At 73.9% G+C, this 55,772-nt stretch carries 56 protein-coding genes and 1 riboswitch; of the genes, 39 read left to right on the top strand and 17 right to left on the bottom strand.

Features of this window, described 5'->3' with window-relative positions; genetic code table 11:
• The first annotated feature begins 40 nt into the window (after window positions 1-40).
• From rpe to pheT, 16 genes are all read left to right on the top strand, one after another.
• The gene (rpe, locus tag D7223_RS26840) at window positions 41-721 is read left to right on the top strand and encodes a ribulose-phosphate 3-epimerase (RefSeq protein ID WP_120731377.1); all 681 of its coding nucleotides are present in this window, start codon (window positions 41-43) and stop codon (window positions 719-721) included.
• A 1-nt stretch (window position 722) separates the two neighbouring features.
• On the top strand, window positions 723-1,703 hold the full coding sequence (locus D7223_RS26835; protein ID WP_120731375.1) for a response regulator: 981 nt from the start codon (window positions 723-725) through the stop codon (window positions 1,701-1,703).
• Window positions 1,704-1,758: 55 nt separating this feature from the next.
• Window positions 1,759-1,932: riboswitch (FMN riboswitch) on the top strand.
• A gap of 159 nt (window positions 1,933-2,091) precedes the next feature.
• Window positions 2,092-3,153 carry a bifunctional diaminohydroxyphosphoribosylaminopyrimidine deaminase/5-amino-6-(5-phosphoribosylamino)uracil reductase RibD gene (gene ribD, locus D7223_RS26830; RefSeq protein WP_120731373.1) on the top strand — a complete coding sequence of 354 codons (1,062 nt, stop codon included), beginning with the start codon at window positions 2,092-2,094 and terminating at the stop codon, window positions 3,151-3,153.
• A gap of 1 nt (window position 3,154) precedes the next feature.
• Window positions 3,155-3,772 (top strand): riboflavin synthase, encoded by a 618-nt coding sequence (locus D7223_RS26825; protein WP_120731371.1) that lies wholly within the window; start codon window positions 3,155-3,157, stop codon window positions 3,770-3,772.
• Window positions 3,772-4,470, top strand: a complete 699-nt coding sequence (gene pnuC / locus D7223_RS26820; protein ID WP_120731369.1) for a nicotinamide riboside transporter PnuC — start codon at window positions 3,772-3,774, stop codon at window positions 4,468-4,470. Before D7223_RS26825 ends, pnuC begins: the two co-directional genes overlap by 1 nt.
• Entirely contained in the window at window positions 4,467-5,735 is a 1,269-nt protein-coding gene (locus tag D7223_RS26815; RefSeq protein ID WP_120731367.1) for a bifunctional 3,4-dihydroxy-2-butanone-4-phosphate synthase/GTP cyclohydrolase II, read from the top strand. The genes pnuC and D7223_RS26815 overlap by 4 nt, the downstream gene beginning before the upstream one ends.
• Before the next feature lie 4 nt (window positions 5,736-5,739).
• Complete coding sequence (gene ribH, locus D7223_RS26810) at window positions 5,740-6,237, top strand: 6,7-dimethyl-8-ribityllumazine synthase (protein WP_120731365.1); 498 nt, start codon at window positions 5,740-5,742, stop codon at window positions 6,235-6,237.
• Between the two features lie 69 nt (window positions 6,238-6,306).
• A complete protein-coding gene (locus D7223_RS26805; protein ID WP_120731363.1) occupies window positions 6,307-6,570 on the top strand; it encodes a phosphoribosyl-ATP diphosphatase in 264 nt (87 codons plus the stop codon).
• Window positions 6,571-6,615: 45 nt separating this feature from the next.
• Complete coding sequence (hisG, locus tag D7223_RS26800; RefSeq protein ID WP_120731361.1) at window positions 6,616-7,461, top strand: ATP phosphoribosyltransferase; 846 nt, start codon at window positions 6,616-6,618, stop codon at window positions 7,459-7,461.
• A gap of 29 nt (window positions 7,462-7,490) precedes the next feature.
• Window positions 7,491-7,964, top strand: coding sequence for a PH domain-containing protein (locus D7223_RS26795; protein WP_120731359.1), 474 nt, complete (start codon window positions 7,491-7,493; stop codon window positions 7,962-7,964).
• Window positions 7,965-8,316: 352 nt separating this feature from the next.
• Complete coding sequence (infC, locus tag D7223_RS26790; RefSeq protein WP_120731357.1) at window positions 8,317-8,967, top strand: translation initiation factor IF-3; 651 nt, start codon at window positions 8,317-8,319, stop codon at window positions 8,965-8,967.
• 19 nt (window positions 8,968-8,986) lie between these two features.
• Entirely contained in the window at window positions 8,987-9,181 is a 195-nt protein-coding gene (gene rpmI / locus D7223_RS26785; protein WP_120731355.1) for a 50S ribosomal protein L35, read from the top strand.
• A 30-nt stretch (window positions 9,182-9,211) separates the two neighbouring features.
• Window positions 9,212-9,604 (top strand): 50S ribosomal protein L20, encoded by a 393-nt coding sequence (rplT, locus tag D7223_RS26780; RefSeq protein WP_013285541.1) that lies wholly within the window; start codon window positions 9,212-9,214, stop codon window positions 9,602-9,604.
• A gap of 72 nt (window positions 9,605-9,676) precedes the next feature.
• Window positions 9,677-10,516: a TrmH family RNA methyltransferase gene (locus D7223_RS26775; protein ID WP_120731353.1), complete on the top strand. Its 840-nt coding sequence runs from the start codon at window positions 9,677-9,679 to the stop codon at window positions 10,514-10,516.
• A 193-nt stretch (window positions 10,517-10,709) separates the two neighbouring features.
• Window positions 10,710-11,789, top strand: coding sequence for a phenylalanine--tRNA ligase subunit alpha (pheS, locus tag D7223_RS26770; RefSeq protein WP_120731351.1), 1,080 nt, complete (start codon window positions 10,710-10,712; stop codon window positions 11,787-11,789).
• 65 nt (window positions 11,790-11,854) lie between these two features.
• The gene (pheT, locus tag D7223_RS26765; RefSeq protein ID WP_120731349.1) at window positions 11,855-14,401 is read left to right on the top strand and encodes a phenylalanine--tRNA ligase subunit beta; all 2,547 of its coding nucleotides are present in this window, start codon (window positions 11,855-11,857) and stop codon (window positions 14,399-14,401) included.
• A gap of 52 nt (window positions 14,402-14,453) precedes the next feature.
• Here pheT and D7223_RS26760 read toward each other — a convergent pair whose 3' ends face one another.
• Window positions 14,454-14,876, bottom strand: coding sequence for a winged helix-turn-helix transcriptional regulator (locus tag D7223_RS26760; protein WP_120731347.1), 423 nt, complete (start codon window positions 14,874-14,876; stop codon window positions 14,454-14,456).
• A gap of 77 nt (window positions 14,877-14,953) precedes the next feature.
• On the opposite strand from D7223_RS26760, the gene D7223_RS26755 reads away from it, so the two are divergent.
• From D7223_RS26755 to D7223_RS26740, 4 genes are all read left to right on the top strand, one after another.
• On the top strand, window positions 14,954-15,886 hold the full coding sequence (locus tag D7223_RS26755; protein WP_120731556.1) for an NADP-dependent oxidoreductase: 933 nt from the start codon (window positions 14,954-14,956) through the stop codon (window positions 15,884-15,886).
• 164 nt (window positions 15,887-16,050) lie between these two features.
• Window positions 16,051-17,262 carry a nucleotide sugar dehydrogenase gene (locus tag D7223_RS26750; protein WP_120731345.1) on the top strand — a complete coding sequence of 404 codons (1,212 nt, stop codon included), beginning with the start codon at window positions 16,051-16,053 and terminating at the stop codon, window positions 17,260-17,262.
• Complete coding sequence (locus D7223_RS26745; RefSeq protein WP_120731343.1) at window positions 17,259-18,044, top strand: glycosyltransferase family 2 protein; 786 nt, start codon at window positions 17,259-17,261, stop codon at window positions 18,042-18,044. The genes D7223_RS26750 and D7223_RS26745 overlap by 4 nt, the downstream gene beginning before the upstream one ends.
• An 8-nt stretch (window positions 18,045-18,052) precedes the next feature.
• Complete coding sequence (locus D7223_RS26740) at window positions 18,053-19,078, top strand: NAD-dependent epimerase/dehydratase family protein (RefSeq protein WP_120731342.1); 1,026 nt, start codon at window positions 18,053-18,055, stop codon at window positions 19,076-19,078.
• Window positions 19,079-19,302: 224 nt separating this feature from the next.
• Here the strand turns inward: D7223_RS26740 and D7223_RS26735 are convergent, their stop codons facing one another.
• Window positions 19,303-21,063 (bottom strand): beta-1,3-glucanase family protein, encoded by a 1,761-nt coding sequence (locus D7223_RS26735; RefSeq protein WP_202864703.1) that lies wholly within the window; start codon window positions 21,061-21,063, stop codon window positions 19,303-19,305.
• A gap of 239 nt (window positions 21,064-21,302) precedes the next feature.
• Between D7223_RS26735 and argC the strand changes: the two genes are divergently transcribed.
• The 8 genes from argC to argH are packed head-to-tail and all read left to right on the top strand — an operon-like array spanning window position 21,303 to window position 29,815.
• A complete protein-coding gene (gene argC, locus D7223_RS26730; RefSeq protein ID WP_120731340.1) occupies window positions 21,303-22,304 on the top strand; it encodes an N-acetyl-gamma-glutamyl-phosphate reductase in 1,002 nt (333 codons plus the stop codon).
• Window positions 22,301-23,473, top strand: a complete 1,173-nt coding sequence (gene argJ, locus D7223_RS26725) for a bifunctional glutamate N-acetyltransferase/amino-acid acetyltransferase ArgJ (protein WP_120731338.1) — start codon at window positions 22,301-22,303, stop codon at window positions 23,471-23,473. The genes argC and argJ overlap by 4 nt, the downstream gene beginning before the upstream one ends.
• Window positions 23,470-24,357 (top strand): acetylglutamate kinase, encoded by an 888-nt coding sequence (gene argB, locus D7223_RS26720; RefSeq protein WP_120731336.1) that lies wholly within the window; start codon window positions 23,470-23,472, stop codon window positions 24,355-24,357. Before argJ ends, argB begins: the two co-directional genes overlap by 4 nt.
• A complete protein-coding gene (locus tag D7223_RS26715) occupies window positions 24,354-25,658 on the top strand; it encodes an acetylornithine transaminase (RefSeq protein WP_238162246.1) in 1,305 nt (434 codons plus the stop codon). Before argB ends, D7223_RS26715 begins: the two co-directional genes overlap by 4 nt.
• Window positions 25,655-26,623: an ornithine carbamoyltransferase gene (gene argF, locus D7223_RS26710; RefSeq protein WP_120731333.1), complete on the top strand. Its 969-nt coding sequence runs from the start codon at window positions 25,655-25,657 to the stop codon at window positions 26,621-26,623. Before D7223_RS26715 ends, argF begins: the two co-directional genes overlap by 4 nt.
• A complete protein-coding gene (locus D7223_RS26705; RefSeq protein ID WP_120731331.1) occupies window positions 26,620-27,135 on the top strand; it encodes an arginine repressor in 516 nt (171 codons plus the stop codon). The genes argF and D7223_RS26705 overlap by 4 nt, the downstream gene beginning before the upstream one ends.
• On the top strand, window positions 27,132-28,343 hold the full coding sequence (locus tag D7223_RS26700; RefSeq protein WP_120731329.1) for an argininosuccinate synthase: 1,212 nt from the start codon (window positions 27,132-27,134) through the stop codon (window positions 28,341-28,343). Before D7223_RS26705 ends, D7223_RS26700 begins: the two co-directional genes overlap by 4 nt.
• Window positions 28,344-28,351: 8 nt before the next feature.
• A complete protein-coding gene (argH, locus tag D7223_RS26695) occupies window positions 28,352-29,815 on the top strand; it encodes an argininosuccinate lyase (protein ID WP_120731327.1) in 1,464 nt (487 codons plus the stop codon).
• A gap of 39 nt (window positions 29,816-29,854) precedes the next feature.
• On the opposite strand, the gene D7223_RS26690 is transcribed toward argH, so the two are convergent.
• Complete coding sequence (locus D7223_RS26690) at window positions 29,855-30,208, bottom strand: MmcQ/YjbR family DNA-binding protein (protein ID WP_120731553.1); 354 nt, start codon at window positions 30,206-30,208, stop codon at window positions 29,855-29,857.
• A 126-nt stretch (window positions 30,209-30,334) separates the two neighbouring features.
• A complete protein-coding gene (locus D7223_RS26685) occupies window positions 30,335-30,748 on the bottom strand; it encodes a DNA-binding protein (RefSeq protein ID WP_120731325.1) in 414 nt (137 codons plus the stop codon).
• Window positions 30,749-30,843: 95 nt separating this feature from the next.
• Here D7223_RS26685 and D7223_RS26680 point away from each other — a divergent pair, with 95 nt between their 5' ends.
• Window positions 30,844-31,491: a DNA-3-methyladenine glycosylase gene (locus tag D7223_RS26680; RefSeq protein WP_120731551.1), complete on the top strand. Its 648-nt coding sequence runs from the start codon at window positions 30,844-30,846 to the stop codon at window positions 31,489-31,491.
• On the opposite strand, the gene D7223_RS26675 is transcribed toward D7223_RS26680, so the two are convergent.
• Window positions 31,473-31,997, bottom strand: coding sequence for a GNAT family N-acetyltransferase (locus D7223_RS26675; protein WP_120731323.1), 525 nt, complete (start codon window positions 31,995-31,997; stop codon window positions 31,473-31,475). The genes D7223_RS26680 and D7223_RS26675 overlap by 19 nt on opposite strands.
• Before the next feature lie 54 nt (window positions 31,998-32,051).
• Here D7223_RS26675 and D7223_RS26670 point away from each other — a divergent pair, with 54 nt between their 5' ends.
• The 4 genes from D7223_RS26670 to D7223_RS26655 all read left to right on the top strand — a co-directional run bounded on the left by D7223_RS26670 (window position 32,052) and on the right by D7223_RS26655 (window position 35,307).
• Window positions 32,052-33,137 carry a WD40/YVTN/BNR-like repeat-containing protein gene (locus tag D7223_RS26670; protein WP_120731321.1) on the top strand — a complete coding sequence of 362 codons (1,086 nt, stop codon included), beginning with the start codon at window positions 32,052-32,054 and terminating at the stop codon, window positions 33,135-33,137.
• Window positions 33,138-33,139: 2 nt separating this feature from the next.
• Window positions 33,140-33,415, top strand: coding sequence for a MoaD/ThiS family protein (locus D7223_RS26665; protein ID WP_120731319.1), 276 nt, complete (start codon window positions 33,140-33,142; stop codon window positions 33,413-33,415).
• Between the two features lie 129 nt (window positions 33,416-33,544).
• Window positions 33,545-34,678, top strand: coding sequence for an LLM class flavin-dependent oxidoreductase (locus D7223_RS26660; RefSeq protein WP_120731317.1), 1,134 nt, complete (start codon window positions 33,545-33,547; stop codon window positions 34,676-34,678).
• Entirely contained in the window at window positions 34,675-35,307 is a 633-nt protein-coding gene (locus D7223_RS26655) for an FMN reductase (protein WP_120731315.1), read from the top strand. The genes D7223_RS26660 and D7223_RS26655 overlap by 4 nt, the downstream gene beginning before the upstream one ends.
• Window positions 35,308-35,378: 71 nt before the next feature.
• Here D7223_RS26655 and D7223_RS26650 read toward each other — a convergent pair whose 3' ends face one another.
• From D7223_RS26650 to D7223_RS26640, 3 genes are all read right to left on the bottom strand, one after another.
• Complete coding sequence (locus D7223_RS26650; protein WP_120731313.1) at window positions 35,379-36,263, bottom strand: universal stress protein; 885 nt, start codon at window positions 36,261-36,263, stop codon at window positions 35,379-35,381.
• A gap of 133 nt (window positions 36,264-36,396) precedes the next feature.
• Complete coding sequence (locus D7223_RS26645; protein ID WP_120731311.1) at window positions 36,397-37,293, bottom strand: universal stress protein; 897 nt, start codon at window positions 37,291-37,293, stop codon at window positions 36,397-36,399.
• Window positions 37,294-37,342: 49 nt separating this feature from the next.
• The gene (locus tag D7223_RS26640; RefSeq protein ID WP_238162245.1) at window positions 37,343-39,871 is read right to left on the bottom strand and encodes a cation-translocating P-type ATPase; all 2,529 of its coding nucleotides are present in this window, start codon (window positions 39,869-39,871) and stop codon (window positions 37,343-37,345) included.
• 172 nt (window positions 39,872-40,043) lie between these two features.
• On the opposite strand from D7223_RS26640, the gene D7223_RS26635 reads away from it, so the two are divergent.
• The gene (locus D7223_RS26635; protein ID WP_120731309.1) at window positions 40,044-40,520 is read left to right on the top strand and encodes a cyclic nucleotide-binding domain-containing protein; all 477 of its coding nucleotides are present in this window, start codon (window positions 40,044-40,046) and stop codon (window positions 40,518-40,520) included.
• 35 nt (window positions 40,521-40,555) lie between these two features.
• Here D7223_RS26635 and pflA read toward each other — a convergent pair whose 3' ends face one another.
• The 4 genes from pflA to ppdK all read right to left on the bottom strand — a co-directional run bounded on the left by pflA (window position 40,556) and on the right by ppdK (window position 46,884).
• Window positions 40,556-41,344 carry a pyruvate formate-lyase-activating protein gene (pflA, locus tag D7223_RS26630; RefSeq protein WP_272948765.1) on the bottom strand — a complete coding sequence of 263 codons (789 nt, stop codon included), beginning with the start codon at window positions 41,342-41,344 and terminating at the stop codon, window positions 40,556-40,558.
• An 18-nt stretch (window positions 41,345-41,362) separates the two neighbouring features.
• Window positions 41,363-43,603: a formate C-acetyltransferase gene (gene pflB, locus D7223_RS26625; RefSeq protein WP_120731307.1), complete on the bottom strand. Its 2,241-nt coding sequence runs from the start codon at window positions 43,601-43,603 to the stop codon at window positions 41,363-41,365.
• A gap of 161 nt (window positions 43,604-43,764) precedes the next feature.
• Window positions 43,765-44,211, bottom strand: coding sequence for a hypothetical protein (locus D7223_RS34040; protein ID WP_120731305.1), 447 nt, complete (start codon window positions 44,209-44,211; stop codon window positions 43,765-43,767).
• 12 nt (window positions 44,212-44,223) lie between these two features.
• Window positions 44,224-46,884 carry a pyruvate, phosphate dikinase gene (gene ppdK / locus D7223_RS26615; RefSeq protein ID WP_120731303.1) on the bottom strand — a complete coding sequence of 887 codons (2,661 nt, stop codon included), beginning with the start codon at window positions 46,882-46,884 and terminating at the stop codon, window positions 44,224-44,226.
• 141 nt (window positions 46,885-47,025) lie between these two features.
• Between ppdK and D7223_RS26610 the strand changes: the two genes are divergently transcribed.
• From D7223_RS26610 to D7223_RS26600, 3 genes are all read left to right on the top strand, one after another.
• The gene (locus D7223_RS26610) at window positions 47,026-47,505 is read left to right on the top strand and encodes a GNAT family N-acetyltransferase (protein WP_120731301.1); all 480 of its coding nucleotides are present in this window, start codon (window positions 47,026-47,028) and stop codon (window positions 47,503-47,505) included.
• Between the two features lie 66 nt (window positions 47,506-47,571).
• Window positions 47,572-48,195 carry a YgjV family protein gene (locus D7223_RS26605; RefSeq protein ID WP_120731299.1) on the top strand — a complete coding sequence of 208 codons (624 nt, stop codon included), beginning with the start codon at window positions 47,572-47,574 and terminating at the stop codon, window positions 48,193-48,195.
• A 119-nt stretch (window positions 48,196-48,314) separates the two neighbouring features.
• Window positions 48,315-49,628, top strand: a complete 1,314-nt coding sequence (locus D7223_RS26600) for a hemolysin family protein (RefSeq protein ID WP_120731297.1) — start codon at window positions 48,315-48,317, stop codon at window positions 49,626-49,628.
• Window positions 49,629-49,650: 22 nt separating this feature from the next.
• Here D7223_RS26600 and D7223_RS26595 read toward each other — a convergent pair whose 3' ends face one another.
• From D7223_RS26595 to D7223_RS26580, 4 genes are all read right to left on the bottom strand, one after another.
• Window positions 49,651-49,962, bottom strand: a complete 312-nt coding sequence (locus D7223_RS26595) for a PRC-barrel domain containing protein (protein ID WP_120731295.1) — start codon at window positions 49,960-49,962, stop codon at window positions 49,651-49,653.
• Window positions 49,949-50,329 (bottom strand): hypothetical protein, encoded by a 381-nt coding sequence (locus D7223_RS26590; protein ID WP_120731293.1) that lies wholly within the window; start codon window positions 50,327-50,329, stop codon window positions 49,949-49,951. Before D7223_RS26590 ends, D7223_RS26595 begins: the two co-directional genes overlap by 14 nt.
• Window positions 50,326-51,552 carry an NRAMP family divalent metal transporter gene (locus D7223_RS26585; RefSeq protein ID WP_120731291.1) on the bottom strand — a complete coding sequence of 409 codons (1,227 nt, stop codon included), beginning with the start codon at window positions 51,550-51,552 and terminating at the stop codon, window positions 50,326-50,328. The genes D7223_RS26590 and D7223_RS26585 overlap by 4 nt, the downstream gene beginning before the upstream one ends.
• Before the next feature lie 208 nt (window positions 51,553-51,760).
• Window positions 51,761-52,144 carry a PaaI family thioesterase gene (locus D7223_RS26580; protein ID WP_186832408.1) on the bottom strand — a complete coding sequence of 128 codons (384 nt, stop codon included), beginning with the start codon at window positions 52,142-52,144 and terminating at the stop codon, window positions 51,761-51,763.
• A 106-nt stretch (window positions 52,145-52,250) separates the two neighbouring features.
• On the opposite strand from D7223_RS26580, the gene tyrS reads away from it, so the two are divergent.
• Entirely contained in the window at window positions 52,251-53,537 is a 1,287-nt protein-coding gene (gene tyrS / locus D7223_RS26575) for a tyrosine--tRNA ligase (protein WP_120731547.1), read from the top strand.
• A 59-nt stretch (window positions 53,538-53,596) separates the two neighbouring features.
• Here the strand turns inward: tyrS and D7223_RS26570 are convergent, their stop codons facing one another.
• Window positions 53,597-54,088 carry a nuclear transport factor 2 family protein gene (locus D7223_RS26570; protein WP_120731287.1) on the bottom strand — a complete coding sequence of 164 codons (492 nt, stop codon included), beginning with the start codon at window positions 54,086-54,088 and terminating at the stop codon, window positions 53,597-53,599.
• A gap of 122 nt (window positions 54,089-54,210) precedes the next feature.
• On the opposite strand from D7223_RS26570, the gene D7223_RS26565 reads away from it, so the two are divergent.
• Window positions 54,211-55,185 (top strand): winged helix-turn-helix domain-containing protein, encoded by a 975-nt coding sequence (locus D7223_RS26565; protein ID WP_120731285.1) that lies wholly within the window; start codon window positions 54,211-54,213, stop codon window positions 55,183-55,185.
• The last annotated feature ends 587 nt before the right edge of the window (window positions 55,186-55,772 follow it).

The raw sequence follows: 55,772 nt of genomic DNA, 5'->3' as shown, positions 1-55,772 counted from the left end.
CGCCGCTGGCGGCGGGTGGCCGCGTTCGTACACTGGCCCCGTGACCGTACCGCCGCCGATCGTCGCGCCGAGCATTCTGGCCGCCGATTTCGCCCACCTCGCCCGAGAGGTCCGTGCCGTCGAGAACGCCGCGGACTGGTTGCACGTCGACGTGATGGACAACCACTTCGTACCGAACCTGACCATCGGGCTGCCCGTGGTGCAGAGCCTACGGGCCGCCACCGAGCTGCCCTTCGACGTGCACCTCATGATCACCGATCCGCGTCGGTGGGCACCCGGGTACGCCGACGCGGGGGCGTACAACGTCACCTTCCACGCCGAGGCGTGCGACGACCCGGTGGCGCTGGCCAAGGACCTGCGCTCGGCCGGGGCCAAGGCGGGACTGGCGATCGACCGCGACACGCCGATCGAGCCGTACCTGGAGCTGCTGCCGAGCTTCGACACGCTGCTGATCATGACGATCAAGGCCGGCTTCGGCGGTCAGCGGTTCCTCCCGCAGTTGCTGGACAAGGTCCGCGCGGCCCGGCGGCACGTCGACGCCGGCCACCTGGAGCTGCGTATCGAGGTCGACGGCGGGATCGCCGCGGACACCATCGAGCAGGCCGCGGCGGCCGGCGCGGACGCCTTCGTGGCCGGCACCGCGGTCTACGGCGCCGACGACCCGGCGGAGGCGGTCCGCCGGCTGCGCGCCCTCGCGGAACGCGCGGTGGCCGGGGCCTGACATGGACTCGGCCGACGACCGCAGGGACCTGATCCTCGTCGTCGACGACGACGAGGACATCGCCCGTTTCGTGGAGTTCAACCTGCGGTTGCACGGTTTCGACGTGATCCATGCCGGCGACGGCCAGGAGGCGCTGGAGCTGATCGAGCGGCAACGCCCGGACCTGGCCGTGGTCGACCTGATGATGCCCCGCATCGACGGCCTGGAGCTGACCCGCCGGCTGCGCGCCGACCCGATGACCGCCGCCCTGCCGGTGATCATGCTGACCGCCAAGGGGCTGACCGTCGACAAGGTGCACGGGCTCAGCGCGGGCGCCGACGACTACCTGGTCAAGCCGTTCGACACCGCGGAGCTGGTGGCCCGGGTCAGCTCGACGCTGCGGCGCAACAAGGAGTTCCGGGAGGTCTCGCCGCTGACCGGCCTGCCCGGCAACAGCCGGATCCGCCGGGAGATCGCCGACCGGATCCGCGGCGGGGTCGACTACGCGGTCGGCTACATCGACATCGACCGGTTCAAGAGCGTCAACGACCGTTACGGCTTCTCCCGAGGCGACGACTTCATCACCGCGCTGGCGCGTTGCCTGCACCGGGCGGTGGTCGCGGTCGGCCTCCCGCCGGCCTTCCTCGGCCACGTCGGCGGCGACGACTTCGTCTTCGTCTGCGCGCCGGCCCAGGTGCTGCCGATCACCGCGAAGGTCTCCGCCGACTTCGAGAAGGCCGCCGACGCGCTGTACGACCCGGTCGACCGGGAGCGGGGCTTCGTCGAGCTGCCCGACCGGCGGGGCAACATCCGCCGCGCCCACCTGGTCACCCTCTCGATCGGCGTCTCCGTCTCCGACGCCGGCAAACGCCTCACCAACCCGCTGGCGGCGATGACCCTCGCCTCGGAGATGAAGACGGTGGCCAAGAGCCAGCCGGGGTCGTACGTGGCGGTGGACCGTCGCCGGAGCGTGAGTGACCCGCACCACCGCCATGTGAAGTAGCTCGCCCGAAGGGCGACAGTCCCCGCCGGGCGTGCAAGACTTCGAGGTACCCACCACGCGCTGGCGGGACTCGGTGAAATTCCGAACCGGCGGTGATCCACGGTCCGACCGTGGTAAGCCCGCGACCCGGTCGGCCTCGTGCCGCACGGTGGACCTGGTGAGAATCCGGGGCCGACGGTTGGGTGCGGGCACGCCCGCTCCCAGACAGTCCGGATGGGAGACAGCGCGCGGGACGGACGGGTGTGCCCGGCCGCCGAGGTTCGGCGTGCCGTGACCACCCCCGGGTCGGCTGCGCCGTACCCGGGACCCTCCGCCGCCGCACGCCCGCGGCCCGTGCCGCCGCTCCCGTCGCCGCCCGCGCGCCGACCGCGAGCGAGAGGACAGGGGCATGGCCGGGGTCTCCGTCGACGAGGCGATGCGCCGCGCGGTCGAGCTGGCCGCCCGTGGCCTCGGCACGACCAGCCCCAACCCGGTCGTCGGCTGCGTGCTCCTCGACGCCGACGGCCACGTGGTCGGCGAGGGCTTCCACGCCTACGCCGGCGGGCCGCACGCCGAGATCGTCGCGCTGGCCCAGGCCGGCGAGCGGGCCCGCGGGGGCACCGCGGTGGTCACCCTGGAGCCCTGCGACCACACCGGTCGCACCGGTCCCTGCAGCCTCGCGCTGGTCCAGGCCGGCGTCGCCCGCGTGGTCATCGCGGTGCCCGACCCCAACCCGGTCGCCGCCGGCGGCGCCGCCACGTTGCGCGCCGCCGGGCTCCAGGTCGACCTGGGCGTACGCCGGGCCGAGGCGGAGGCCGGCAACGTCGCCTGGCTGACCTCGATGCGCCGGGGCTGGCCGTACGTCATCTGGAAGTACGCCGCGACGCTGGACGGCCGGTCCGCGGCGGCGGACGGCACCAGCATGTGGATCACCTCCGAGGCGGCCCGGATGGACGTGCACGCGCTGCGCGGCACCGTCGACGCGGTGGTCGCCGGGGTGGGCACCGTGCTCGCCGACGACCCCCGACTGACCTCCCGGAACCTGCGGGACGGCTCGCTGGCCATCCGGCAGCCGCTGCGGGTGGTGGTCGACTCGGCCGGGCGTACCCCCGCCGACGCCCGGGTCCGCGACGGCGCCGCGCGGACGTGGATCGCCACCGCCGCCGAGGTCGGCGCCGGCCCGGACGGCCGGGTGGACCTGCCGGCGCTGCTGGCCGCGCTGCACGGGCGCGGGATCCGCGCGGTGCTGCTGGAGGGCGGGCCGCACCTGGCCGGCGCGTTCCTCGCCGCCGGCCTGGTCGACAAGATCGTCGCCTACGTCGCGCCGCGCCTGCTCGGCGCCGGCCCCACCGCTCTGGTCGACGCGGGTGTGACGACCATCGCCGAGGCTATCGACGTGGACGTCGTCGACGTTACCCAGGTCGGTCCCGACCTGCGGATCACCGCGTTGCCCCGGAAGAGGGAGGCCTGACATGTTCACCGGCATCGTCGAGGAACTGGGCGAGGTCGTCGGCGTCACCGAGACGGCGGGGGACTCGGCGCTGGTCGCCGTCCGCGGCCCGCTGGTCACCTCCGACGCCCGGCACGGGGACTCGATCGCGGTCAACGGAGTCTGCCTGACGGTGGTCGATGCCACCGACGGCGTCTTCACCGCCGACGTGATGGGCGAGACGCTGCGCCGCTCCGCCCTCGGCGGGCTGCGCCCGGGTGACCCGGTCAACCTGGAGCGGGCCGCCGCCCTGGGCAGCCGGCTGGGCGGGCACCTGGTGCAGGGCCACGTGGACGGCGTCGGCACGGTCACCGCCCGGGAACCGGCCGCGCAGTGGGAGACGGTGCGCTTCTCACTCCCCGCCGACCTGGCCCGTTACGTGGTGGAGAAGGGCTCGATCACCGTCGACGGGGTGTCGCTGACGGTGGCCGGGGTCGGGCCGGACTGGTTCGCCGTCGGGCTGATCCCGACCACGCTGAAGCTCACCACCCTTGGCGAACGGCGCGTCGGTGACCCGGTCAACCTGGAGGTCGACGTCCTTGCCAAGTACGTCGAGCGGCTCCTCGGTCCCCGCGTCGCCGACGGCGGGGAGGTGGCCTGATGGATCCGCTCGGCTGGCTGCTGACCGCCCAGGTGGAGATCGCCGGCTCACCGGTGCTGGTCCGGGAGATCGTCGGCAACGGCTTCGGGCTGGCCTCGGCGCTGCTCGGCCTGCGCCGGGTCGTCTGGGCCTGGCCGGTCGGCATGATCGGCAACGCGCTGCTGTTCACCGTCTTCCTCGGCGGCGTCTTCGCCACCCCGCAGGCGCACGACCTGTACGGGCAGGCCGGGCGGCAGGTCTTCTTCTTCGCCGTCAGCGTCTACGGCTGGTGGCGGTGGTCGCGTACCCGGCGGCTCGGGCTGGGGGCCGACGGCGCCGCGGTCACCCCGCGCTGGGCCACCGGGCGGGAGCGGATCGGCCTGCTGCTGGCCGCCGTGCTCGGCACCGCGGTCGGGTACCCGGTGCTGGCCGCGCTCGGCTCGTGGGGGCCGCTGCCGGACGCCTGGATCCTCACCGGCAGCCTCCTGGCGACGTACGGGATGGCCCGCGGCTGGGTGGACTTCTGGCTGATCTGGATCGCCGTCGACGCGGTCGGCGTACCGCTGCTGCTGCGTGGCGGGTTCTACCCGTCGGCGGCGATGTACCTGTTCTACGGCGCGCTCTGCGTCGCCGGCCTGGTCGCCTGGTGGCGCACCTCGCGGGTCGCCCGGCCGGTGCCCGACCCGATCCCGTCGACCTACACGGAGGCCGTCGCATGACCACCACCTTCGCCAGCATCGAGCAGGCGGTGGCGGACATCGCCGCCGGACGGCCGGTCGTCGTCGTCGACGACGAGGACCGGGAGAACGAGGGCGACCTCATCTTCGCCGCCGAACGGGCGACACCGGAGCTGCTCGCGTTCATGGTCCGGCACACCTCCGGCTTCGTCTGCGTACCGCTCACCGAGAGCGAGTGCGACCGGCTGGACCTGCCGCCGATGCACCACACCAACCAGGACCGCCGGGGCACCGCGTACACCGTCACGGTCGACGCCCGGGAGGGCGTCACCACCGGCATCTCGGCCGCCGACCGCGCGCACACCATCCGGCTGCTGGCCGACGCCGGGACCGGTCCGGCCGACCTGGCCCGCCCCGGCCACGTGGTGCCGCTGCGGGCCCGCGAGGGTGGCGTGCTGCGCCGCCCGGGGCACACCGAGGCGGCGGTCGACCTGACCCGGCTGGCCGGGCTGCGCCCGGCCGGCGTGCTCTGCGAGCTGGTCAACGACGACGGCACCATGATGCGGCTGCCGGACCTGGAGAAGTTCTGCGCCGAGCACGCGCTGACCCTGATCACCATCGCCGACCTGGTCGCCCACCGACGGCGCACCGAGAAGCAGGTGGAGCTGGTCGCGGATGCCCGGATGCCCACCGAGCACGGGATGTTCCGGGCCCTGGGCTACCGCAGCGAGCACGACTCCGCCGAACACGTCGCGCTGGTCACCGGCGACATCGGCGACGGCCGTGACGTGCTGGTACGGGTGCACTCCGAGTGCCTCACCGGGGACGTGTTCGGCTCGGTGCGCTGCGACTGCGGCCCGCAGCTCGACGCCGCCCTGGCGCGGGTCGCCCAGGAGGGGCGGGGCGTGGTGCTCTATGTGCGCGGGCACGAGGGTCGGGGCATCGGGCTGCTGCACAAGCTCCAGGCGTACCAGCTCCAGGACCTCGGCCGGGACACCGTGGACGCGAACCTGGACCTGGGCCTGCCGGCCGACGCGCGGGACTACGGCACCGGCGCCCAGATCCTCTACGACCTGGGTGTCCGGTCGATGCGGCTGCTCACCAACAACCCGGCCAAGCGGGCCGGCCTGGAGGGCTACGGCCTGACCATCACCGGCCGGGAGGGGCTGCCGGTCCGGCCGCACCCGGAGAACGTGCGCTACCTGCGGACCAAGCGGGACCGGATGGGGCACCTGCTGGACGAGTTGGACGAGGCGACCGAGGCCCCGATGGGCCGCCCGGTCGCCGGCGACGAGATCGGAGCCTAGGGCGATGGCGGGATTCGGCGAGCCGGGCGTGGGCGTGGTGGAGGCGGCCGGGATGACGGTGGGGGTGGTCGCGGCCCGCTGGCACGGCGACCTGACCGACCACATGCTGGAGCGGGCGGTGGCCGCCGCGCAGGCGTGCGGCGCGCGGGCGGTCGTCGCCCGGGTGGCCGGCTCGGTGGAGCTGCCGGTGGTGGCCCAGGCGCTGGCCCGCCGCTGCGACGTGGTGGTCGCCCTCGGCGTGGTGGTACGCGGGGCGACCGCCCACTTCGACTACGTCTGCCGTTCGGTCACCGACGGCCTCACCCGGGTCGCCCTCGACGAGGGCAAGCCGGTCGCCCACGGCGTGCTCACCGTGGACACCATCGAGCAGGCCCGCGACCGGGCCGGCCTGCCCGGTTCCGCCGAGGACAAGGGCTGGTCGGCCACCGTCGCGGCGCTGGACGCGGCCCTGGCCGTCCGTACGCTCGCCGGCAACGGCCACCGGGTCGGCTTCGGCGGCTGACCCCCCGCCGTCGGGCGGTCCGGGCGGGCCGGCTGACCGACTCCGGGGGGCGGTTGCGAGAATCATCGGGTGAAGACGTTCGAGGAGTTGTTCGCCGAGCTGCAGGCCAAGGCCGCCGCCGGCACCCCGGGCTCGGGCACGGTCGCGGCCCTGGAGAAGGGGGTGCACTTCGTCGGCAAGAAGGTCGTCGAGGAGGCGGCCGAGTCGTGGATGGCCGCCGAGCACGAGGGGCCGGAACGCACCGCCGAGGAGATCTCCCAGTTGCTCTACCAGGTCCAGGTGCTGATGCTCGCCAGTGGCCTGGAGCTGAGGGACGTCTACCGACATCTCTGAGTGCGCCCACTCGTTGATCTCTCTCGATCGAAGGAGCACTCCGTCATGCTGCGTGTCGCCGTACCCAACAAGGGCGCCCTGGCCGAGAAGGCCGCCCAGATGCTGCGCGAGGCGGGCTACCGCCAGCGCAGCGACCCGAAGGACCTGGTCTGCCCGGACGAGGCCAACGACATCGAGTTCTTCTACCTCCGCCCGAAGGACATCGCCACCTATGTCGGCTCCGGCGACCTGGACGTCGGCATCACCGGCCGGGACCTGCTGATCGACTCCGGTGCGCCGGCCGAGGAGGTGGTCGACCTCGACTTCGGCCGGGCCACCTTCCGCTTCGCCGCCCGCCCGGAGGACGTCGACGACGTACGGGAGCTGGGTGGGCACCGGATCGCCACCGCGTACCCGGGGCTGGTCGAGCGGCACCTCGCCCAGCTCGACGTCAAGGCCGACGTGATCCGGCTGGACGGGGCGGTGGAGAACGCCATCCGGCTCGGCGTCGCCGACGTCGTCGCCGACGTGGTGGAGACCGGCACCACGCTGCGCCAGGCCGGCCTGGTGGTCTTCGGGGAGCCGCTGCTGCGGTCGTCGGCCGTGCTGGTCGCGCGCACCGGGGCGCCGGCCCACCCGCAGGCCGCGCAGTTGCTGCGCCGGCTGCACGGGGTGCTGGTGGCCCGCCGGTACGTGATGCTCGCCTACGACGTACCGGCCGGCCTGCTGGACCGGGCCAGCTCGTTGACCCCCGGCATCGAGTCGCCCACGGTCTCCCCGCTGCACCGCGAGGGCTGGGTGGCCGTGCAGGCGATGGTGCGCAACGACGACGTGCACCGGATCATGGACGAGCTGTACGACCTGGGAGCGCGGGCCATCCTGGTCACCAACATCCACGCCTGCCGGCTTTGAACCGCCGGCCGGGATGGCAGACTGGTGGGGTGAGTGAAACCGAGTCGGTCCGCCTCCGTCCCCGCCGGATCCGGGTGGTGTGCTGGGGCTCCGCCATCGCGTTGGTGGTGGTGTTCAGCCTGCTGGCCACCTCGCTGAGCGGCCCCACCGGTGACGGCTACGGCACCTTCCAGCGCGGCGACCAGTTCGCCATGATCGGCCTCGGCGTGTTCGGTGCGTTGGGCTTCCTGCTGTTCACCCGCCCCCGGGTCGAGGCGGACGCGCGCGGTGTCCGGGTACGCAATCTCGTGGGGTCGTACGAGCTGCCCTGGGAGGTCGTCCGCGGTGTCCGGTTCGACCGGGGCGCCCCCTGGGCCAGCCTGGAGCTGCACGACGACGACCTGCTGCCGATGATGGCGTTGCAGGCCGCCGACAAGGAGCTGGCGGTCGACGGGGTCCGGGCGCTGCGCCGGCTGCACCAGGCGCACCAGGCCCGCCTCGCCGAGGGTGCCACCGGCCGCTGACCGTCCGGGAGTCGCCCGCCGGGCCCGGTGTGGGGCGGCGGCGGCCGAGGGTGTAGTGTTACCGAGTCGACCAGGCTGTCTCCGCGTGCGAGAAATCCGTGCGTGACCGTCAGCCATGAAAGAGGAGCTCCCGCTCCCACCCGAGTTCGCCACCACGGCGGCCGGGTCCGGTCACCGGTTCCGGGCACGTCCCGGTCCCGGATGCGCGATCCTGTGATCGTGCCGACCGGTCGAGCGGGCCCTGGCATGCGCCGGGGCCCTCTGCTTTCCGGGTCGGTTCCCACCCGGGAGCCGCGGGGTCGGCCACGCAGCAGACTCGACTCGAGGAGGCCCCATCAGCGTCGAACCACGCGTGAACGAGCAGATCCGGGCACGTGAGGTCCGACTGGTCGGCCCTGAGGGTGAGCAGGTGGGCATCGTCCCGCTGGAGCGCGCCCTGCAGCTGGCCGCGGACGTCGACCTGGACCTGGTCGAGGTTGCGCCGATGGCGCGCCCGCCGGTGTGCAAGCTCATGGACTTCGGCAAGTTCAAGTACGAGAGCGCACTCAAGGCGCGCGAAGCGCGGCGTAACCAGCAGCAGACCGTCATCAAGGAAATGAAGCTCCGGCCGAAGATCGACCCGCACGACTACGAGACCAAGAAGGGTCACGTGGTGCGGTTCCTCAAGGCGGGCGACAAGGTCAAGGTGACGATCATGTTCCGTGGTCGCGAGCAGAGCCGCCCGGAGCTGGGTTACCGGCTCCTGCGTCGGCTCGAGTCCGAGATCACGGACCTGGGATACGTCGAGGCCGCTCCGAAGCAGGACGGTCGAAACATGATCATGGTTCTCGCTCCGCACCGGGCCGTCAAGGCCTCCGCGGTCGCCGCGACGGCGTCCCGTGGTGGTCCCCGGGACCGGGCAGCGGACGAGTCCGCCGCTCCGGAAGCTGGCGAGACCCCGGCGGCCGGCGAGACCGCAGCAGCCGGTGAGACCGGCACGACCGCCGACACCAGCGGTCAGTAACAGGGGAGAAACGTTCCACATGCCGAAGATGAAGAGCCACACCGGGATGGCCAAGCGGGTCAAGGTGACCGGCAAGGGCAAGATCGTCGCCCAGCAGGCCGGCCTTCGCCACAACCTGGAGAAGAAGGCCTCCACCCGGACGCGCCGCCTGACCGGCACCGTCGAGCTGGCCAAGGCCGACGTCAAGCGCATCAAGAAGCTGCTCGGCCGCTGACGCGCGCCACCCGACCTAGAAGGAGTTGAGATGGCACGCGTCAAGCGGGCTGTGAACGCCCAGAAGAAGCGCCGTACCCTGCTGGAGACCGCGAGCGGTTACCGCGGCCAGCGCTCCCGCCTCTACCGCAAGGCCAAGGAGCAGGTGCTGCACTCGATGCAGTACTCGTACCGGGACCGTCGCGACCGCAAGGGCGACTTCCGGCAGCTGTGGATCCAGCGGATCAACGCGGGTGCCCGGGCCAACGGGCTGACCTACAACCGGCTGATCCAGGGCCTGCGCCTGGCCGGCATCGAGGTCGATCGCAAGATCCTGGCGGACATGGCCGTCAACGACGCCGCCGCCTTCGCGGCGATCGTCGAGCTGGCCCGGGCCGCGGTCGCGGCCGAGGGCACCGGTGGCGCGGCGGCCCAGGCCGCCTGAATCCCCTGAGCACCGCCCGCGAGGCGCCCCCCGTCACCTGCGAGGGGCGCCTCGCCCACGTCTGAGGAACCCATGCCCTTCACACCGCGTACGCCCCGGGTGGTCGCCGCGCGCCGGTTGCAGCGCCGCCGGGACCGCGAGGCGACCGGCCTCTTCCTGGCCGAGGGGCCGCAGGCGGTCCGCGAGGCCCTGGCCCGCCCGGGGGTGGTCACCGAGCTGTTCGGTACGCCCGCCGCGCTGGACCGGCACGCCGACCTGGCGGCCCGGGCGACCGACGCCGACCTGCCGGTCTCCGAGGTGACCGACGAGGCGCTCGCCGCCCTCGCCGAGACCGTCGCCCCGCAGGGTCTGGTGGCCGTGTGCCGGCACCTCGACGTGCCGCTGGACCGGGCGCTGTCCGGCACGCCCCGGCTGGTGGCGGTGCTGGCCGACATCCGCGATCCGGGTAACGCCGGTACGGTGCTGCGTACCGCCGACGCGGCCGGCGCGCAGCTGGTGGTGTTCGCCGGCGACGCCGTCGACCCGTACAACGGCAAGGCCGTGCGGGCCTCCGCCGGCAGCCTCTTCCACCTCGACGTGGTCCGCGCCCGCGACCCGCTCCACGCGGTCGGAGCGCTCCGCGGCGCGGGGCTGTCGATCCTCGCGACCACCGGGTACGGCGACGACGACCTGGACGACCTGGCCGACGCCGGCCGCCTGGCCGCGCCCACGGCGTGGCTGTTCGGTTCCGAGGCGCACGGCCTGTCCGAGGAGCTGACCGCCGCGGCCGACGCCCGGGTCCGGGTGCCCCTGCACGGGCGCGCGGAGAGCCTGAACCTGGCTGCGGCGGCGGCCGTCTGCCTGTACGCTTCAGCGAGAGCACAGCGTCGGCCGGTCACCGGTCACGCGGGACAGACAGCACACTCGGGTTAGACAGCAGGGGAGAGCGTCCGCCCATGAACGCGCCACGGCGTTCGTTTAGCCAGCCCGCCGGTGTCGGCGGGCGGCGGGCCTGACTCGCTTTCCGCACTACTCCCACCGGCGGGCTGCGGCACAGCCGCGCGTCCGTAGACTCGCCTAGCCGCCCGCGAGGGCCGGCGCCGCCGTGAGGGAGTGCCCGTTCGCCATGAGCTACCGCAACGATCCGTACGACCCGAAGCAGGTCGCCCTGCTCGACCCGGCCGCCCTGGCCGATGCCGTCGCCGACGCCGAGAAGGCGTTCGCCGGTGCCGCCGACCCGGACGCGCTGACCGCGCTGCGTCCCGCGCACCTCGGCGACCGCTCGCCGGTGTCCCTCGCGCGCCGGGAGATCGGCGCGTTGCCGCCGGCCGCGAAGTCCGACGCCGGTAAGCGGGTCAACGAGGCCCGGCGGGCCATCGACGCCGCGTACGCCGCCCGCGCCGAGATCCTGGAACGCGAGCAGGCCGAGCGCGTGCTGGTCGAGGAGCGGGTGGACGTCACCCTGCCGTTCGACCGGCGTCCGCCCGGTGCCCGGCACCCGGTCAGCACGCTGATGGAACAGATCAGCGACCTGTTCGTCGGGATGGGCTACGAGGTGGCCGAGGGGCCCGAGGTCGAGTTGGAGTGGACCAACTTCGACGCGTTGAACATCCCCGCCGACCATCCGGCGCGCGGCCTGATGGACACGTTCCACGTGGCCGGCGCCGACGGCGCGACGGAGTCCGGGCTGGTGCTGCGGACGCACACCTCGCCGGTGCAGGCGCGCACGATGCTGACCCGCCAGCCGCCGATCTACGTGATCGTGCCCGGGCGGGTCTACCGCACCGACGAGTTGGACGCCACCCACGCCCCGGTCTTCCACCAGGTCGAGGGCCTGGTGGTGGACAAGGGGATCACGATGGCCCACCTGCGGGGCACCCTGGACCACTTCGCCCGGGCGATGTTCGGGCCGGGCGCGAAGACCCGCTGGCGGCCGCACTACTTCCCGTTCACCGAGCCGTCGGCCGAGTTCGACGTGTGGTTCCCCGAGCACCGCAGGGGCGCGCAGTGGGTCGAGTGGGGCGGCTGCGGGATGGTCAACCCGCGCGTGCTGCGGGCCTGCGGCATCGACCCGGAGGTCTACTCCGGATTCGCCTTCGGCATGGGCATCGACCGCACCGTCATGTTCCGGCACGGGGTGGGCGACATGCGGGACATGGTGGAGGGCGACGTCCGGTTCACCCGGGCGTTCGGGCACGGGTCATGAGCGGGCGAGTGAGTCAGCGGTTCGGCGCGGTGTGGGTACGAGTCACGGAGACGGTGGTCTGAGTCATGCGAGTTTCTGTCAGCTGGCTGTCGGAGTACGTGGACCTGCCGGCCGACCTGGCCCCGGGCGACCTGGAACAGGCCCTGGTCGACCTCGGCATCGAGGTGGATTCCATCCTGGACCTGGGCGAGACGGTCAGCGGGTCGCTGGTGGTCGGTGAGGTCCGCGAGATCGAGGAACTGACCGGTTTCAAGAAGCCGATCCGGTTCTGCCGGGTGGACGTGGGCGCGGCCAACGGCACCGGCGAACTCCAGGAGATCGTCTGCGGGGCGCGCAACTTCTCCGTCGGTGACCGGGTGGTCGTCATCCTCCCCGGTGGCGTGCTGCCCGGCGGCTTCGCCATCGGCGCGCGCAAGACCTACGGGCGCAACTCCCACGGCATGATCTGCTCCGCGAAGGAGCTGGGCCTGGGTGACGACCACGCCGGCATCATCGTGCTGCCGGAGTGGTTGCCCGCCAAGCCCGGCGACGACGCCCGCCCGGTGGTCGGGCTCGACGACGTCGTGGTCGAGGTGGAACTCACCCCCGACCGGGGCTACCAGATGTCGCTGCGCGGACTCGCCCGCGAACTGGCGCACGCCCTCGGGGTGGGCTTCCAGGACCCGGGGCTGACGCCGGCGCCCGGCGCCACCGCGCGGCCCGCGTACCCGGTCGAGGTGCGCGACACCGTCGGCTGCGACCGGTTCGCCGCCCGGATGGTGCGCGGCGTCGACCCGACCGCCGCCACCCCGGACTGGATGGTCCGCCGGTTGACCACGGCCGGCATCCGCAGCATCTCGCTGCCGGTGGACATCACCAACTACGTGATGCTCGCCCTGGGCCAGCCGATGCACGCCTTCGACGCCGACCGGATCGCCGGCCCGCTGGTGGTCCGCCGGGCCGAGCCGGGGGAGAAGCTGACCACCCTGGACGGGGTCACCCGTACCCTCGTCGCCGAGGACATGGTGATCTGCGACGACACCGGTCCGATCTCGCTCGCCGCGGTGATGGGCGGGCAGACCAGCGAGGTCGTCGACAGCACGGTGAACGTGCTGTTCGAGGCCGCCCACTGGGACCCGGTGATGGTCGGCCGCACCGCCCGCCGGCACAAGCTGTTCAGCGAGGCCGCGAAGCGGTGGGAGCGGGGCGTCGACCCGGCGCTGCCGCTGGTCGCCCTGAAGTACGCGGTGGACCTGCTGGTGGAGCACGGCGGCGGCGCCGCCGGCGAGGAGATCCTCGACATCGACCACGTCCGCCCGCGTACGCCGGTGGTGCTGCCCGCCGACCTGCCCACCCGGCGGGTCGGGGTGGAATACCCGCCGGCCCGGGTGGTCGCCCTGCTGGAGCAGGTGGGCTGCACCGTGGCCGCCGGGGCGGACCGGCTCGGCGAGGACCCGGGCACGGTGGGCGTCGCCGCGGGCGGGACCGTCGCGCTGACGGTGACTCCGCCGAGCTGGCGGCCCGACCTCACCGACCCGGCCGACCTGGTCGAGGAGGTCGTCCGCTTCGACGGGTACGACCGGGTGCCGTCGCTGCTGCCGATGGCCCCGGCCGGTCGGGGGCTGACCTGGCAGCAGCGGCGCCGCCGGGCGGTGGCCCGGCTGCTGGCCGACCAGGGTTACGTCGAGGTGCTCGCCCAGCCGTTCGTGGCCCCGGAGTTGGCCGACCTGCTCGGCCTGCCCGCCGACGACCCGCGGCGGCGGGCGGTCCGGGTGGCCAACCCGCTGTCCGAGGAGGAGCCGCTGCTGCGCACCACGCTGCTCGGTCCGCTGCTCGGCGCGCTCCGGCGCAACCTGAGCCGGGGCCAGCGGGACCTGGCGCTGTACGAGATCGGCACGGTGTTCCACCCGCGCCCCGGCGTGGGCGTCCCGCCCCCGATGGGGGTGGAACACCGCCCGTCGGACGCCGAGCTCGCCGCCGCCGACGCGGTGCTGCCCGACCAGCCGCGGCACGTCGCCGTGGTCCTCGCCGGGGAGATCGAACACAGTGGCTGGTGGGGACCGGGCCGGACGGCCGGCTGGGCGGACGCGGTGCAGGCCGGCCGGGACGTGCTCATCGTCGCCGGCATCCCCGCCGAGCGGGTGACCGTCCGCGCCGCCGAGTACGCGCCCTGGCACCCGGGACGCTGCGCGCAGCTGCGGGTGGACGACGCCGTCGTCGGGTACGCCGGTGAGCTGCACCCGGCGGTGCTCGCCGGACTGGAGCTGCCCCGCCGTACCTGTGCCATGGAACTGGACCTGGACGCGGTGCCGGCGCCGCCGATGGCGCCCGCGCCGGCGGTGTCCCCGTTCCCGCCCGCGCTGATCGACGTGGCGCTGGTGGTGGACTCCTCGGTGCCCGCCGAGCAGGTGCAGGCGGCGCTGGCCGAGGGCGCGGGGGAGTTGCTGGAGTCGGTGCGGCTGTTCGACGTGTACGCCTCCGACCAGCTCGGTGCGGGTCGCCGGTCGCTGGCGTACAAGCTGACCTTCCGCGCTCCGGACCGGACGCTGACCGTCGAGGAGGCGGTGGCCGCCCGCGACGCGGCGGTGACCCGCGCCGCGGACCGTTTCGGCGCCACCCTCCGCGGCGCCTGAGGTGTAAGGAAGGGCCCCTTGTTAACGCCTGCGGTAGAGGAAGGGCCCCTTCCTAACTCTCGTCGGAGGCGCACTCCGCGCGTGAGCGGTCGTACCGTTCGCGGGCGGAGTGCACCTCCGCGATGTGGGTCTCCGCCCAGGCCTTGACGGCGCGCTGGAGCGGAAGCAGGTCGTGGCCGAGCCGGGTGAGCGCGTAGTCCACCCGGGGCGGTACGGAGGCCGTGACGGTGCGCGCGACCAGGCCGTCCCGCTCCAGCTTGCGCAGCGTCTGGGTGAGCATCTTCTGGGTGGCGCCGGCGACGACGCGGGCCACCTCGCTGTGCCGCAGCGGCCCCTCGGCCAGTGCGCTGACGACCAGCGTCACCCACTTGTCGCTCAGCGTCGCCAGCACGTCGTGGCCGGGGCACCCGGCCAGGTTGGCGTTGTAGTCGCGGCGGGCGATCTCCCGCCGGTCCGCGGCGCTCGTGGTGGTCATGCGGGTTCCTCCCGGTGCCCTGGGCACCTCGAAGTGCCGTCTTCGAAGTGCGGTGACCGCTGCCTAGCGTGGACGACATGAAGTCGATCATCGTCCGTGAGCCCGGCGACCCGCGCGTGCTCGAACTCGTCGACACCCCGCTCCCCGAGCCCGGAACCGGTCAGCTCCGGATCCGGGTCGCCGCAGCCGCCGTCAACCCTATCGACCTGTCCGCCCGGGCCGGCCGGCTCACCGCCGCCGGCCTGATGCCACCGATGCCGGCGTACGGTCTCGGCTGGGACGTCGCGGGACACGTCGACGCCACCGGGCCGGACGCCGGACGGTTCCGGGTCGGTGAGCCCGTCATCGGCCTGCGCGACCTGCTGTTCGCCGCCGGCACGCATGCCGAGCACGTGGTGCTGGACGAGTCCGCCGTCGCGCCCGCCCCGCCGTCGGTGCCGCTGGTGGAGGCGGCCACCCTGCCGCTGAACGTGCTGACCGCCGACCGTGCCCTTGATCTGGCCGGCCTGGCGCCGGGGCGGACGCTGCTGGTCACCGGCGCCTCCGGCGGGGTCGGCGGTTTCCTGGTCGAACTCGCCGCGCTGCGCGGCCTGCGTACGGTGGCGCTGGCCCGGCCGCGCGACGCCGAGCGGATCCAGGCGCGCGGCGCGGCGGAGGTGGTGACCTCGGCCGAGGACCTGGGGGCGACGGTACGGCGGATCGTGCCCGGCGGCGTGGACGCGGTGATCGACGCGGCGGTCCTGGGCATCACCGCCCACCAGGCGCTGCGCGGGGGCGGCACGTTCGTGGCGCTGGTGGCCCCGTTCGCGCCACCGCCGATCCGGGGCACCCGCGTCGTGGTGCAGGAGGTCCTGGCCGACGGCGACCGGCTCGCCGAGCTGGCGCGACTGGCGGACGACGGCCTGCTCACCACGCGGGTCGCGCAGGTGTTCGGACTGGAGCGGGCCCGTGCGGCGCACGAACTGCTGGAGCAGGGGGGTGTCGGCGGGCGGGTCGTCCTGACGCCCTGAGGGGGCTGTCGGTGAGGGTGTGCTCGCGGTGCGTGACCGATCGGCCGAAAGGTCAGGGCCCTCGGATCATTCGGTTACCCACGAGTCACGTTCGAGCGGTTAGCCTGCTGGGACTCCGGCTCACACCGGGATCACACCCCCGCCACCCCCACGGGAGCCCACCCATGACCGAGGATCCGCCCGAGTCGCCCGCCACCGTGGACGTCTGCATCGTCGGTGGTTGTGGCCGGGTCGGCCTGCCGCTGGGCATCGCGTTCGCCGCGCGGGGGCTCTCCGTCGTGCTGTACGACATCAACGCCGACGCGGTGGCCACCGTGAACGCGGCGACGCTGCCGTTCGCCGAACCGGACGCGGCCGAGCCGTTGGCCGAGGCGGTCGCCGCCGGCCGGTTGCGGGCCACCACCGACCCGGCCAGCGTCGGCGCGTCCGCGCACCTGGTGGTGGTCGTCGGCACCCCGGTCGACGAGCACCTGAATCCGGACCTCGGCGCGGTGCCCCGGGCGTTGGAGCGCTGCGCGGAGCACCTGCGCGACGGGCAGCTGATCGTGCTGCGCAGCACCGTCTACCCGGGTGTCACCGCGTTGACCGAGAAGTTGCTCGCCGGCAAGGGCATCCGTGCCGACGTGGCGTTCTGCCCGGAGCGGATCGCCGAGGGGCGGGCGATGACCGAGCTGTTCACGTTGCCGCAGATCGTCGCCGCCCGGACGCCGGACGCGCTGGCCCGCGCCGAGAAGCTGTTCCGGCACCTGACCGACCAGATCGTGCCGCTGGAACCGGAGGAGGCGGAGCTGGCGAAGTTGTTCACCAACACCTGGCGGTACATCAAGTTCGCCACCGCTAACCAGTTCTGGATGATGGCCAACGACTTCGGGTTGGACTTCGCGCGGATCCGGCACGCGGTGGCGTTCGACTACCCCCGGGCGGCCGACCTGCCGATGCCCGGCTTCGCGGCGGGGCCGTGCCTGTTCAAGGACACCATGCAGTTGGCGGCGTTCAACCGGAACAACTTCGTGCTCGGCCACTCCGCGATGCTCATCAACGAGGGGCTGCCGCTGTACCTGGTGTCCCGGCTGGAGGACCGGTTCGACCTGTCCACGTCGACCGTGGGCATCCTCGGGATGGCGTTCAAGGGCGGCAGCGACGACCCCCGGGAGAGCCTGGCGTACAAGCTGCGCAAGATCCTCGCTCTGAAGACGCGGGAGACCCTCTGCACCGACCCGTACGTGGCCGACGACCGGCTGGTCGACCTCGGCGAGGTGCTGGACCGCGCCGACCTGCTGGTCATCGCCGCCCCGCACGAGCAGTACGCGCGCCTGGACACCGACAAACCGGTGATCGACATGTGGGGCCTGACCGGGACGGGGGTGCGGGTGTGAAGCCCCGGGTCTCGGTGATCGTGCCGGTCTACAACGAGGGCGAGGCGATCCTGCGCTGCCTGGAGCGCATACTGCGGGAGATGCTGCTGCCGGCCGAGGTGCTCATCGTGCACGACATGCCGGAGGACACCACCGTCGCGTACGTCGAGCAGGTCGCCCGCACCGACCCGCGGGTGCGGGCGGTGCTCAACACGTACGGCCGGGGGCCGGCGAACGCGATCCGGTTCGGCATCGACGCCGCCGCCGCGCCGGTCGTGGTGGTCACCATGGCCGACGGCTGCGACGACCCCCGGCAGATCGACGAGCTGGCCCGGCTGGTCGACCGGGGGGTGGTGGTCGCCGCCGCGTCCCGCTACATGCCGGGCGGCCAGCAGGTCGGTGGGCCCCGGATCAAGCGGATGATGTCGCGGTGGGCGGGGCGCAGCCTCTACACCCTGGCCCGGGTCGGCACCCGGGACGCCACCAACAGCTTCAAGGCGTACGACACGGATTTCGTCCGGCGGGTGGGCATCGAGTCGCGGACCGGGTTCGAGATCGGGCTGGAGTTGACCGCCAAGGCGACCCGGCTGCGGCTGCCGGTGGCCGAGATCCCGACCATCTGGCTGGACCGGCCGCTGGGCGAGTCGCACTTCGACCTGGGCCGGTTCCTCCCCGGTTACCTCCGCTGGTACCTCTTCGCCTACGGTCGACGGCTGAGCCCCGCGCAACTGGCGGGGCGGGCCGGGCCCGCCGCCGTACCGGCCCGGCCCCGGGACAGCACCGAGTTCGAGAAGACCGCTTAGGAGCGCACGTGGCGAGGATCCTGGTAACCGGTTCGGCCGGCTTCATCGGCGGCTATCTCGTGCAGGAGTTGCTGGGCCGGGGGCACGAGGTGGTCGGGATCGACAACTTCTCGAAGTACGGGCCGGTGAGCCACAGCTACGACGACCACCCGGCGTACCGCTTCGTCGAGGGCGACGCCCGCGACGTCGACCTGCTGACCGACCTGCTGGACGGCTGCGACCACCTGGTCGCCGGCGCGGCGATGATCGGCGGCATCTCCTACTTCCACGCGTACGCCTACGACCTGCTCGCCACCAACGAGCGGATCATGGCGGCGACCTGCGACGCGGCGATCAGGGCGCACCGCACCGGCCGGCTGGCGAAGGTCACCTACCTGTCGTCGTCGATGGTCTACGAGTCCACCGAGCGGTGGCCGAGCCGGGAGGGCGACGAGCGGCGCATCCCGCCGCCGCTGTCGTCGTACGGGTTCCAGAAGCTGGCCGTGGAGTACTACGCCCGGGCGGCGTGGGAGCAGTACGCGCTGCCGTACACGATCGTGCGACCGTTCAACTGCGTCGGCGTCGGCGAGGGACGGGCGCTGGGACAGGCCGAGGTGCTCTCCGGCAACGTGAAGCTGGCCATGTCGCACGTGGTGCCCGACCTGGTGCAGAAGATCGTCAAGGGGCAGGACCCGCTGCACGTCCTCGGCGACGGCAGTCAGGTGCGGCACTACACCTACGGCGGCGACCTGGCCCGCGGCATCGCCACCGCGATCGAGCATCCGGCGGCGCACAACGAGGACTTCAACCTCTCCACCGCCGAGTCGACGAGCGTGCTGGCGCTGGCAGAGCTGATCTGGCGCAAGATCAAGGGTCCGGACGTGCCGTTCCGTCACGTGTCCGACGAGCCGTTCCGCTACGACGTGCAGAAGCGGGTGCCGGACGTGACGAAGGCCCGTGAGGTGCTCGGCTTCACCGCCAGCACCGGGCTGGACGAGATGCTCGACGAGGTCGTCCCGTGGGTCACCCGGGCGGTGCGCGAGGGCCGCCTCTGACCGGAGTCGCCCGTGGTGGCTCGCTCCTGATCGACGGCTCCCGCCGCACCCCTCGGCCGCCTGCCCGCCGGGGGCGTGACCCTTCCCGCGGCCCCTTTGCTCTGCTTCACCCGGCGCACCGCTTCCAGGCCGGAACCGTCGCGTCCGTTGAAGCAGAGCAAAGGGGCGGCCGGGGGTCCGAGGTGGGTGGGGCCGCCGGCCGGGTGGCGGCCCCACCGCGGGCCTCAGGGCGTGGTGTACGGCAGGACGACCCGCGAACGGTCGCCGGTGCCCACCGTCGACCCGGCGCCGCCGATGGCGTTCCAGATCTCCACCCGCACCGTGCCGCCGGCCAGGTCCCGCATCGAGCCGGTGGCCGACCGCAGGCCCCGGCCCTGGGTGTACCGCTCCCAGCCGGGCACCGGGTCGGTGGCGACGTAGTGGTAGGTCTCCACCCGGTCGAAGCCGCCGTCGCCGGTGAAGTCGTACGACACCCGGACCTGCACGCCGTTGCCCACGGCGGTCCCGGCGTCCACGGCGAGGTCGAACGCCGTCGCGCCGCCGGTGTGCCGGCCGGTCAGCGCCCGTGCGGTGAAGACCTGGGCGTTGGCCGGGCTGCCGTCGTGGTTGCCGTTCGCCGCCGCCAGGGACACCGCGCCGGCCGTTCCCGGGCTGGCCGGGAGCCCGCCGCCGGCGGCCAGGTGGCGGACCGGGGCCAGCGGCGTCGGAGGGGCGGTCGGCGTCGGCGTCGGGCTCGCGGTCGGCGTCGGGCTGGGGTTCGGAGTCGGTGAACCGCCGCCGGTGAACGGGCTGAGCACCACCCCGGCGGCGCGCGGGTCGCCGTCGTGCACCAGCGACTCCTGGGCCTGTACGTCGTCGAAGGCGAAGCCGTACGCCTTCCCGTCGCGCATGTTCGCGTGCACGATCCGGGAGTAGTGGTTGGTCAGTGTGCCCTGGTAGAAGTCGGCCGGGCCGCCGCCGGGCTGCACGTCGATGCGGGCGAGGGTGGTGCGGTGCAGCGCCGCGCAGAGGGTCCGGGCGATCGGCCCGACGACCGCGTCGTTGGGGGCGGCGAGCGCCCCGTCGCAGTCCCACACGTCGGAGCTGGACGGCTTGGCGAACGAGGCGACCCGGGCGCCCGAGGCGTCGGTGAAGCTCAGCACCCCGCCGGAGGTGCGGCCGAGGTAGCGGATCTCCGGCTGGTGGGTGAACGGCACCACGGTCAGCGTCCGGGTCGTGTAGGTGTTCCAGGCGGTGTCGATGTACGGGTCCAGGTAGCTGCTGCTGAACAGCCCCGCGTCGGCGGCCTTGCCGGGGGAGAGGACCCGCAGCACGGTGCCGTCGGCCCGGGTGTGGACCGACCCGGCCCAGCCGGGCTGGGCGCGTACCGCGTCGATGACCGCCTGCCGACCGCCGGCGACGACCTCACCGGTGGTGCGGGTGGCGCCGTCCGCGCCGGTGACGCTCACCGCGTGCGGTACGGCGAACATGTCGACCTGGGAGCTGTTGAGCCAGAGCCCGGCGTCGTTGTAGGTGAACTCGGACCAGTCGAAGAGGATGTCCCGGTTCGGGTCGCCGGCCGCCCACGGGGCTGGCTGCACCAGGCCGTCGGGGGTGAGGCCGAACCGGAGTTTCGCCCCGAACGAGAAGTAGAGCCGGCCGGACAGGTTGCGGGGGATCCGCAGCGTGGTGGCGTCGCCGTCGGCCGGGCCGGCGATCGCCACGTCCGGGGCGGGTGTCGGCGGGTTGCCGCCGGCGGGCCAGGGCGAGAAGGCGCCGCCGGCGTCGACGTACCCGAGGCGGCCGGAGGCCAGGTCCACGCCGAGCACGTAGAGGTGGACGGCCTCGGCTCGCCCGGAGTGGTTGGTGACGGTGAGCGGCAGGTGGGCGGGGCCGACCGCCCGCGCGGGCGAGGTCGGGACGAGCGGGGCGGTGGCGACGACCGCCGCGGCGACGGCGACGGTCAGGGCGAGCAGGGCGCGGGGCAGCGCGGCGGTGAGGCGCACGGCGACTCCTTCGGTCCGTGGCGGCGGGACGGTCGCGCACGGGGTGGCGGCGGATTGTCATGCTTTGCGCCCTTGGCAACGCGAGAGAGCGCTCTCTCAGCATCCGCGTGTCATGGACTTCTGTCAATCGAGTGCCGAAAAGAGTGTCCTGCCTCGCAGCTTCATGCAGTCCACCGTATGAACTTGCAGGGAGAGGATCTCGTTGCTAGCCTTCTCTGCATAGTCATGCGGAGGTGAGTATGGGAATCCGAGTCGCGGTCGCCGGGGCGAGCGGCTACGCCGGGGGCGAGCTGATCCGCCTGGTCGCCGGGCACCCGGAGTTCGACCTGGTCGCCGCCACCGCGCACAGCCAGGCCGGGCACCGCCTGGCCGCCGTACACCCGCAGCTCACCGGCCTGGACCTGGTGCTCGGGGCGACCGACGCGGCGGCCCTGGCCGACGCGGACCTGGTCTTCCTGGCCCTGCCGCACGGCGAGTCGGCGGCGCTGGCCGCCCAACTGCCGACCGAGGTGCGGATCGTCGACCTCGGCGCCGACCACCGGCTGGCCAGCCCGTGGGACTGGGCCCACTACTACGGCGGCACGCACGCCGGACAGTGGACCTACGGCCTGCCCGAGCTGCCCGGCCAGCGGGAGCTGATCGCCGGCTCGACGCGGGTGGCCAACACCGGCTGCTACGCCGCCACGATCACCCTCGCGCTCGCCCCGTTGATCGCCGCCGGCGCGGCGGATCCCGCCGACGTGGTGGTGGTCGCCGCGTCCGGCACCTCCGGCGCCGGACGGGCCGCCAAGGCGCATCTGCTGGCCAGCGAGGTGATGGGCGACCTGTCGCCCTACCGGGTCGGCACCCACCAGCACGTGCCGGAGATCAAGCAGGCCACCGGCGCGACCGGCCTGTCGTTCACCCCGCTGCTCGCGCCGATGCCGCGCGGCATCCTCGCCACCGTCACCGCCGTCCCGGCGCGGGGCGTGGACCCCCGGGCGGTGCTCGCCGAGGCGTACGCGGACGCGCCGTTCGTGCACGTCCTGCCCGAGGGCGCCTGGCCGCACACCGCCGCGACCCTCGGCTCGAACTCGTGCCACCTGCAGGCCACCGTCGACGTCGACTCGAAGCGGACGATCGTGCTCAGCGCGCTGGACAACCTCGGCAAGGGCGCCGCCGGCCAGGCGGTGCAGAACGCCAACCTCATGTTCGGCCTGCCGGAGACGACGGGCCTGTCCGTCTGGGGGACCGCACCATGAGTGTCACCGCTCCCCGGGGCTTCCGCGCCGCCGGTGTCGCCGCCGGCCTCAAGTCCAGTGGCAACGCCGACGTCGCCCTCGTCGTCAACGACGGCCCCGACGCCGGTGTCGCCGGCGTGTTCACCGCCAACCGGGTGAAGGCCGCGCCGGTGCTCTGGACGCAGCAGGTCGTCCGGGGCGGTGTGGTGCGGGCCGTGGTGCTCAACTCCGGCGGCGCCAACGCCTGCACCGGCCCGGCCGGTTTCCAGGACACCCACGCCACCGCCGAGCACACCGCCGCGGCGCTGAGCGGGTCCAGCGCCCGGCTGCTGCTCGGAGCCGGCGAGGTCGCGGTCTGCTCCACCGGCCTGATCGGCGAGCGGCTGCCGATGCCGGCGCTGCTGTCCGGCGTACGCACCGCGATCCGGGGCCTGTCCCGCGACGGCGGGTTGCCGGCCGCCCGGGCGATCATGACCACGGACACCCGGCCGAAGACGACCGTCGTCAAGGGCAGCGGGTGGACCGTCGGCGGCATGGCCAAGGGGGCCGGCATGCTCGCCCCGGCGATGGCCACGATGCTCTGCGTGCTCACCACCGACGCGGTGGCCGGACCGGAGGCCCTGGACGCGGCCCTGCGGGCGGCCTGCCGGGTGACCTTCGACCGGATCGACTCCGACGGCTGCCTGTCCACCAACGACACCGTCCTGCTGCTGGCCAGCGGCGCAAGCGGCGTCGAGCCGACCGAGGCGGAGCTGACCGCCGCCGTCACCGCCGCCGCGCACGACCTGGCCCAGCAACTGATCGCCGACGCCGAGGGTGCCACCAAGCAGATCGCCATCGACGTGGTCGGCGCGGCGAGCGAGGACGACGCGGTCGAGGTGGGCCGCGCGGTGGCCCGGAACAACCTGGTCAAGACCGCGCTGTTCGGCAACGACCCCAACTGGGGCCGGATCCTCGCCGCGGTCGGCACCACCACCGCCGCGTTCCAGCCGGACGGCGTCGACGTCGCGGTCAACGAGGTGTGGGTGTGCCGCGCCGGCGCCGCCGCCGAGGACCGCTCCAAGGTCGACCTGACCGGGCGGGACGTCACCATCCGGATCGACCTGCACGCCGGTGCGGACGCCGCGACGATCTGGACCAACGACCTGTCGCACGCGTACGTGCACGAGAATTCGGCGTACTCGACGTGAGCCTCTCCATCGATCTCTCCCGCGCCCAGGCCAAGGCCACCACACTGATCGAGGCGCTGCCCTGGCTGGAGCGTTTCTCCGGCTCGACCGTCGTGGTCAAGTACGGCGGCAACGCCATGGTCGACCCGCAGCTGCAGCGGGCCTTCGCCGCCGACATGGTGTTCCTGCGGTACGCCGGCCTGAAGCCGGTCGTCGTGCACGGCGGCGGCCCGCAGATCTCGGCGATGCTCGGCCGGCTGGGCATCCCCAGTGAGTTCCGGGGCGGCCTGCGGGTCACCACCCCGGAGGCGATGGACGTGGTCCGGATGGTGCTCGTCGGCCACGTCGGCCGGGAACTGGTCGGGCTGATCAACAGCCACGGCCCGTTCGCGGTCGGCCTGTCCGGGGAGGACGCCGGGCTGTTCACCGCGGTGCGGCGCCCGGCCTACGTGGACGGCCTGCCGGTGGACGTGGGCCAGGTCGGCGACGTGGAGTCGGTGGACGCGTCCGCGGTGACCGACCTGATCGCCGCCGGCCGGATCCCGGTCATCTCCACCGTCGCGCCGGACGCCGACGGGGTGCTGCACAACCTCAACGCGGACACCGCCGCGGCGGCCCTCGCGGTCGCCCTGGACGCGCGCAAGCTGGTCGTCCTCACCGACGTCCCCGGCCTCTACGCGGACTGGCCGGACACCACCAGCCTGGTCAGCGAGATCACCGCCGACGACCTGGCGAAGCTGCTGCCGTCGCTGGAGTCGGGGATGGTGCCGAAGATGGAGGCGTGCCTGCGGGCGGTGCGCGGCGGGGTGCCGGCGGCGCACGTCGTCGACGGCCGGGTCGCGCACTCCACGCTGCTGGAGGTGTTCACCTCGGAAGGGTTCGGAACGATGGTGATCGACTCATGAGTTCCCTGGTCGCCCGGTGGCGTCAGGCCATGATGGACAACTACGGCACACCGCCGCTGGCGCTGGTCGCCGGCTCCGGCGCCGTCGTGGTCGACGACGCCGGCCGGGAGTACGTCGACCTGGTCGGCGGCATCGCCGTCAACGCCCTCGGGCACGCCCACCCGGCGGTGGTGGCCGCCGTGTCGAAGCAGGTGGCCACCCTGGGCCACGTCTCCAACCTGTACGTCGCCGAGCCGCCGGTGGCCCTGGCCGAGCTGCTGCTGGTGCTCGCCGGCCGGCCGGGTCGGGTCTTCTTCGCCAACTCCGGGGCCGAGGCCAACGAGACGGCCTTCAAGCTCTCCCGGCTCACCGGCCGGTCGCAGGTGGTCGCCGCCCGGGGCGGTTTCCACGGCCGCACCATGGGTGCCCTGGCGCTGACCGGGCAGCCGGCCAAGGCCGACCCGTTCCGCCCGCTGCCCGGCGAGGTGACCCACGTCGGGTACGGCGACGTGTCGGCGCTGGATGCGGCGGTCACCGACGCCACCGCGATGGTCATCCTGGAGCCGATCCAGGGCGAGAACGGCGTGGTCGTCCCCCCGCCCGGCTACCTGGCCGCCGCCCGCCGGATCACCGCCCGGCACGGCGCGCTGCTGGTGCTCGACGAGGTGCAGACCGGTGTCGGCCGGACCGGGCACTGGTTCGCCCACCAGGCCGAGGGTGTCGAGCCGGACGTGGTCACCCTGGCCAAGGGTCTCGGCGGGGGCCTGCCGATCGGCGCCTGCCTGGCCTTCGGTCGGGCCGCCGACCTGCTCGCCCCCGGCTCGCACGGCACCACCTTCGGCGGCAACCCGGTCAGCTGCGCTGCCGCTCTCGCGGTGGTCTCCACGATCGCCAGCGAGGGCCTGCTGGACCACGTCAAGCGGGTCGGCGAGCGGCTGCGCCGGGGCGTCGAGGCGCTCGGCCACCCGCTGGTCGACGAGGTGCGCGGTGCCGGCCTGCTGCTCGGCGTGGTGCTCACCGCTCCGGTCGCGACCCTCGCCGCCGAGGCGCTGCGCGACGCCGGCTTCCTGGTCAACCCGGTCCAGCCCGGCGTCCTCCGGCTCGCCCCACCGCTGGTCCTCACCGCCGCCCAGGCCGACGCGTTCCTCGCCGCCCTCCCCGCCGCCCTGGACGCCACCATCCCCACCCCACCCCCGGCCGACCCGGCGGGTGCGGTCCCGGTCGCCGCCGATCCTGCAAGGGATGCGCCCCAGGAGGGGCCGCTCCGTACCACGATCTCCCCGGCCCCGGCCCCTTCGAGCGCGACGGAGGCCAGCGCATGATCCGGCACTTCCTGGCCGACGACGACCTGTCCCCGGCCGAGCAGGCGACCGTGCTCGACCTGGCCGAGCGGATGAAGGCCGACCGGTTCGGGCACCGGCCCCTGGTCGGGCCCCGGTCGGTGGCGGTGCTGTTCGACAAGCAGAGCCTGCGTACCCGGATCTCCTTCGACGTCGGCATCGCCGAGCTGGGCGGTCACCCGCTGGTGGTGGACACCCAGGTCACCCACTTCGGGCGGGGCGAGAGCCTGGCCGACGCGGGCCGGGTGCTGTCCCGGTACGTCGCGGCGATCGTGCTGCGGACCCACGGCGACGACCGGATCGCCGAGGTGGCCGAGGGCGCCACGGTGCCGGTGGTCAACGCCCTCACCGACAACTACCACCCGTGCCAGCTGCTGGCCGACCTGCTCACCGTGCGCGAGCACTGCGGCGGCACCCGGGGACGGACGCTGGCGTACGTCGGTGACGCGGCGAACAACATGGCCCACTCGTACCTGCTGGCCGGGGCCACCGCCGGGATGCACGTCCGGGTCGCCGGTCCGGCCGGCTTCCTGCCCCAGGAGGGGATCGTCGCCCGCGCCGAGAAGATCGCCGCCGCCACCGGCGGGTCGGTACGCGTGCTGACCGACCCGGTCGCGGCGGTGTCCGGTGCCGACGTGGTGGCCACCGACACCTGGACCTCGATGGGCCAGGAGGGCGACGGACGGGACCGGCTCACCCCGTTCCGGCCGTACCAGGTCAACGACGCCCTGCTGGCATCCGCCCGGCCCGGGGCGATCGTGCTGCACTGCCTGCCCGCACACCGGGGCGAGGAGATCACCGACGAGGTGCTCGACGGCCCGCGCAGCGCGGTGTTCGACCAGGCGGAGAACCGGCTGCACGCCCAGAAGGCGCTGCTGACGTTCCTCCTCGCGGCCTCCGGCGGCGAGCCGGAGAGCCCGGCGGACACCGGCGAGGTGCCGGCGTGACCGCCCCGCTGACCCGCGCCGCCCGGCACGCCCGCATCGTCGAGCTGATCCGGGACAAGGACATCCACTCGCAGCCCGAACTGGCCGACCTGCTCGCCGGCGACGGCATCCAGGTCACCCAGGCCACCCTCTCCCGGGACCTGAAGGAACTGGGGGCGGTCACCGCGCGCGCCGGTGACGGCCGGGGCGTCTACGTGATCCCCGAGGACGGCCACCGGCCGCTGCGGGACGCCGAGACCGCGCCCGCCCGGCTGGTCCGGTTGCTGCGCGAACTGCTCAACGGGGTCGACGCGAGCGGCAACATCGCCGTGTTGCGTACCCCGCCGGGCGCAGCCCAGTACCTGGCCAGCGCGTTGGACCGGGCGGGCCTGACCGAGATCGTCGGCACCATCGCCGGCGACGACACCATCCTCGTCGTGGCCCGCGAGGCCGACGGTGGGGCCGCGCTCGGCGACAAGCTCGCCGGCTGGGCACACCGCGAAGACAATGTTGAAGGGAGCACCACCTCATGACCGAGCGGGTCGTCCTTGCCTATTCCGGAGGTCTCGACACCTCCGTCGCCATTCCCTACCTGGCCGAGCAGACCGGCGCCGAGGTGATCGCGGTGGCGGTCGACGTCGGGCAGGGCGGCGAGGACCTCGACGCCATCCGGCAGCGCGCCCTGGACTGCGGCGCGGTGGAGTCGGAGGTGGTGGACGCGCGCGACGAGTTCGCCGCCGAGTACTGCCTGCCGGCGATCCGGGCCAACGCCCTCTACATGGACCGCTACCCGCTGGTGTCCGCGCTGAGCCGGCCGCTGATCGTCAAGCATCTGGTCGCCGCGGCCCGCAAGCACGGCGGCACCATCGTGTCGCACGGCTGCACCGGCAAGGGCAACGACCAGGTCCGCTTCGAGGTCGGCCTGGGCGCGCTCGCCCCGGACCTGCGGATCGTCGCGCCGGCCCGGGACTTCGCCTGGACCCGGGACAAGGCGATCGCGTTCGCCGAGGAGAAGGGCCTGCCGATCGACGTGTCGGCGAAGTCGCCGTACTCCATCGACCAGAACCTGTGGGGCCGCGCGGTGGAGACCGGGTTCCTGGAGGACATCTGGAACGCACCCGTAGAGGACCTGTACGCGTACACCTCGGACCCGGCGCAGGAGCGCGACGCCGACGAGGTGGTCATCACCTTCGACGGCGGCAACCCGGTGGCGATCGACGGCGAGACGGTCACCCCGTACCAGGCGATCCTGGAGCTGAACCGGCGGGCCGGCGCGCAGGGTGTCGGCCGGCTCGACATGGTCGAGGACCGGCTGGTCGGGATCAAGAGCCGCGAGGTGTACGAGGCGCCCGGCGCGATCGCGCTGATCACCGCGCACCAGGAGCTGGAGGCGGTCACCGTGGAGCGGGACCTGGCCCGGTTCAAGAAGGGCGTGGACCAGCGCTGGGGCGAGCTGGTCTACGACGGTCTGTGGTTCTCGCCGCTGAAGGACTCGCTGGACGCGTTCATCGCCGAGGCGCAGCGGCACGTCTCCGGCGAGGTGCGGATGATCCTGCACGGGGGCCGGGCCACCGTCACCGGCCGGCGCTCCGAGGCCAGCCTGTACGACTTCGGGATGGCCACCTACGACACCGGCGACACGTTCGACCAGTCCCTGGCCAAGGGCTTCGTGCAGCTGTGGGGCCTGCCGAGCCGGATGGCCGCCGCCCGGGACTCCCGGCTGGGCGGTGCCGGGCGGTGACCCCCACAATGGGCGGCGTGGACGACAAGAGCCTGACCGAGAACAGCGCCGCCACCAACCGTACGAGCCTGTGGGGCGGCCGGTTCGCCGGTGGCCCCGCCGAGGCGCTGGCCCGACTGTCGGTGAGCGTGCAGTTCGACTGGCGGCTCGCCCCGTACGACATCGCCGGTTCCCGGGCGCACGCCCGGGTCCTGGCCGGCGCCGGCCTGCTCGACCCGGACGAGTTGGGACGGATCCTGGCCGCCCTGGACGACCTGGAGGCGGCCTGTGCCTCCGGGCAGTTCCGGCCCACCATCGACGACGAGGACGTGCACACCGCCCTGGAGCGCGGGCTGCTGGAGCGCCTGGGCAGCCTCGGCGGCAAGCTGCGCGCCGGCCGGTCCCGCAACGACCAGGTGGCCACCGACCTGCGGCTCTACCTGCGCGACCACGCCCGGGGGGTGGCCGCCCGGCTGGTCGAGCTGGCCGACGCGCTGGTCGAGCAGGCCGAGCGGCACGTGGACACCGCCGCGCCCGGGATGACGCACCTGCAGCACGCCCAGCCGGTCACCTTCGGGCACTGGCTGCTGGCCCACGTGCAGCCGCTGCTGCGGGACCTGGAACGGCTGCGTGACTGGGACCACCGGACCGCGATCAGCCCACTGGGCGCCGGCGCGCTGGCCGGTTCGGGTCTGCCGCTGGACCCGGTGGCGGTCTCCAAGGAACTGGGCTTCCGCACGTCCTTCGCGAACTCGATGGACGCGGTCGCCGACCGGGACTTCGTCGCCGAGTTCCTCTTCGTCACCGCCCTGATCGGCGTGCACCTGTCCCGGCTCGGCGAGGAGGTGGTGCTCTGGACGTCGCACGAGTTCGGCTGGGTCGAGCTGGACGACGCCTTCGCCACCGGGTCGTCGATCATGCCGCAGAAGAAGAACGCGGACGTCGCCGAGCTGGCCCGGGGCAAGTCCGGGCGCCTGGTGGGCGGCCTGGTGAGCGTGCTGACCATGCTCAAGGGCCTGCCGATGACGTACGACCGGGACATGCAGGAGGACAAGGAGCCGGCCTTCGACGCGGTCGACACGCTGGAGCTGCTGCTGCCGGCGCTGGCCGGGATGATCTCCACGATGACGGTGCGCGTCGACCGGCTGGTCGCCGCCGCGCCGGTGGGTTTCTCGCTCGCGACCGAGGTCGCCGACTGGCTGGTCCGCAGGGGCGTGCCGTTCCGCGACGCGCACGAGATCACCGGTCGGCTGGTGGCGCTGTGCGTGGCCCGGGACTGCGCCCTGGACGAGGTCTCCGACGACGACCTGGCCACGGTCAGCGGGCACCTGGACCCGAGTGTCCGCGACGTGCTGTCGGTGCGTTCGGCGCTGGCCGCCCGGATCACGCCCGGCTCCACCGGGCCCGGTCCGGTGGCCGACCAGCTCGCCGCCGCCGCCGACCAGCTCGCCGGCTGGAAGGAGTGGGCGGCCGAGCGGGTGGTACCCCGCTGAGCCGGTGATCCCCGCGCGGCGCCGCCGTGCCGCGCGGGTTCAGGCCGTGGGTCGCTCCCGCCTGGGCAGCTTGGCCACCACCGCGTCGTACGATCCGTCGACCGCCTCGGTCAGCTCGTCGTCCGGGATGTCGCCGTCCAGGCGCAGCGTGTTCCACCCGGACCGGCCGATGTACGGCGAGGGCCGCGCGTCGGCCGGGAACCGGTGGATCCACTCGTCGGCGACGGTCCGGTCCGGGCCGCACTTCACGCCGACCCGTGGCTCCGTGCCCTCGGCACCGAGGAACGCGAAGATCCGGCTGCCCACCTTCACCACCTCGTCGCCCTCCCACGGACGGTCCAGCCGGGCGCCCGGCTTGGCCAGGCAGTACGCCCGCATCGTCTCGCGCTCCATCGACATCCCTCCCGCCGTCGGTCCCGTCCCGCCAGTCTCGGTCCCGTCCCGCCAGTCTGCCGGTCCGCCCCGACATCGGCCGGGGAGCGCGCCGGTCGACGGTCCTTCGGGAGCGATCCGGTCGGGTCAGTCGGGGGCGGTCCGGGCACAGAGGCGCTCGTGGCGCTGCTTCGCCGCCTGCGCGCTGCCCAGCCCCAGCCCGTACCCGATGGCCTGCCAGGTCAGCCCGCGGGCCCGGGCGAGGGTGAGCAGCCCGGCCTCCATCGCGTCCACGTCGGCCCGCAGGTACGGCACCAGGGTGAGCGCGGCGACCAGGTCCGCGTCGTCGACCGGTTCCTCGTCGGGTTCCGCCTGGGCGCCGCCGGCGGCCAGCGCGGTGACCAGCGCGACCGCCTCGTAGGCGTCCGGCAGGTACGGGTTGGTATGCCGGCGGCGCCGGGCGTCGGTGCCGGCGTGCCGCTCGGCGATCCGGTGCAGGGCGGCGAAGGTGCGCTCGGCGCGGGCCCGGGAGGCATCGGGCGTGACGAAGGAATCGGTCATGCCCCGATCCCATCGCATCAACGGCGGGTTGTCAACACCCCGTTGATAAGTGTGCCGGCGGTCGGGGCACCGGCCGACTAGTGTCGTGTCCCGTGGTGACCCGATCCGACCGACCGCCCGCCGACCTGGCGGCCCTGGCCGACCTGCTCGCCGGGCCGGTGGTGCCGGCGGCCCGGGGCCTGCTCGGCTGCCGCCTCTCCGCCGGGGGCGTGACCGTGCGGATCACCGAGGTCGAGGCGTACGCCGGCACGGCCGGAGACCCGGCCTCGCACGCGCACCGGGGCCGGACCCCCCGCAACGCGGTCATGTTCGGCTCGGCCGGGCACGCCTACGTCTACTTCACCTACGGCATGCACTGGTGCGTGAACGTGGTGACCGGCCCGGAGGGGGAGGCCTCGGCGGTGCTGCTGCGCGCCGGGGAGGTGGTCGGCGGCCTCGACGTGGCCCGGGCCCGGCGTCCCGCCGTACGCCGGGAGGTCGATCTCGCGCGCGGACCCGCCCGGCTCTGCGCGGCGCTCGGGATCGACCGGACCGCCTACGGCCTGGACCTGCTCGCCGACGGGCCGGTGCGGCTGCGGCCGGCGGTCGAGCCGGTGCCGGACGGCGCGGTGGCCGCGGGCCCCCGGGTCGGTGTCACCGGCGCGCACGACGTGCCGTGGCGGTTCTGGATCGACGGCGACCCGACGGTCAGCGCCTACCGCCGGCACGTCCCGCGCACCCGTGGTCAGGCGGGGGCCCGGTAGCGGTACAGGACCACCGGCTCCCCGGCCGGACCGGTCCAGTCGGCGACCGCCGCGCCGGTGAGCCGCCAGCCGGCGGCGGCGTAGAGGGCCGGGGCGGCCCCGTCCGGCCGGTCGACGACCTCCAGCACCAGGCGACGCCGGTGCTCCCTCGCCCAGCCGCAGGTCTGGTCCAGCAGTAGCCGGCCGACCGCCCGGCGGCGGGCCCGAGGTGCCACGAAGAGTCGGCTCACCTCGGCGGCATCCTGGTCCCCGGCGACCACCAGGACGTGACCGACGATGGCCCGGTCCGGGTCCGCGGCCACCCACGCGGCGCGCAGGTGGGCGGGCGTCAGCCAGCGGTACGGGTCCTCGGGCCAGCGCAGCGGGTATCCGTCCGCCTCGTGCACGGCCCGCAGCAGTTCCGCGCAGCGGCGCAGGTCGGCCGGGTGGCGGACGCGGATGTCGGGGGGCACCGCGACAGCCTGCCCGGCGCGCGGGGCGGCGGGAATGTCGGTGGGTGTGGCCATAATCACCGGAGCATTCGCCGCGGGACGGATCTCGCCGAGGGACGGAGACGGCCGATGGCCACACTGCTCGCGATCGGGACGGCCAAGGGGCTGTTCCTGGCCACCAGCACGGACGGACGGCGCGGTTGGGAGGTGACCGGGCCGCACTTCCCGATGACCGGCGTCTACGCGGTCGCGATCGACACCCGCCGGGCCACGCCCCGGCTGCTGGCCGGCACCACCAGTTCGCACTTCGGGCCCAGCGTGGCCACCTCCGACGACCTGGGTGCCTCCTGGCACGAGCCGGACCTCGCCCCGGTCGCCTTCCCCGCCGACACCGGCGCCACGCTGGGCCGGGTGTGGCAGCTCACCCCGGCCGGGCCGGACCAGCCGGACGTGGTCTGGGCCGGCACCCAGCCGTCGGCGCTGTTCCGCTCCGCCGACGGCGGCGTGACCTTCGAGCTGGTCCGCCCGCTCTGGGACCACCCGCACCGCGAGCAGTGGGGCGAGGGCTTCGGCGGCCAGGCGATCCACACCGTGCTGCCGCACCCCCGCCACCCCGAACGGATCGCGGTGGCCATGTCCACCGGCGGGGTCTACCACTCGACCGACGCGGGTGCGAGCTGGGCGCCGGGCAACACCGGCATCCGGGCCTACTTCCTGCCCGACGAGTGGCCCGAGTTCGGGCAGTGCGTGCACAAGGTCACCCGCGACGCCGGTGAGCCCGACCGGCTCTACGCGCAGAACCACCACGGGGTCTACCGCTCCGACGACGACGGGCACACCTGGTCCTCGATCGCCGACGGCCTGCCCAGCGACTTCGGTTTCCCGATCGTGTCGCTGCCCGGCCGCCCCGGCACCGTCTTCACCTTCCCCCTGGCCGCGGACAGCGAGCGCTTCCCGGCCGAGCGGCGGTGCCGGGTGTGGCGCTCCGGCGACGCCGGCGACAGCTGGGAGGCCCTCGACGCCGGCCTGCCGTCCGGCCCGTTCTACCCGGCGGTCCTGCGGGACGCGATGTGCGCCGACGACGGCGACCCCGGCGGCGTCTACTTCGGCACCCGCTCCGGCGAGGTCTACGCCAGCCGCGACGAGGGCGACTCCTGGTCCCAGGTCGCCGCGCACCTGCCCGACGTGCTCTGCGTCCGTGCGGCGGAGGTCTGAGGGTGGTCAGCGTCCTGCTGCCCGGCCCGCTGCGCGGCGAGGCCGGGGGAGCCAGCCGGCTCACCGTCACCGACGCCGGCACGCTCCGCGCCGTCCTCGACGAGGTGGCCGGCCACTGGCCCCGCCTGGACCGGCGGATCCGCGACGAGCGGGGCGAGCTGCGTCGCTACGTCAACGTCTACGTCGACGGCGAGGACTGCCGGCACCTCGGCGGCCTGGACGCACCGGTTCCGGCCGGCGCCGAGGTGCAGGTGCTCCCGTCGGTGGCCGGCGGCTGATCCGGCGTACCGCCCCGCTCGGCGGCGCGGCCGGACGGGGTGGTGCACGGAATAGTTGACTCGTCAAATATGTTGTCGCAGGCGTCCGGGAGCCGATCCGGTCCCGGCGGACAACGCGAGGAGTCGGTCATGCAGTTCGGAGTCTTCACCGTCGGCGACGTCACGGTCGACCCGACCAACGGTCGGGAGCCGACCGAGCATGAGCGGATCAAGGCGATGGTCACCATCGCGCTCAAGGCCGAGGAGGTCGGGCTCGACGTCTTCGCCACCGGTGAGCACCACAACCCGCCGTTCGTGCCGTCGTCGCCCACCACCATGCTGGGCTTCATCGCCGCGCGTACGTCGCGGCTGCTGCTGTCCACCTCCACCACCCTGATCACCACGAACGACCCGGTGAAGATCGCCGAGGACTACGCGATGCTCCAGCACCTGGCCGACGGCCGGGTGGACCTGATGATGGGTCGGGGCAACACCGGGCCGGTCTACCCCTGGTTCGGGCAGGACATCCGCAACGGCATCCCGTTGGCCATCGAGAACTACGACCTGCTGCGCCGGCTGTGGCGGGAGGACGTGGTCGACTGGTCCGGTCGTTTCCGTACGCCGTTGCAGTCCTTCACGTCGACGCCGCGCCCGCTCGACGGGGTGCCGCCGTTCGTCTGGCACGGCTCCATCCGCAGCCCGGAGATCGCCGAGCAGGCCGCCTACTACGGCGACGGCTTCTTCGCCAACCACATCTTCTGGCCCAAGGAGCACACCCAGCGGATGGTGGGCCTCTACCGGCAGCGCTTCGCCCACTACGGCCACGGCAGCCCGGAGCAGGCGATCGTCGGGCTCGGCGGGCAGGTCTTCATGCGGCGCAACTCGCAGGACGCGGTACGGGAGTTCCGCCCCTACTTCGACAACGCCCCGGTCTACGGCCACGGGCCGTCGCTGGAGGAGTTCACCTCGCAGACCCCGCTGACCGTGGGCAGCCCGCAGCAGGTCATCGACCGGACGCTGGGCTTCCGCGAGTACGTCGGCGACTACCAGCGCCAGCTGTTCCTGCTCGACCACGCCGGGCTGCCGCTGAAGACCGTGCTGGAGCAGCTCGACCTGCTCGGCGAGGAGGTGGTACCGGTGCTGCGCAAGGAGTTCGAGTCGCTGCGCCCGGCGCACGTGCCGGCCGCACCGACCCACGCCTCGCTGCTCGCCGCCGCGTCGGCCGACGCCGGCAGCCCGGTCACCGGTGACCTCGCCGGCGCGGGGAGCGAGGCGGCGCGATGAACCGCCGTACCCTCGCGGTCGTGTCGGCCGGGCTCTCCCAGCCGTCCTCGACGCGCCTGCTCGCCGACCAGCTCGCCGCGGCCACCCGCGACGAGCTGGCCCGGCGGGGCACCGAGGTCGAGATCCGCACCGTCGACCTGCGCGAACACGCCCACGACATCGTCAACCACCTGCTCACCGGCTTCCCGTCGGCCACGCTGCGGGAGGCGATCGAGGCGGTCACCGGCGCGGACGGTCTGATCGCCGTCACACCGATCTTCAGCGCGTCCTACAACGGGCTCTTCAAGTCCTTCTTCGACGTGGTCGACGACCAGGCCCTGGTCGACCGGCCGGTGCTGATCGGCGCCACCGGTGGCACCGCCCGGCACTCGCTGGCCCTGGAGCACGCGGTGCGGCCGCTGTTCGGGTACCTGCGCGCGGTGGTCGTGCCCACCGCGGTCTACGCCGCGCCGGAGGACTGGTCCGGCGGCGCGGCCGACGACGCGCTGCGTCGGCGCATCCTGCGCGCCGGTGCCGAGCTGGCCGAGCAGGTCGACCGGCGACCGCCGTCGGCCGGCCCGGCCGACCCGTTCGCCCTCACCGCCGACTTCGCCGACCTCCTCGGCCGTACCCGGCCGGCCGCGTCATGATCGGCTACGCGTGGGCTGTCCGACACGCCGTGCCGACGACAGCCCACGCGTAGCCGATCTTCACCGCTTGCTCAGGCCTCGTGCCCGTACGGGTGGGCGACCAGCACCGGGCAGCGGGAGTGCTGGACCAGGGCCTGGCTGACCGATCCCAGCAGCAGGCCGGCGACGCCGCCGTGACCCCGGGAGCCGACCACCACCAGGGCCACCTCGCCGCTCGCGTCGACCAGCGCCTGCTCGGGCCGGTCCGCCCGCCACACCTGCCGCCCGATCACCAGGTCGGGGTGGGTGGCCCGGGCCGCCGCCTCGGCGGAGTCCAGCAGGACGGCGCTGTCGTCCGGGGTGCCCTCGTCCGGCGGCGCCACGTGGGCGAGCACCAGGGTGGTGCCCCGGCGGGCCGCCTCGTCGGCGGCGTAGGCGAGGGCCAGTTCCGCCGACTCCGACCCGTCCACCCCGACCAGAACCGGCCCGTCGACGTGGATCCGCCCCCCGCCCGGAGGCTGCCCCTCGGCCGGGAGCTGCTCGTCGGTCGGGCGCACCACCAGGACCGGACAGCGGGCGTGCCCGGCGACCTGCGTACCGACCGACCCGAGCAGCAGGCCGGTGAACCCGCCCAGACCCCGGCTGCCGACCACCACGAGATCGGCGTGCCGGGACTCCTCGACCAGGGTCGCGCCCGGACCACCGGCCACCTGTCGCGCCTCGATCTCCAGACCGGGCCACCGCCCGGCCAGGTCCGCGACGGTCGCGGCCAGCATCTTCTCCGCCGACTCCGACGGGGCGGGAATGCCCATGTCGTACGGGTTGAGCGGCACGCCGTAGCCGAGCGCGTGCAGGTAGCCGTGCACCAGATGCAGGGGTGCCGACCGTCGCACGGCGGCCCGGGCGGCGTGTTCCGCCGCCACCAGGCTCGCCGGTGATCCGTCCACGCCCACCACGACCGGTCGTCTCATCAGCACTCCCTACGGGTCGGTTCCGCCATTGTCCGGGCGCTCACCCCGACACCCCGGCATTTACCCCGACACACCGCCGACCGGAACCCGCCGCCGCGCCGACCGGGGGAGCGGCGGCACGACGGCGGGGATCCGCGGGTCAGGAACGGGCGGGTCGCCGGGGGTGCCGCACGATGGCCAGCGGGCAGTGCGCGTGGTGCAGCACGGCGTGGCTCACCGAGCCGAGCAGCAGCCCGCCCAGCGCGCCGGCGCCGGCCGCGCCGACAACCACCAACTGTGCCCGCTGCGACTCCTCGACCAGGACCCGCGCCGGGGTGCCGCGTACCAGCCGGTGCCGCACCGGCACCTCCGGGTAGCGCTCGGCGAACCCGGCGACCGACTCGGCGAGGGTCCGCTCCTCCTCGGCGCCGTACGCGTCCAGGTCGTACACCAGCGGTAGGATCTCGCCGGGCCCGGCCGGGCTCGGATAGAGCCAGGCGTGCACCGCGACCAGCGGGACACCCCGACGGGCGGCCTCCTCGAACGCGAACCCGACCGCCTCGGTGGACAGCGCCGAGCCGTCCACGCCGACCACCACCGGCCCGTCGGCACGGGCCTCGCCGCGGACCACCAGCACCGGGCACGCCGCGCGGGCGGAGACCTGCACGGTGACCGAGCCGATCAGCAGCCCGGCGAAGCCACCCAGTCCCCGGTGGCCCAGGACCAGCAGCACCGCCTCCTGGGACTCGGTGACCAGCACCGGGGTCGCCGCCCCGTCGATCACCGCGCCGGTCACCTCGACGTCCGGGGCGACCTTGGCGGCTCCGGCGACCGCCTCGGTGACGTACCGCTGGGCCTGGTTGCGCAGTCCCGCGCCGGCCGGAGCGCCCGGGGCCGGGGCCAGCGGCACGCCGGTCAGCGCCCAGACGAAGGCGTGCACGACCCGCAGCGGACGCTGCCGGTACGCCGCCTCGCGGGCCGCCACCCGGACCGCGTCCAGGGCGGCGGCGGAACCGTCCACACCCACCACCACGGGGGCACCGGTGTTGATCGTCATGACGTCCTCCTTCGTTCGCCCTCAGCCTGCCCGCCGGCCGGCGGGACGGTCAGGGGCGACCGACCCGGAAACCGGGCCGTTGGTCCCGTGCCACCCGGCTCGCCGCGCGCAGCAGCAGGCCGGGCAGCACGCTCACCGCGGCGCAGGCGAGCAGGTCCGTGGGGCCGAGCGGGGCGGTGCCGAGCAGGTCCCGCAACGGTGCGAACAGCACCCCGGCGACCTGGAGCAGGGCGGAGACCGCCACCGCCAGCGGCAGCGCCCGGTTGCCGTCCCGGGCTCCCCGGGGGCGTCGGGTGCGGACGGCCAGGGCGACCCCGAGTTGGGACAGGCCGAGCACCACGAACACCACCGACTGCCAGGGCCGGTCCATCGCGGCGGCGAACCACCCGGCGCCGAGCACCACGGTCGCGATGAGCCCGCCGGTGAGCAGCACGTCACGCCCCAGCCCGGCGCCGAGCACCGACTCCGCGGGCGAGCGTGGCCCACGGCCCAGGGTGCCGGGTTCGGCCGGCTCGGCGCCCAGCGCCACCCCGGGCACCCCGTGGGTGAGCAGGTTGATCCACAGGATCTGCGCCGGCAGCAGCGGTACGGCCAGGCCGAGCAGGGGCCCGAGCAGCATCACCGCGATCTCGGCGACCCCGCCGGCGAGCGCGTACCGCAGGAAACGGCGGATGTTGTCGTAGATCCGGCGGCCCTCGCCGATCGCGGCGGCCACCGTGGACAGGTCGTCGTCGACCAGCACCAGGTCGGCCGCCTGCCGGGCGACCTCGGTGCCACCGCCCATCGCCACCCCGATGTCGGCGCGGCGCAACGCGGGCGCGTCGTTGACCCCGTCGCCGGTCATCGCCACCACGTGCCCCCGGGCCTGGAGACCGGCGATGATGTCGAGCTTCTGGTCCGGCTGGGTCCGGGCGAACACCCGTGCCCGCGGGGGCGCGTCGGCCGGGTCGCCCTCGTCGCCGCGGACGACCGGGTCGCCCGGCTGCCACAGCCCGAGCCGGCCACCGATCGCGGCGGCGGTGGCCGGGTGGTCACCGGTGATCAGCACCAGCCGGACCCCGGCGGTGTCGAGACGCTCGGCGATGTCGGCGGCCCGGGCGCGCAGTGGATCGCCGACGGCGACCAACCCCACCGGGCGCAGGCCGGTCGGGTGGGCCGGGTCGGCCGGCGGCGTGTCGCGTACCGCGGCGGCGACCGCGAGCACCCGCAGCCCATCGGCGGCGAGCCGGTGCGCGGTGGCGGTCAGCTCGGCGATCTCCCCGGCGGTCGCGTCGACCAGCCCGGCGGTCAGCACCGACTCCGGGGCACCCTTGCAGACCACCAGGTACCGGCTGTCGCAGGAGCGGTGCACGGTGGTCATCCGGCGCAGGTCGGCGTCGAACGGGGCCTCGGCGACGCGTGGCCAGGCGGCCCGGCTGCCCTCGGGGTCGAGGCCGCAGCGGGCGGCGAACGCGACCAGCGCCGCCTCCAGCGGGTCACCGACGGCCGTCCACCCGGGTTGCTCCTCGGTGGGTGGGGCCAGCGCGGCGTCGTTGCAGAGCAGCGCGGCGCGGGCCAGCCGGCGCAACTCGTCCGGTACCGCCACCGGTTCGCCGTGCCGCCGCACGTCGCCGTGCGGGGCGTACCCGGTGCCGGTGATCCCGAAGCGGTCGCCGTCACCGGTGACCGCCTCCTGCACCGCCATCCGGCCCTCGGTGAGCGTGCCGGTCTTGTCCGACGCCAGCACGGTGACCGAGCCGAGTGTCTCCACCGCGTGCAGCCGGCGGGGGATGGCGCGGGACCGGGCCATCCGGTGCGCGCCGAGCGCGAGGGCGAGGGTGACCACCGCGGGCAGCGACTCGGGTACCGCCGCCACCACCAGGCTGACCGCGGTGACCGCCATGTCCACCACCGGTCGCCCGCCCAGCACCCCGACGGCGAACACCAGCCCGGACAGCGCCACGGCGGCGAGGCCGAGAACCCGGCCGAGGGCGGCCAGCCGTCGTTGCAGCGGGGTGGCGCCCGGGCGGGTCGCGGCGACCAGGGTGGTGATCCGGCCCAGCGCGCTCGACGCGCCGGTCCGCACCACCGTGCCGGTGGCCCGCCCGGCGACCACGACCGTGCCGGCGCTGGCCTCCTCCCCGGCGGCGCGGGCCACCGGCACCGACTCGCCGGTCAGCGCCGACTCGTCCAGGTGCAGCCGGGCTACGTCGGTGAGCAGCAGGTCCGCCGGAACCACGTCGCCGGCCTCCACCCGGACCAGGTCGCCCCGGACCACCTCGGCGGCGGGCAGCACCAGGTCGCGACCGTCGCGCGCCACCCGGGCGGTGGGCGCGGCGAGCCGGTCCAGCGCCGCGATGGCCCGGTCGGCGCGTACCTCCTGCACCACGCCGATCGCGGTGTTGACCAGCACGACCAGCACGATCACCGCGGTGTCCGGGTAGTCCCGCAGCGCGGCGGTGACCACGGCGGCGGCCAGCAGCAGCGCGACCAGCGGGTCGGTGAGCTGGCGCAGGATCCGCGCGGCCAGGTGCCGGCGGGGCGGCGCGACCGCGGCGTTCGGCCCGTCGGCCCGGTCCTCGCACCGCGACCCTCCCACCGTGCCGGTGGCACACCCCACCGGCGTGCCGTCCCGCCCCCAGCCTCGCGCCGGCCGGGCCGGCCGGGCAGAGCCGGAGCGCCCGCGCCGCCCGGGACCAACGGCCCTTGTCGCCGGCCGGCGGGACGGGGTCGGATGGAGCGAGGACCATCGGCACCGGGAGGGACCGACCATGAACACGCTCGACGTGCTCCGCGCGCACCCGTTCCTCGCCGGCCTTCCCGAGCCGTGGCTGCCCCGTCTCGCCGGGTACGCCCGCCCGGTGGTGTGGCATCCCGGGCACCGGCTGTTCCGCGCCGACCAGCCGGCGGAACGCTTCTGGCTGCTCCGCCAGGGACAGGTGGCGCTGGACTTCGCGGTGCCCGGCCGGGGCGACGTGGAGATCGAGACGATCGGGCCGGGCGCGGTGCTGGGCTGGTCCTGGCTCTTCCCGCCGTACCGGTGGCAGTTCGGCGCGGTGGCCGCGCAGCGCAGCACGGCGGTGGAGTTCACCGCCGCCGGCGTACGCCGGCTGATGGAGTCCGACGACGCCCTCGGCCGGCAGCTCACCACCCGGCTGATGAGCGTGGTGGTGGACCGGCTCCAGGCGGCCCGTGCCCGCCTGCTGGATCTGTACGGCTACCCGACGACGCTGCCCGCGGCCGGCTGACCGCCCGGCGGGGCGCGGCGCCACCGCCCGCCCGCTCAGTACGTGGTGAGGCCGCGCGCGGCGAACCGGGCGCGCACCTCGGCGAGCAGTTCGGGCGTCGGCGGAGCGGTGTCCGCGAGCGGGAAGCGCAGCCCCAACTCGGCGTACTTGTGCGCGCCGAGCCGGTGGAACGGCAGCACCTCCACCCGCCGCACGGTGCCCAGCGACGCGGCGTACCCGGCCACCCCGTCCACGTTGCGGGGATCGTCGGTGAGCCCCGGCACGAGGACGAACCGCACCCAGATCGGGGTGCCGCGGTCGGCGAGCCGGCGGCCGAAGCGCAGGGTGGGCGCGACCGCGCCGGTCCGGGTGACCTGCCGGTACGTCTCCGGATCCCACGACTTCACGTCCAGCAGCACCAGGTCGGTGGCGTCGAGCAGGGCGTCGTCGGCCCGGTCGCCGAGGAAGCCGGAGGTGTCCAGGGCGGTGTGCAGGCCCAGGTCGTGGCAGCGGCGCAGCACCTCGCCGGTGAACCGGGCCTGCTGCAACGGCTCGCCGCCGCTGAGCGTCACCCCGCCGCCGGCCACCTCGATGAACCGCCGGTACCGCCCGATCTCGGCCAGCAGGTCGTCGACGGTGGTCCGCCGGCCGTTGCGCCGCGACCAGGTGTCCGGGCTGTGGCAGAACCGGCAGCGCAGCGGGCAGCCGGCGAGAAACGCCACGAACCGGGTGCCGGGTCCGTCCACCGCCGTGGACAGATCGTACGAGTGGACGGACCCGGTCAGCGTGGCTCCTTCCGTTCGCGACTGCGGGGCTCGCGGGCCCGGCTCACTCCTCGCGCTCACCGGGCTGCTCCTCGCGTCTCACAGGGCACCGTGGAAGGTGCGGGACAGCACGTCCCGTTGCTGCTCCGGGGTGAGCCGGACGAAGTTCACCGCGTACCCGGACACCCGGACGGTGAGCTGCGGGTACCGCTCGGGGTGCGCCATCGCGTCGACAAGCGTCGCCCGGTCCAGCACGTTGACGTTCAGGTGGAACCCACCGGCGTCGGTGTACCCGTCGAGCATCCCGACCAGGTTGCCGATCTGTTCGTCACGGGTGCGGCCCAGCCCGTCCGGGGTGACCGTGCCGGTCAGCGAGATGCCGTCGCGGGCCGCGTCGTACGGCAGCTTCGCCACCGACAGGGCCGCCGCGACCAGGCCGTGCCGGTCCCGCCCGTTCATCGGGTTCGCACCCGGTGCGAACGGCTCGCCGGCCCGCCGCCCGTCCGGGGTGTTGCCGGTGTGCCGGCCGTACACCACGTTGGACGTGATGGTCAGCACCGACATGGTCACCTCGGCGTCGCGGTAGGTGCGCTGCCGGCGCAGCTTCTCGGCGAACGTCTCGACCAGCCACACCGCGATCGCGTCGGCCCGGTCGTCGTTGTTGCCGTACGTCGGGTGCTCGCCCTCGACGAGGTAGTCGACCGCGAGGCCGGTGGCGTCGCGCAGCACCTTGACCCGGCCGTACCGGATCGCGGCGAGGCTGTCCACCGCGACGGAGAGCCCGGCGATGCCGGTGGCCATGAACCGGCGCACCGGGTGATCGTGCAGTGCCATCTCCAGCCGCTCGTAGGCGTACCGGTCGTGCATGTGGTGGATGACGTTCAACGCGTCCACGTACGTCTCGGCCAGCCAGTCCAGCGTCCGGTCGTACGCGGCGAGCACCTCGTCGTAGTCGAGGGTCTCCCCGCCGACCGGTGCGGCGGCGGGTGCCACCTGCTCGCCGGTCAGCTCGTCGCGGCCGCCGTTGACCGCGTACAGCAGCGCCTTGGCCAGGTTGGCGCGGGCGCCGAAGAACTGCATGTCCCGGCCCACCCGCATCGCCGACACGCAGCAGGCGATCGCCGTGTCGTCGTCGTACGCCGGCCGGACGAGGTCGTCGTTCTCGTACTGGATGGCGCTGGTGTCCAGCGACACCTGCGCGCAGAACCGCTTGAACCCCCGGGGCAGTCGGGGCGACCACAGCACCGTCAGGTTCGGCTCCGGGGCCGGTCCGAGGTTGTAGAGCGTCTGCAGGTAGCGGAAGCTGGTCCGGGTGACCAGCGGCCGGCCGTCGGCGCCCATCCCACCCAGCGCCTCGGTGACCCAGGTCGGGTCGCCGGAGAACAACTGGTCGTAGTCGGGGGTGCGGAGGAACCGGATGATCCGCAGCTTGATCACCAGGTCGTCGACCAGTTCCTGCGCGGTCATCTCGGTCAGCCGTCCCTCGGCGAGGTCCCGCCGCAGGTACACGTCGAGGAACGTGGCGGTACGCCCGAGCGACATCGCCGCGCCGTTCTGCTCCTTGCAGGCGCCCAGGTAGGCGAAGTACAGCCACTGGACCGCCTCCCGCCCGGTCGCGGCGGGGCCGGAGATGTCGTAGCCGTATCGGGACGCCATCTCCTTCAGCTCGCCGAGCGCCCGGATCTGCTCGGCCAGCTCCTCCCGGTCGCGGATCACGTCGTCGGTCGACGGCCGGTCGTCCAGCGCGGCGCGGCACGACCGCCGGTCGGCGACCAGCCGGTCCACCCCGTACAGCGCGACCCGCCGGTAGTCGCCGATGATCCGCCCCCGCCCGTACGCGTCGGGCAGCCCGGTGATCACGTGCGAGCGTCGCGCTGCCAGCACTCTTTCCGGGTACGCGTCGAACACCGCGTCGTTGTGCGTCCGGCGGTACCGGGTGTAGATCTCGTGCACCCGCGGGTCGGGGGTGAACCCGTACGCGGTCAGCCCGGCCTCCACCGTCCGCAGCCCGCCGGCGGGCATGATCGCCCGGCGCAGCGGCGCGTCGGTCTGCAGGCCGACGATCAGCTCCCGCTCCCGGTCGATGTAGCCGGGCGCGTGCGCGGTGATGGTCGACGGGGTGGCGGCGTCCACGTCGAGGACGCCGCGGCGGCGTTCCTCGGCCAGCAGCGCCCGGACGGCCGCCCACACCTCCTGGGTGCGCGACGTGGGGCCGGTGAGGAAGGACGCGTCGCCCAGGTAGGGCTCGTGCTGGTGACGCACGAAGTCGGCGACGTCCACGGTGTCCCGCCAGGCGCCGGGGGCGAAGCCCCGCCACGGGTCGAGGTGCTGCGCGGTCATGGTTGTCCCTTCCACCGCTGGCTCATGTCCATCCTGGATCGCTGTGCACCCCCACCCTCGCCCCGCCCCGAGTCGCCGACCAGAGCCCAAGTACCACCCGCCCCGGGACCTCCGCCCCACCCCCGGGCCGCGGCGGGGCGAGGGTGGGGGACGGGGTGGGGTCAGGGTTGGACCACCAGGCGGCGGGCGCGCAGCGCGCGCGCCCACCACGGGCGGGGGGCGCGGGGGGCCGGCAGGGGCAGACCCTTGAGGCTGACCCAGCCACCCGGTCCCATCCGTACCGAGCCGATCGCCGGTGCCCGGCGGCGGGCCACCACCGCCGCGCCGGCCGCGAGCAGGCCGAGGCCGAGCACCCCGGCGGCCGCCGCGAGCAACTGGTCCGGGTCGACCACCGGCCGGTAGCGCACCCGGCCGCCGGTGGCGACGAACGCGCCGACCGGACGGCCCCGCCAGGTGACCGGCACCAGCGCCGCCGCCGGGTCGCCGGGCAGTGCCAGGACCGGACCGACCAGGGGTACGACCGGGTCCGGCGGCCCCGCCGCGGCGGCTGCCGGACGGACCGGCGGGGTGAACGGCGCCGTGCCGGTGGGATTGAGGATGGCGGTCATGGCGGGTACCTCCTAGCGGGAGTCGGAACCGGCGACGGTGGCCGCGACGGCGGCCCGGCCGGCGGCGAGCCGGGCGATCGGCACCCGGTACGGCGAGCAGGACACGTAGTCCAGGCCGGCGTCGGCGAAGAACGCGACCGAGTCCGGGTCGCCGCCGTGCTCCCCGCACACCCCGACGGTCAGGTCGCCACGGGTGGCCCGCCCCTCGGCGGTGGCCAGCCGGACCAGCCGGCCGACGCCGGTGGCGTCGATCGTCTCGAACGGGGAGACGCCGAAGATCCCCCGTTCCTGGTACGTGTCGAAGAACGAGCCCTCCACGTCGTCGCGGGAGAACGCCCAGGTGGTCTGGGTCAGGTCGTTGGTGCCGAAGGAGAAGAACTGGGCGGCGCGGGCGAGGTCTCCGGCGGTCAGCGCCGCCCGCGGGATCTCCACCATGGTGCCGACCGGGATCGGCGGGACGTCCGGCACGGTGGCCAGCACGGCCTGCACCTCGGCCCGCACCACGGTCAGCTCCCGGACGTCCGCGACCAGCGGCACCATGATCTCCGGGCGCGGGTCGCCGCCGTCGCGGACCCGCTGCGCCGCCGCCTCGGCGACCGCCCGGACCTGCATCGCGAACAGTCCCGGCACCACCAGCCCGAGGCGTACGCCCCGCAGGCCCAGCATCGGGTTGGTCTCGTGCATCCGGCGGACCGCGGCCAGCAGGGCGGCGTCCCGGCCGGGATCCTCGCCGCGCGCCTCGGCGCGGGCCACCCGCGCGGTCAGCTCGTGCAGCGGCGGCAGGAACTCGTGCAGCGGCGGGTCGAGCAGCCGGACGGTCACCGGCACCCCGTCCATCGCCGCGAGGATGTCCACGAAGTCGGCCCGCTGCAACGGCAGCAGCGCGTCCAGGGCGGCGGTCAGCTCCGCCGGGTCGTCGGCCAGGATCAGCCGCTCGACCAGCTCCCGGCGCGCGCCGAGGAACATGTGCTCGGTACGGCACAGCCCGATCCCGGCCGCGCCGAACGCCCGGGCCCGGCGGGCGTCGGCCGGGGTGTCGGCGTTGGCCCGTACGCCGAGCCGGCGCGCGGCGTCGGCGTGCGCGAGCAGCCGGTCCACGGCGGCCACCAGCCGATCTTCCCGCCCGACCGGCTCACCGGCGAGGTGACGGGCCACCGGCGAGGGCACCACCGGCACCTCGCCCGGGTACACGTTGCCGGTGGTGCCGTCGATGGAGATCAGCTCACCGGCCCGGACCACCCGGTCGCCGACGGTGAACGCGTCGCCCGCCGGGTCGATCCGCAGCGCCTCCGCGCCGCACACGCAGGTCCGTCCCATCCCCCGGGCCACCACCGCCGCGTGCGACGTCTTGCCACCGCGCGAGGTGAGCACCCCCCGCGCGGCGATCATGCCGGGCAGGTCGTCGGGGTTGGTCTCGGCGCGGACCAGGATCACCGGGCCGTCAGCCGCGACGGCGGCGGCCGAGTCGAACACCACCCGCCCGACGGCGGCCCCGGGCGAGGCGCCCACCCCGGTGGCCAGCGGCGGCGGGGCGGCGGCCAGGTCGAACGCGGGGAACATCAACCGGGCCAGCTGCGCCCCGTCGACCCGGTGCAGTGCCTCGTCCAGGGTGATCAGGCCCTCGTCGACCAACTGCGCGGCGATGGTGAACGCCGCCGCCGGGGTGCGCTTGCCGACCCGGGTCTGCAGCATCCACAGCCGGCCGCGCTCGATGGTGAACTCGACGTCGCACAGGTCCCGGTAATGCCGCTCCAACACTCCCATGATCCGCTTCAGCTCCCGGAAGCTGACCGGGTCGATCCGCTCCAGTTCGGCCAGCGGCACCGTGTTGCGGATACCGGCGACCACGTCCTCGCCCTGGGCGTCGCGCAGGTAGTCGCCGTACACCCCGGGTGCCCCGGTGGCCGGGTCCCGGGTGAACGCCACCCCGGTGCCGGAGTCCGGGCCCAGGTTGCCGAAGACCATCGCCATCACGTTGACCGCCGTGCCGAGGTCGTCCGGAATGTGCTCCCGGTGGCGGTAGAGCACCGCCCGCTCCGCGTTCCAGGACGAGAAGACCGCCCGAATGGCCGAGTAGAGCTGCGCGTGCGGAGCCTGCGGGAAGTCCTGACCGACATGCGCGGCGAACACCTTCTTGTACGTCTCGACCAGCTCCCGCAGCGCCGCCGCGTCCGGGCCGTCCGGGCCGGCCGCGGCCCGCACCGACGCCAGCTCCCGCTCGAACTCCTCGGCCGGGACACCGTGCACGGTCCGGCCGAACATCTGGATCAACCGCCGGTAGGAGTCCCACGCGAAGCGCTCGTCGCCGCTGCGCGCGGCCAGCCCGGCCACGGTGGTGTCGTTCAGCCCGATGTCGAGGATCGTCTCCATCATCCCCGGCATGGAGTACCGGCCACCGGACCGCACGGCCAGCAGCAGCGGGTCGTGCGGGTCGCCGAGGCGCCGGTCCAGCCGTACCTCGATCTCCCGCAGGTGCGCGTTGACCTCGTCGAACAGCCGCAGCGGCACCCGCCCGTCAGCCAGGTACGCCCGACACGCGTCGGTGGTGATGGTGAATCCCGGCGGCACCGGCAGTCCCAGCCGGGTCATCTCCGCCAGGTTCGCGCCCTTGCCGCCGAGCAGGTCCGACCTGCTCCGGTCGCCCTCGACGAAGTCGTAGACGTAGGTCACCATGATGCCGGCCTCCTCCTGCCACCGGGGCGAACCCGCCCCCCTGATTGGTAGCAACGGGCCGGTCCCGTCCGGCAGGGCCGGACGGGACGTCGGGCGGGCCAGAGGTCCCGGACGGCACCCGAGCTGTCCTATCCTCGGCCGGTGAACCCCGAGCTGCGCCTGCGTCCGGTGCGCGACGACGACCTGCCGGCCTTCTACCGCTACCAGCGGGACCCGGAGGCGGTGCGGATGGCCGCGTTCACCGCCGAGGACCCGGACGACGCGGCGGAGTTCGCCGCGCACTGGCGGCGGGTACGCGCCGACCCGGCGAACGAGTCCCGCACGGTGACCGTGGACGGCACCGTGGTGGGCTACGTGCTGGCCTTCCCGGTCGGGGAGCGCACCGAGGTCAGCTACTGGATCGACCGGGAGCGCTGGGGGCGGGGTCACGCCACCGGGGCGCTGGCCGCGCTGCTGCGCGAGCTGCCCCGGCGGCCGGTGCACGCCCGAGCGGCCAAGGACAACCACGCCTCCCTGGCGGTGCTGCGCAAGTGCGGCTTCGTCGTCCGTGGCGAGGACCACGGCTACGCGCCCGGTCGGGGCCACGACGTCGAGGAATGGGTCCTGGAACTGTCCCGCTGAGCCCGTCCACGCGCCGTCCGGCCTCCCGCCGGGGCGTCTGACCTGGGCAGGCACTACGCTCGCTCGGTGAACTGGCTGGAACTGATCGGCTGGACCGGCTCCGCGCTGCTGGTCTGGTCGCTGCTGCAGACGCGCATCCTCCGCCTGCGTGCCCTCAACCTGGTCGGCTGCCTGATCCTGATCGGCTACAACGCCGCCGTGCAGGTGTGGCCGATGGTCGGGCTCAACGTGGTGCTCGCCGTGATCAACGTGTGGTACCTGCGCCGGATGCTCGCCACCCGGCACGACGAGGCGACCTACCAGGTGGTGGAGGTCGGCGTCGACGACCAGTTCCTGGCCCACACGCTGCGGGTGCACGCCGCCGACATCGCCCGGTTCAACCCCGGCTTCGTCCCCCGGCCCGACGGCGACCGCTCGGCGTTCGTGGTGATGAAGGACGACGAGGTGGTCGGGGTGGTGCTGGCGCACGCCGAACCGGACGGGGTGGCCCAGATCGACCTGGACTACGTGACCCGGCGGTTCCGGGACTTCGCCCCCGGCGAGTTCGTCTACCGGCGCAGCAGCCTGTTCACCGACCGGGGCTTCCGCCGGGTGGTCAGCCCGCCCGGCATGGTCGCCCCCTACTACCACCGGCTCGGCTTCCGCCCGGAGGGCGACCGCTACGTGCTGGACCTGCCGGCCGCCGCCTAGATCGCCCGGGCAGGGTTGCGCCCCCGGCCGGTTGGGCACAATTGGCGTACGTCGGCGGGGCCTCCGCGCGGCGACGCCGCCGGCGTGTCCGGTGGCGGTCCGGATGAGGGAGAACCGGGTTGCAGAGCTACTGGAGCCAACTGGCCCTGGTCGGAGTCCTGGTCGTCCTCAACGCGCTCTTCGCGGGCAGCGAGATGGCGTTGGTGTCGCTGCGGGACAGCCAGATCCAACGGCTGGAACGCACCAGCCGCGCCGGAGCGGTGCTGGCCCGCCTCGCCAAGGACCCGAACCGCTTCCTCGCCACCATCCAGATCGGCATCACCCTGGCCGGCTTCCTGGCCTCGGCCGCCGCGGCCGTCTCGTTGGCCCGCCCGCTGGTGCCGCTGCTGAAGGTGTTCGGCGGCGCCGCCGAGACGCTGGCCATCGTGCTGGTCACCCTCGTGCTGACCTTCGTCACCCTGGTCTTCGGGGAGCTGGCCCCCAAGCGGATCGCGATGCAGTCGGCCGAGCGCTGGGCGCTGCTGGTGGCCCGTCCGCTGGACGTGCTCAGCAGCATCACCCGGCCCGCCGTATGGGCCCTGGGCGCCACCAGCGACCTGGTCGTCCGGCTGGTCGGGCTGAACCCGAAGCACGAGCCCGACGAGATCGGCCCGGACGAGCTGCGGGACATCGTCGCCGGCAACCACGGTTTCACCAAGGAACAGCGGACGATCATCGCCGGCGCGGTGGAGATCGCCGACCGGCAGCTCAAAGCGGTCCTCGTACCCCGGCTCCAGGTCTTCACGCTGGACAGCGGCACCACCGCGGAGGCCGCGCGGCTGGTGCTCGCGGCCACCGGCCACTCCCGCGCGCCGGTGGTCCGGCACAGCGGGCTGGACGACGCGGTCGGGGTGATCCACCTGCGTGACCTGGTCGGCGTGCCGGACGACCGGCCGGTCGACGAGTGCGCCCGCCCGCCGATGCTGCTGCCGGACTCGCTGCCGGTGGTGGACGCGCTGCGCCAGTTCAAGGCCGAGCGGCAACACATCGCCCTGGTGGTGGACGAGCGCGGCGCGGTCGACGGCATCGTGACGCTGGAGGACATCCTGGAGGAGATCGTCGGGGAGATCTACGACGAGACCGACCGGGACGTGCACTCGGTACGCCACGAGCCGGACGGCACCATGGTGCTGCCCGGCACCTTCCCGGTGCACGACCTGGTCGACATCGGCGTCGAACTGCCCGGCCGGCCGGCCGGCGACTACACCACCATCGCCGGGCTGGTCCTGGCCTGCCTCGGCCACATCCCCACCGAGACCGGGGAGAGCGTCACGGTGGACCGCTGGCAACTGGTCGTGGCCGGCATCGACCACCACGCCATCGCCGAGGTCCGCCTGCACCCCACGAACGTCCCCGAGGACACCGAGCCCCTCCTCGACGAGGCCCGCAGCTGACGCCCCAGACACGCGGGGGTGCTCAGGGTGGGGTGGGGAAGTCGGGGAAGCCGTTCACCGGCGGGTCGAGGCGTACCCGGTGCACCGGGACCTGGACGGTGCTGCGGCCGAGCAGCCGGGCCACCGCCCGGATCGCCCACGGCCCGGTCGGGTGCCGCTCCGGTCCGATCAGCCGGCCGGCCAGCCGCCCGTACCAGTGCGCGGTGACCACCAGGTCGGTCAGCCGCAGCGGCCCGTCCGGCACGGCGCCGCGCACCACCACGTCCACCACCCGACCGAGCCGCCGGCCCTCCCGGTCGTACGCGGTCCGCCCGACCAGCTCACCCGCTCGCACGGCCCGCCCCCGGTATCCGCGCGATGACGTGCCGCCGCAGCCACTCCTCCACCGGCGAAGCCGGCAGGTCCTCGGCGGGCACCCGCAGTCGTACCGCGCTGTCCATCCGCTCGACCAGCGCGAACGGGATCCGCACCGGGGCCATCGGGCGGTCGGTGACGAACCGCTCGGCGGCCAGCACCAGCATCCGCCCAGCCCGGCCGCCGACCCGCGCGCCCAGCACGCCGGGTCCGCTGAGCAGCGCGTGCACGTACGCCACCCCGTCGTCGCCGACGGCGAACTCCACGTCGTCGACCTTGCCGACCAGCCGACCGACCGAGTCCACGATCTGCCGGTCCAGCAACTGCCGCACCAACTGGATCCTCACCGGCCCAGCCCGGTGGTGATCGCCAACGGCACCGCGGCCACCGACGCGGCGACGATGACCAGCAGGAACACCGCCCCGAGCAGGTTCAGCCACCGCCCGTTGACCCGGTCGCCCAGATACGTCCGGTCGTTGGCCACCACCAGGATCGGCAGGTACGTCAGCGGCAGCACCACCGCGCTGACCACCAGCATGTACTCGGTCAGCGTCACCGGGTCGACCGTGGTGAGCAGCACCAGCACTCCCAGCAGCACGCTGACCAGCAGCACGGTGTGGAACCGGGCGGCCTCCCGGGGCCGTACCCGCTTGCCCCACTGCCAGCCGAAGTACTGCGCCGCCGCGTACGCCGCCGACAGCCCGGTCTCCAGCGCGGCGCCGAAGGTGACCGCGAAGAACCCGATCGCCGCGACGGCCAGCCCGACCGCGCCGAACGCCACCACCACCGGCGTCGCCACCTGATCCAGCGACGTCACCGACACCCCGGCCGGGTGCAGCACCACGGTCGCGGTGGCGATCAGCGCCAGGGCGAGGAAGCCGCCCACCGGGAACCCGATCAGCACACCGGAACGGGCCGCGGCCAGGTCGGCGGCGCTCCACCGTTCCTCCACCGCGCCCGAGGAGAAGAAGAACACCTCGTACGGGCTGACCGTGGACGCGAACAGCGCCACCGCCACGAACCAGTACGCGCCCCACCCCTGGCCGCCGTCACCCGGCCGCAGCACGCCGCGCCCCAGCTCCGCCCAGTCCGTCGGCAGCCACCACAGCGCCACCGCGAAGACCACCAGCGCCAGCCCGGCCAGGCCGAAGACGCGCTCCATCAGCTGGAACCGCATCCGCCACAGCACCAGCCAGACGGCCAGGCCGGCGACCGGCACCCAGACCAGGTACGGCACGCCGGTGGCCAGCCGCAGCGCCAGCGCCACCCCACCCAGCTCGGCGGCCAGGGTGAGCACCGTGACCAGGTACGACGCCAGCAGGTTGAGCAGCGCCACCCGCGCCCCGAGCCGCTCCCGGACCAGGTCGAACACCGCCCGGCCGCTCACCGCCGCGATCCGGCCGGCCATCTCGGCGTACGCGCAGATGCCGACCACGCCGAGCAGCAGCACCCAGGCGTGTGCCATGCCGAACCGTGCCCCGGCCTGGCTCGCCGCGACCAGGTCGCCGATGTCCACGAAGCCGCCGACGGCGGAGAGGATGCCGAGCGTCCCGGCGAGGAGTCTCCTCACCTCGGCGGGACGTCCGGCAGCGTCATCGACGCGACCATATCGGCGGACAACGCCTCCGATGCCGCGAACGCGGATCATTCACAGCGTTCCGGTCATCAGCCCCGACCGGGGCGGGACACTGCCCGCGTACTCCCAGGTGCCGGTGTCGGACGGACCGCGACCGGTCGGCGGCGCCGGCCCCCGGCGGGAGCCGCGCCCGCCCCGCGGGTCAGCCGCCGGTGAGGTTCTGCAGCCGCACCTGACCGCGCGCGACCAGGCGGTCGGTCCCGTCGGTGATCTCCACCTGCCAGAGCTGCTGGCTGCGGCCCCGGTGCACCGGCGTGCCCACCGCGGTCAGCTCCCCCTCCCGGACGGCCCGCAGGAAGTCGGTCTGGTTCGCCACCCCGACCACCTGTCCCCGGTCGCCCAACCAGAGCGACCCGCCGACGCTGGCCGCGGTCTCCACCACCGAGCAGTACACCCCGCCGTGCTGGATGCCGAACGGCTGGTGCAGCTCGGGCCGGACCCGCCAGCGGATGACCACCCGGTCGCCGCTGACCTCGTCGAACTCCAGGCCGAGCAGGGCGACGAAACCACCCGTCAGGTTCGGCATCTCCACCGCGCACCCTCCTTGAGATCATGGGCCGCCAGACTAGCCGGGGCGGCGGGCGGCAAACCCGCTACGGTCGGCCGCCGGTCATGGGGGAGAATCGGTGACCGTGACCGACAGCAGCCTCCCGCCCCCCGGGCGGGACTCCCTGACCGATGACCTGCGGTGGCGGGGCCTGATCCAGGACTCCACCGGCCTCGACGAGCTGCGAGCGCTGCTCGACGACGGGTCGGTGGCTTACTATGTCGGCTTCGACCCGACCGCGCCCAGCCTGCACGTCGGCCATCTCATGCAGGTCGCCACGGCCCGCCGGCTGCAACTGGCCGGGCACCGGCCGCTGCTGCTGGTCGGCGGCGCCACCGGACAGATCGGGGACCCGAAGGAGAGCGCCGAGCGGACGCTGAACCCGCCGGAGGTGGTCGCCGGCTGGGTCGCCCGGATCCGCGACCAGCTCGCGCCCTTCGTGTCCTACCAGGGCGCCAACGCGGCCCAGCTGGTCAACAACCTGGACTGGACCGGCGAGATGTCCGTCGTGGAGTTCCTCCGGGACGTCGGCAAGCACTTCCCGGTGAACAAGATGCTGGCCCGGGAGGTGGTCCGGGCCCGGCTGGAGAGCGGCATCAGCTTCACCGAGTTCAGCTACCAGTTGCTCCAGGCCAACGACTTCTTCGAGCTGCACCGCCGGCACGGCTGCCAGCTCCAGTTCGGCGGCTCCGACCAGTGGGGCAACATCACCGCCGGCGTCGACTACGTCCGGCGCCGGGGTGTCGGCCCGGTGCAGGCCTTCACCACGCCGCTGGTGACGAAGTCCGACGGGACGAAGTTCGGCAAGACCGAGGGCGGTGCCATCTGGCTCGACCCGGAGATGACCAGCCCGTACGCCTTCTACCAGTTCTGGGTCAACGTCGACGACCGGGACGTCGGCCGGTACCTGCGCTACTTCAGCTTCCGGTCCCGCGAGGAACTGGAGGCGCTGGAGAAGGAGACCGCCGAGCGGCCGGCGGCCCGGGCGGCCCAGCGGGCGCTCGCCGAGGAACTGACCACCCTGGTCCACGGCGAGCGGGAGATGGCCCAGGTCGTCGCGGCCAGCCAGGCGCTCTTCGGGCGGGGTTCCCTGGAGGAGCTGGCCCCGGCCACCCTGCGTGCGGCGCTGGCCGAGGCCGGCCTGGTGCGGCTGGCCGAGCTGCCCGACGTCGCCGGGCTGCTGCGTGAGGCGGGCCTGGTGCCGAGCCTCAAGGAGGCCCGGCGGGTCATCGCCGAGGGCGGTGCCTACGTCAACAACAACCGGGTGTCCGCGGTCGACGCCGTGCTCACCCCGGAGGACCTGCTGCACGGCCGCTACCTGGTGCTGCGCCGGGGCAAGCGCTCCTTCGCGGGCGTCGAGCTGCGGGCATAGGCGTACCCGGCGGCACGGGGAGGGCCGCGCGGCCCTCCCCGCCCAGACGGCACCCCCCGTCAGACGCGGCCGTCCGAGTCCTGGTTCTGCACGACCAGCCAGCGGCCGTGCCGGTAGGTGAAGCTGACCCCGATCAGCAGCGGCACCCGGGCATCCCCCTGGGTGAAGACCGAGTCGAACAGCACGAAACCGGTGCGGCAGCCCGCGACCGTTCGTTTCGCCACGCTGAACGACTGGGCCCAGGAGGGGTCGGCGAAGAAGTCCCGCAGGAACTCGGTGGTGGCGGCCTTGCCGTCGAGCACCTCGCCGTCGCCGGCGAAGACGACGGTGACGTCGGGGTGCAGCAGCGCGAGGAAGCCGGCGAGGTCACGCCGCTCGGTCGTCTCGACGTACGCCCGTACGGCCCGGTCGAACTGCCGCGCGCAGCCGGCGGCCGTCTCGACACGGCCGCCGACGGCGGACACCGTGCCCGGGTACGCGCTCATCACCCCCACCGCGAGGGCGAGCAGCGTGGGGCCGGCGGCCAACCGGGTGGTGAGGTGTGAAAACATCGATCGCTCCTGTCTCGGGGAGGCCCGGGGACAGTCAACGTCGTCCGGTTCCGGCGGCGGTAATGATTCGATCCGGCTCGAATCCGGTCACGCATCGACAGGCTTCGCCCTAAACTGCGGCTGTGCTCGTCGCGCGTCTCGACGGTCCGACCCTGGCTCGGGTCAGGTTGGCGCTGTCACCGGCCGCCGAGGCCACCGGATGGCTCCGGGCGACCTTGTCCAGATTCGGCCACCCGGTGCACGGGGACACCGGCCCGGCGGCCCGCTCCGCGCTCCGGCATCCCGACGTGGCGCTGCTCGCCGCGCTGGTGACCCCACCGGGGCGACCGGGCTACACCCCCGATCTGCTCACTCCCAAGCCACCGCCCGGCCCCACCGCCTCCGCGCTCGACCGCCAGCTGGACCTCGTCACGAGCACCGCCGCCGACCAGGTACGCGAGCAGGTGGCGGCTCGGTTCGCCGGTGCCGTCGTACCGCACCGGGTGCGGGTCGCCGTCGAGGACGGCTCCCTTCCCCGGCGGGCCGCGGCCGGCCTGTACCAGTTCTGGACCGCCGTCCTGCGCGACGACTGGCCGACGTTACGGGCCGGACTGGAGGCCGAGGTGGCCGCGCGGGCGGCCGCCATGGCACTCGGTGGGGTGGGGAGCGTCCTGGACGCGCTGCATCCCGCTGTCCACTGGACCGGCGACACCCTGACGGTGGAGGGCCCGCTGCGGGTCGACACCGTACTGACGGACACCGAGCTGGTCCTCGCGCCGTCGATGCTGGCGGCCGGCGTGTCGACCCAGTGGTGTGTGGCCGGCGATGCGGTGCTGGTCTTCCCGGCCCGTGCCGGGCTGCCCGTCCCCCGAGGGCGAGACGGCCTCGGCGAACTGGTGGGGGAGAGCCGCGCGGCGCTCCTGGCGGACCTCGGGGTGCCCCGCTCGACGGGTGAACTCAGCGCCCGGCACCGACTCGCCCCGGCCACGGTGTCGTACCACCTGGGGGTGCTGTACCGGTCGGGGCTGGTGGTGCGGCAACGGGACCGGCGGACGGTCCTCTACCGGCGCTCCCCGCGGGGCGATCGGCTGGTGGGTGAGGCGTGCGGGACGGTGTGACGCGGGACGCGGCCAGCGGATTTGACGATCACTCCGCCGGGCGCGTAACTTTCTCTTTGCCAGCGCGGAACGGACGAAACGGGGCGAAAGCCCTTGAGGCCGGAGCGCGGGACGGGACCTCCGGGTCCGGCGGGTCACCATCTGCCGGAGTCGGTGCGGGCGGTGCCCCGGATTGGCCGCGAGGCGGATTTGGTGAGGCGAGACCGACCGGGTAAGGTTCTTCACCGGCAGGGCACCGGGCGAGCGAGTGGGAAACCGCGAGCGGCCGGCCTGCCAAACCACGAGAGAAGCGGCGAGAGCCATCGACATCGTGGTGCCCGGAAAATGGGTGGCAACCATGGCAAACCGCGAAACACCGGTTTGACACGGAGAAAACCCCCGGGTAACGTAGTTCGAGTGCCCGGCGCGAGAGCGGCGGACATGAGAGAGGTTGCCCCGGATGGGGTTCTGCTGATGCGGGGCTTCGGATGGTGTGTGGTTGTTCTTTGAGAACTCAACAGGGTGCTTGATAAGCCAGTGCCAATTGTTTTATATCCCGGACTGGTCGAGCTTCGGTTTGGCTGGTTTGGATTCCTTTGGCAACATTT

The sequence above is a fragment of the Micromonospora endolithica genome, from assembly GCF_003626595.1.
Taxonomy (GTDB): Bacteria; Actinomycetota; Actinomycetes; order Mycobacteriales; family Micromonosporaceae; genus Micromonospora; species Micromonospora endolithica.
Note: the sequence above shows the minus strand (reverse complement) of the source record. Positions and strands in the feature narration are given on the sequence as shown.

What these genes read in the sequence shown, in the direction of transcription:
- ppdK (WP_120731303.1), bottom strand. Translation starts at nt 46,884, where the DNA reads ATGGTGACCTACGTCTACGACTTCGTCGAGGGCGACCGGAGCAGGTCG.
- D7223_RS26580 (WP_186832408.1), bottom strand. Translation starts at nt 52,144, where the DNA reads ATGCCGAACCTGACGGGTGGTTTCGTCGCCCTGCTCGGCCTGGAGTTC.
- D7223_RS26645 (WP_120731311.1), bottom strand. Translation starts at nt 37,293, where the DNA reads ATGACGATCAACACCGGTGCCCCCGTGGTGGTGGGTGTGGACGGTTCC.
- D7223_RS26670 (WP_120731321.1), top strand. Translation starts at nt 32,052, where the DNA reads ATGGCCACACTGCTCGCGATCGGGACGGCCAAGGGGCTGTTCCTGGCC.
- argC (WP_120731340.1), top strand. Translation starts at nt 21,303, where the DNA reads ATGGGAATCCGAGTCGCGGTCGCCGGGGCGAGCGGCTACGCCGGGGGC.
- argF (WP_120731333.1), top strand. Translation starts at nt 25,655, where the DNA reads ATGATCCGGCACTTCCTGGCCGACGACGACCTGTCCCCGGCCGAGCAG.
- D7223_RS26825 (WP_120731371.1), top strand. Translation starts at nt 3,155, where the DNA reads ATGTTCACCGGCATCGTCGAGGAACTGGGCGAGGTCGTCGGCGTCACC.
- rpmI (WP_120731355.1), top strand. Translation starts at nt 8,987, where the DNA reads ATGCCGAAGATGAAGAGCCACACCGGGATGGCCAAGCGGGTCAAGGTG.
- D7223_RS26760 (WP_120731347.1), bottom strand. Translation starts at nt 14,876, where the DNA reads ATGACCACCACGAGCGCCGCGGACCGGCGGGAGATCGCCCGCCGCGAC.
- D7223_RS26570 (WP_120731287.1), bottom strand. Translation starts at nt 54,088, where the DNA reads ATGTTTTCACACCTCACCACCCGGTTGGCCGCCGGCCCCACGCTGCTC.
- D7223_RS26755 (WP_120731556.1), top strand. Translation starts at nt 14,954, where the DNA reads ATGAAGTCGATCATCGTCCGTGAGCCCGGCGACCCGCGCGTGCTCGAA.
- hisG (WP_120731361.1), top strand. Translation starts at nt 6,616, where the DNA reads ATGCTGCGTGTCGCCGTACCCAACAAGGGCGCCCTGGCCGAGAAGGCC.
- ribH (WP_120731365.1), top strand. Translation starts at nt 5,740, where the DNA reads ATGGCGGGATTCGGCGAGCCGGGCGTGGGCGTGGTGGAGGCGGCCGGG.
- D7223_RS26715 (WP_238162246.1), top strand. Translation starts at nt 24,354, where the DNA reads ATGAGTTCCCTGGTCGCCCGGTGGCGTCAGGCCATGATGGACAACTAC.
- D7223_RS26660 (WP_120731317.1), top strand. Translation starts at nt 33,545, where the DNA reads ATGCAGTTCGGAGTCTTCACCGTCGGCGACGTCACGGTCGACCCGACC.
- pflB (WP_120731307.1), bottom strand. Translation starts at nt 43,603, where the DNA reads ATGACCGCGCAGCACCTCGACCCGTGGCGGGGCTTCGCCCCCGGCGCC.
- ribD (WP_120731373.1), top strand. Translation starts at nt 2,092, where the DNA reads ATGGCCGGGGTCTCCGTCGACGAGGCGATGCGCCGCGCGGTCGAGCTG.
- D7223_RS26675 (WP_120731323.1), bottom strand. Translation starts at nt 31,997, where the DNA reads ATGGCCACACCCACCGACATTCCCGCCGCCCCGCGCGCCGGGCAGGCT.
- argJ (WP_120731338.1), top strand. Translation starts at nt 22,301, where the DNA reads ATGAGTGTCACCGCTCCCCGGGGCTTCCGCGCCGCCGGTGTCGCCGCC.
- D7223_RS26655 (WP_120731315.1), top strand. Translation starts at nt 34,675, where the DNA reads ATGAACCGCCGTACCCTCGCGGTCGTGTCGGCCGGGCTCTCCCAGCCG.
- D7223_RS26690 (WP_120731553.1), bottom strand. Translation starts at nt 30,208, where the DNA reads ATGGAGCGCGAGACGATGCGGGCGTACTGCCTGGCCAAGCCGGGCGCC.
- D7223_RS26775 (WP_120731353.1), top strand. Translation starts at nt 9,677, where the DNA reads ATGCCCTTCACACCGCGTACGCCCCGGGTGGTCGCCGCGCGCCGGTTG.
- D7223_RS34040 (WP_120731305.1), bottom strand. Translation starts at nt 44,211, where the DNA reads ATGACCGCCATCCTCAATCCCACCGGCACGGCGCCGTTCACCCCGCCG.
- D7223_RS26700 (WP_120731329.1), top strand. Translation starts at nt 27,132, where the DNA reads ATGACCGAGCGGGTCGTCCTTGCCTATTCCGGAGGTCTCGACACCTCC.
- pnuC (WP_120731369.1), top strand. Translation starts at nt 3,772, where the DNA reads ATGGATCCGCTCGGCTGGCTGCTGACCGCCCAGGTGGAGATCGCCGGC.
- rplT (WP_013285541.1), top strand. Translation starts at nt 9,212, where the DNA reads ATGGCACGCGTCAAGCGGGCTGTGAACGCCCAGAAGAAGCGCCGTACC.
- D7223_RS26685 (WP_120731325.1), bottom strand. Translation starts at nt 30,748, where the DNA reads ATGACCGATTCCTTCGTCACGCCCGATGCCTCCCGGGCCCGCGCCGAG.
- argH (WP_120731327.1), top strand. Translation starts at nt 28,352, where the DNA reads ATGGGCGGCGTGGACGACAAGAGCCTGACCGAGAACAGCGCCGCCACC.
- D7223_RS26750 (WP_120731345.1), top strand. Translation starts at nt 16,051, where the DNA reads ATGACCGAGGATCCGCCCGAGTCGCCCGCCACCGTGGACGTCTGCATC.
- pheT (WP_120731349.1), top strand. Translation starts at nt 11,855, where the DNA reads ATGCGAGTTTCTGTCAGCTGGCTGTCGGAGTACGTGGACCTGCCGGCC.
- D7223_RS26815 (WP_120731367.1), top strand. Translation starts at nt 4,467, where the DNA reads ATGACCACCACCTTCGCCAGCATCGAGCAGGCGGTGGCGGACATCGCC.
- D7223_RS26835 (WP_120731375.1), top strand. Translation starts at nt 723, where the DNA reads ATGGACTCGGCCGACGACCGCAGGGACCTGATCCTCGTCGTCGACGAC.
- pheS (WP_120731351.1), top strand. Translation starts at nt 10,710, where the DNA reads ATGAGCTACCGCAACGATCCGTACGACCCGAAGCAGGTCGCCCTGCTC.
- D7223_RS26635 (WP_120731309.1), top strand. Translation starts at nt 40,044, where the DNA reads ATGAACACGCTCGACGTGCTCCGCGCGCACCCGTTCCTCGCCGGCCTT.